Below are 57,671 nucleotides of genomic sequence, written 5' to 3'. Positions count from 1 at the left end.
TTAGTTCTGCAAAGCTGCGATGCGTTCCTTAAGCCTTTTGGATCTTCAGTTCCTTCAGGCGTAGTAATGAATAGAACAGACAGCTGACGTGCAGGCTTTGCAGGATCTGGTTGTCGAGGAGCAGCTTTTCTACGTCTTCGAGATCCATGAGGACAAGTTCGATCTCTTCATTTTCGTCGAGGTCCTGTTCCTGCACTTTTTTGCCGCCGGTGGCCAGGAACATGTGTGTAAGGTTATTGCTGGAGGCGGGATTAGGAGCAACAGCACCGAGATTAATGAGTTTCTCAAATTCGTAACCGGTTTCTTCGAGTAACTCACGGCGCATTGCAAATTCGGGGGATGGATCGGTGTCATCCATGGTGCCACCGGGAATTTCGAGGACGGCTTTACCAATGCCCTGTCTGAACTGGCGGACCATAATAATACGGCCGTCTGCTGTTACGGCGACACAGTTTACCCAGTCATTGTATTCCAGCACGTAGTAAGGTGTTACAATCTTTCCCTGAGGTGTTTCGCATGTATCGCGACGAGCCGTAAGCCAGTTGTCTTTAAAGAGGTATTCTGAACTTAATGTTTTCCAATCTAATGATGCCATGATTCTTCTGTTTATAGTTTAGTGCCAGTTATTGCGTTCTTTCAGTCTTTCGATCTGCGCCATATGGTGCAGGCCATGCCAGGAATAAGTGCCTGCCAGCGTCCTTAAAGCGATGGTTTTACCGCTTTCAGGATGTACAAATGTGCGGGCCCATTGTTCCGGAGTCAGGTTCTCCATGAGGTTTACCCAACGGGTATGCAAGGCATGTAATAAAGTTAGCGAAACATTGATGGGTGTTTTCTTCACATCCGGCAATTCTGCCCAGGCAGTTTCATTATAGGCCTTGATGGTAGGATTATCTTCCGTCAGCGCCCATTTGAAGCGGGTGAGTGCCTGCGTGTGACTGTCCACCAGATGGTGCACAACCTGGTATACCGTCCAGCCTTCGGGTCTGTAGGGAGTGGCTAACTGCGCTTCGTCCAGACTTTGTACTACAATCTCAATCAGGGACGGTAAGTATCTGATGTCGTTAATGTAACCTTTCAAAGCGCGGTCTGAGATCTCAGCAGGCGCTTCGAATTTGCCGATAGGGTATTTGAGTTGCTCCAGGTCGATGTCCATAATCGTGTCAGTATGATTTGGGTATTAGAATAATCGGGAGGATCCCCACACTAATCTTCTCTCAGGCCTTTGCCGGTCATGTGAATGAACACATCTTCCAGGTTGGCTTTCTTCACTTCTTTCTTACGCTCAAATCCGCCTGCCACCAGCTGATCGATCAGGGTGTCAGGAGACTCCAGCGCAATGATACGGCCGCTGTCAACGATCGCACAGCGATCACAGAGGAATTCGGCTTCGTCCATGTAGTGTGTGGTTATAACAACGGTTGTACCCTTGGCGCGTACCTCCTGGATCAGGTCCCAGAGATTACGTCTTGCCTGTGGATCTAAACCGGTTGTGGGTTCGTCGAGAAATATGATCTTAGGCTTGTTGATCAGCGTTGTGGCAATGGAAAAACGCTGTTTCTGTCCGCCGGAGAGCTCTTTATACTTCGCTTTCGCTTTATCTTCCAGGTTAAAAGAGGCCAGCAGTTCTTTGGGATCTACTTCCTGGTTGTACAGTCCGCAGAACAGCTCTATCAGTTCTGTCAGGTTCAGTCCGGGATAATATCCTGAACTCTGTAACTGCACTCCTATCAGTTTTTTAATGGATTCCGGGTCTTTATCCAGGTCATATCCATCAACGATCACTGTTCCGGAGGTTTTATCCCTCAATGTCTCTATGATCTCTAAGGTGGTAGACTTACCTGCGCCGTTAGGGCCTAAGAGGCCGAATATTTCATGTTCGTAAACGTCGAAACTGATGCCTTTAACTGCCGTAAAATCGCCATATTGCTTCACCAGGTCCTTTACTTCGATAATCTTCCTCTTTTCCATGGGACTAAATTACAATTCAATTAAGAATTAATAATTAAGAATTAGGAATTGGGACATAAATGCCCCTAAACTGAGCAACAATTCTCCTGAAAACCTTTAAGACATTATAAAGTGACATAAAAAAACGAGGTGCCTCAGATGATGAGGCACCTCGTATAAAAAGCTATAGATTAATCTCTTAGATCAGTTAACATGCAAGAATGCGGTTTTTCAATTGTTATCTGTCTCCGCAGCATTCAATGCTTCATTCTCAATTGTAATTCCTAAGTGACCTGACTATTTCTTCACGAAAAACTGCGTAAAATAGGTCACCTTTCCTTTCTGTGTAGCACCGATGCCGATCAGGTTAAAGTCACCCAGCATATTACGACGGTGACCAGGACTCTTAATCCAGCCATCTACCACACCTTTCGCATCCAGGTTACCATAAGCTACGTTCTCTCCTACGCCGGATACACCATGAAATTTAAGTGTAACAGCGTCATTACGGATCTCAAACTGATCATGACCGAAGGCTACTTTGCCGGAGGCCATGTTGTCGCTGTGCTTCTGGGCCAGCTGTGAGCAGTAGGATTCCAGTTTAAGGGGAGGCAGACCTTTGGTGGCTCTGAACTCGTTGGTATAATAAAGGATGTCCTTGATCAGTTTTGCGTCGCCGTCGGCGGTCGGTTCCTTACTAACGGGAGCAGGGCCCTCTTTTACAGTGGTGCTGCTCTTAGCAGGTGCTGCCGATCTGGAACAGGAAAAGACGAACAGGTGGAAAGTCAGAAAAAATCCGAATACGGCAAATGTGAGCTTGCGGTTCATAGTGTGTATGGTAATAGATAATAAATAATTGACATTAGACAAAGATAACCAGTGCTGGTTTAGCAATAGTTATACCAAAAGCTCATATTTGCATTTTTTTCTAACTATTTACTATTCGCTGCCATACATCCATCATGTTTCTGGACCCTAAAAATACGGGTACACGCTGGTGTAATTTGGATGGTTTCAGTTCCAGCAGTCTTTGTCTGCCGGTAGCCATTGCCAGTCCGCCTGCCTTTTCCATAATGAATGACATGGGGTTGCACTCATAACATAAACGCAAACGGCCCCCTGCATATTTTCCAAAAGCCGGATACATGAAAATTCCTCCCTGAATAAGCGTACGATGTACTTCTGCCACCATACATCCTACAAAGCGATGGCGGTATATTTTTCCATGTTCATCCTTCGCCAGGAAATAGTCGATCGCGTTACGGACCTTATCTTCATAGAGATGATAGTAACCTATGTTGACGGAAAAGATATCACTCTCTACAGGGCATTTAAGGTTCGGATGGGACAGGCAGAACTCTCCGATAGACGGATCGAGCGTAAAGCCCTGTACACTACGGCGGGTCGCGTATACCAGCATCGTGGAGGAACCATAGATGATGTAACCGGCTGCGATCTGTACATAGCCCGGTTGCAGGAAATCCTCCAGTTCACAGACAGTACCGGTAGGCGTTAACCTGCGATAAACAGAAAAGATGGTACCGATAGAGACATTGACGTCGATGTTACCGGATCCGTCCAGGGGGTCCAGCAGCACCACATACTTGGAGTTTTTGGAGTGCTCGTCGTCAAAGGCGATGAAGTTCTCTTCCTCTTCAGAGGCTACTCCGCAGCAATAAATACTACCTCGCAGAGAACTGATGAACTGATCATTGGCAAATTCATCCAGTTTCTTGACTTTCTCACCCTGTACATTGATTTTGCCTGCCTCTCCAAGAATATCCGCGATACCGGCCTTGTTGACTTCCACGTTGACACGCTTGGCCGCAAGTCCTATATCACGCAATAAACCAGACAGTTGTCCTGTTGCTCCGGGGTAATTCCTTAGCTCCTGGATAGTAAACTCATCCAGGGTCATTACTTTTCTGTTCATATATAATGGATTAGTTTTCTCATAACTGTGAGCTGCCTCTGGCATTCTCGTCTCGTCAGCTAATTTACCGAAAACGCACATTTTAATGAAACTGTCATTTTCCACGAAACAAATTTTAAAACAAATTCAAAGTTGTCTTACTTTGCCCCGTATTTTTTTCACGGAAGATTAAGCATATATGAAGGTTTTCAAATTTGGAGGTGCAAGTTTAGAAAGCGTTGAACGTATTCAACAGGTAGCTACTATCGTACAGTCATTCCCGGATCAGCCAATACTGATCGTGATATCGGCGATGGGTAAAACAACGAATGAACTGGAGAAAGTGGCGCAGAACTTCTATCTGCGTAAGCGTGAAATAGCAGCGCAGCTGCTGCATAACATTGAAGAGCAACACCTTGAAGTAGCTGATAAACTGCTGGGAACCCGGGATAATCCGGTATTTGAGCAGCTCCAGCAGTTCTTTACAGAAGCTGAATGGACGCTGGGCGAAAAACCAGGCCGCGCATTCGATTACTATTATGATCAGCTGGTAAGTCTCGGTGAATTACTGAGTACTGCCATTGTCAGTGCTTATTTTAACCTGGCTGGCGTAAATAACACCTGGCTGGATGTTCGTGATGTATTCCGTACAGACGATACCTTCCGGGACGCAAATATCGACTGGACCGTCACAGGCCAGAATGTGCAGGAGAAAGTACTACCTCTGTTTAAAAAGGCGAATATCATCATTACACAGGGTTTTATCGGTAGTACTGACCAGAATGAAAGCGTGACCCTGGGCCGTGAGGGTAGTGACTACTCAGCTGCCGTATTTGCCAATCTGCTGAATGCAGAAAGCCAGACCATCTGGAAAGATGTGGAAGGCCTGAAAAATGCCGATCCGAAGTTATTCCCTAATACCATCAACATCCCTGAAATCACTTACAGTGAGGTGATCGAAATGGCTTACTATGGCGCGCAGGTGATCCACCCCAAGACCATCAAACCGCTTCAGAACAAGCAGATTCCCCTCTATGTGAAGAGTTTTCTGAATAAAGATCTTCCGGGTACTGTCATCAAGGAAGAAACCGACACAAAGCAGTTACCGCCCATCATAGTACTGAAGAAAAATCAGGTGTTGCTGACCATCACATCCCGCAACTTTGACTTTATTACGGAAGACAGGATCAGCGACGTCTACGAGCGTTTTCACCAGCTGAAAATCAAGATAAATTTGATGCAGAATGCCGCTATCAGTTTCTCCTGCTGTATTGATAATAACCCGGAGAAAATAGATGCTTTGATGAAGGCATTACACGATGACTTTAAAATCTCATATAACGAAGGTTTGGAATTACTGACCGTTCGTTATAACCAGGATGGATTACTGGAAGAACTGAGCAAAGACAGGACTGTCTTGTTGGAACAACGATCACTCATCACAATTCAGCGCGTACTGAAATAAAATTTCCTACCTTTTTGCAACCTTTTCACTGCAGGTTCGTCTTTTAAAAAACAACCTGCATGAAAAAGGTATCCATATTTATTATCATAACCCTGGGTATCCTTGCCATTATTGCACTGGAGGGCAGGGCTTTACATCAACTGCGAACGGAACGAACGGGTGCCAGCCCCGAACTGCTTCCATTTTACCTGCTCTGTGTCGGATCCGAGTGGGTGATACCCGCTGAGAGTAAGCCATCCCACCAACACTCTGAGATTTAACCTTATGAAAAAAATTCTTTTGATTGTCATCCTGGTAATCGCCGGGTCAGGCACTATGTATGCCCAACAGGTTTCAGGAAAGATCACCATTAAAACAACGGAAACCAACGGGCATCCCATTCCTTTCGCCAACGTCCTGTTAAGGAAAGCGAAAGACTCCTCTCTTGTAAAAGGTGAACTAAGCTCCCAGGAAGGAAGCGCCACCTTTGACAAAGTAGAGGCAGGCCGCTATTTTATCCAGGCCAATCTCATGGGATATACCAATGCCAGCACCTCGGTATTCAGTATTGACGCACAGCATAAACTGGTGCAGCTTCCAACGCTGACACTCTCTCCTGCTTCCAAAACACTGGAAGGGGTCACCGTATCTGCACAGAAACCATTCATTGAAAGAAAGAACGGCGCTACCGTATTAAACGTGGAAAGTAGTCTGGCTGCCTCCGGCGGTACTGCCTTAGATGTACTGAAAAGGGCACCGGGCGTACAGATCGACAAAGACGATAATGTGATCCTTCAGGGTAACCAGGGGGCGACCATTATGCTGGATGGTAAACTTACCTATCTGTCCGGCGAACAACTGGCCAACCTCCTGAGAAGCCTGCCGGCAGAAAATATCTCCACCATCGAGATCATCACCAGCCCTTCCGCCAAATATGATGCAGCGGGTAAAAGCGGTATCATCAACATCAAGACTAAAAAGACCATTATCACGGGTATAAATGGTTCTTATAATCTGACGGTTGGTACCGGTAAATACGGGATGTACACGACAGGACTGAATCTGAACTGGCGGACAGAAAAATTCAACCTCTTTGGTAACTATAACAACGGTAATAGAGGCTTCTTCCAGACCCGCTATATCGAGCGGCATATATCCGGTGATCAGCCGATCTTATTTGTATCGGATGTTTATAACAGACGCCGTTTTAAGAACAATAACTATAAGGCGGGATTCGATTATTTCATTAACAGCAAACATACGGTCGGCGCGCTTGTAAGGGGTTACAGCAACTCTTTCTGGCAGGATGGTTTTAATACCAATCCGATCAGCAGTAATGGAAAAATTGATTCAACGCTTTACTCCAATACAACGATCAGGAACAAGTTTTCCAATGTCTCTTTCAACCTGAATTATAAGGGTCAGCTAGATACTTTGGGGACAGAAATATCAGCAGATGCCGACTGGGCAGAATTTAAGGACAATAACAACATGCTGTTGAACGACAGCATGTCCTACCTGGTGGACCCGGTACTGAATTACCACTCCATCCGTAACAGACCGATCAACAATGTGACCATTAAAAGTGTCAAAGCCGACCTGGTATTGCCCTTTAACAAAACCACCAAACTGGAGACCGGTTTTAAACTCAGTTCTGTGAAGACGGACAATGACCTCCGTTATGACTCTCTGCTCAATGGTAAATACGAGCGGGCCATCACACAGAGTAATCAGTTTATTTACACGGAGACGGTGTATGCCGCCTATCTGATCTTTAAAAAGCAGATCAAAAACACCGATATCCAGGCAGGTTTGCGTGCAGAACAGACAAAATCTGACGGGTATTCCGTGACCTTGCAGTCACACGTGAAACGATCTTATCTGGACTTCTTCCCCAGCCTTTCTGTGGACCAGAAGCTCAGCGAAAATCATAAGATCGGAGTGAACTATTCGAAGCGTATTTCCAGGCCGAATTACGGCGATCTCAATCCTTTTGTCTGGTACATAGACAAGTACAACTATTTCAAGGGAAATCCATACCTGTTACCGGAATACACCCATAAGGCGGAGATCAGCTATACCTTCAAACAGAAGTATGTGGCCGCCCTCTCCTACGGACTGACCAAGAACATTGTACTGGAGTACATGATCCAGAACGATACTTCAAAAGTGACAACTTTCTATGACAGGAACTTTGAGCGGAGTTATGTGTATGGTGTTACACTGACCATCCCGATAGATCCTTTCAAATGGTGGAATATCACCAATAACATCAACGCCAACCGTACGGCATATGATGTGAAGGATACGATGGTCAATCTGGCGACCAATACCTGGGGTCTGAACTATCAGACGACCCATACTTTTACCTTACCAAAGGACTGGAAACTGGAGCTCAACGGCTATTATGAAAGTCCGTTCGTGTGGGGTGTATACAAAATAAGGTCTTCCTTCGCGATTGGCGCAGGTGTACAGAAATCCTTCATGAATAAGAAGCTGGTTGCGAAACTGAATGTTTCTGACATTACCAACCGCGAGCAGTTCCGCGGTACTGCCAGGTTCGACAACATCGATATGTACATCAATAACCGCTGGCAGAACAGGCGCGTGAACCTGGCGCTGACCTGGAATTTTGGTAACAGCAACATAAAAGCAGCCCGTGACAGAGAAGCGGGTGCTGAACAACAAAGGGTAGGCGGTTAACGCGTACCCTTTATATAACCCTCGAGGTTGTCGATAATATACCGTTGTTCGTCAATAACATATTTTACGACGTCACCGATGGAAATCATGCCGACCAGTCTTAGCTGGTCATCTGTAACTGGTAAATGGCGGATGTGTTTGTCCGTCATTTTTACCATACAGTCCTGGATACTATCCTCCTCCGTCACTGTAAACGGATTTTCCGTCATAATTTCCCTGATCAATGTCTCTTTGGAAGCCCTGCCTTTCAGAATAACCCTGCGGGCGTAGTCACGTTCGGAAAAGATACCCAACACTTTGTCATTGTCGCCGAGCACTACAAGCGCGCCCACGTTCTTGTCCACTAATACGCTTAATGCGTCAAATACAGTATCATCTGGCTGAACGGAGTAAACAGCATGGCCTTTCACCCGTAGAATGTCACGTACAGTTCCCATAACGAGGTATTTTAGGTGTGATGAATGGAGGAATACAAGCCCTTTCTTTCTAAGTTAACATTTTATGCCCAAATTTCCCCCTTCCCTTATAAATTTTCAGCTGGCATCTTGCATACAGGATTTTTATATATTACTTTACGCAATCGTTCGTTAAAAAACTGTGACTATTTACAACCCTGATAATTAGCATTGTATGCGCAAATTGAGAATACACCTGGCAATCGTCGCTCTAACGGGCCTATTGACCCCGTTCAGTAGTGTATTTGCTCAGAAGATCTTTAAAGACTGGCCGATGGGTACCGAACCGGCCGCTATTGGTCTTTTTGTGGCAAACCACTATGTGAGTGGTCCTTTTTACAATTTTGGCAACCCTGGTCAACCACAATCTATTACCTATCCGGAGGTTTGCACCTGGTATGGCGCCCTCCAGTTTGCGGAAGCAAGCGGGAATAAAGATCTGGCCCAAAAGCTGGCCCTGCGTTATGAGCCTTTACTGGCACAATCCCAGAGTCTTGTTCCCAGAGCTGACCACGTTGATCACAGTGTCTTTGGAGCGGTTCCACTGGAATTGTACCTCCAGACCAATCAATCAAAGTACCTGGAGGCAGGAAAGGCGTTTGCTGACCAGCAATGGCAGCTGCCGGACAATCCACAGGCCAGTCAGCAGGAATACCAGTCCAAGGGACTTTCCTGGCAGACCCGTATGTGGATCGATGACATGTACATGATCACTTTGTTGCAGGTGGAGGCATTCCGCGCTACCGGCAATAAGGAGTACCTGGACCGCGCCGCCCGTGAAATGGTGGTATACCTGGATGCTATGCAACAGCCAGACGGACTCTTTTTCCATGCTCCGGACGCGAAGTTCCTCTGGGGTCGCGGTAATGGTTGGGTAGCTGCCGGTATGACCGAGTTACTGAGCGTACTGCCTTCCGGACACGCAGACCGTACAAAGATCATGGACAGCTATAAAAAGATGATGGCTGGCCTGAAGAAACTGCAGGACAAAAACTACATGTGGCATCAGCTGCTGGACGATCCGACTTCTTTTGCAGAAACATCCTGCACCGGCATGTTCACTTACTCGATCATTGTAGGTGTGAAAAAAGGCTGGCTGGATGAGAAAGAATACGGTCTGGTAGCTAAAAACGCCTGGACGACCCTGGTGAAATACATCAATGAATCCGGCGATGTAAAAGATGTATGTGAGGGTACCAATAAAAAGAACGATCAGCAGTACTACCTGAACCGTAACCGGGTTACCGGCGATCTGCATGGTCAGGCGCCTGTATTATGGGCGGCAGCGGCTTTACTGGCGAACTGATGACGACAAAACAGCACTAAATTTCCACCGATAATGAAGTACAGCGGCCTGTCCATAACAGGAATTTTCCTTTTCTGCCTTTCCGGCATCCACGCACAGCAGCGATACACCGTAGTATCGCCCGATAAAACGGTCACGTTGACCATACAGGTAGGCACAGACATTACCTACAGTCTCTCTCAGGATAACAAGGAACTGATCTCCCCGTCTGTCGTATCGTTTAAAACCGATGCTGACAAAGCAAACGTATGGAAAGTCAGCAAAGCCAGAACGGGGGCTCATGACGGCGTACTGACGCCTGTCATTATGCAGAAAACCAAAACAATCGCTGACAGGTACAATGAGTTGCACCTGGACTTCAGCAACGGACTCGCACTTGAATGGAGAGCGTATGATAATGGTATTGCCTGGCATTGGCTGACGACCAGCAAAAAACCTTACAAGGTGCTGGACGAACAGGCCGGTTTTAGTCTGGATAAGGAGGGCAGGGCCTGGTACCCACAGGAGGACGCTATGTTCTCTCACAACGAACGTAAATACATCCAATATAAACTGGATAGCATAGGCGAACAGCAGCTGGCTAGTCTGCCGGCTTTATTCGAAGTAAAAGGCACCAAACTGCTACTCACCGAATCAGGTCTGTTCAACTATGGCGGTATGTGGCTGCGTGGCCAGGGAGGCGGTAAATTAAAAGCGGTGTTCCCATACTATCCAAAGGAGAAAAAGGTGACCAGCGACCGTGATGAACAGGTCACCGCACGCGAAAACTATATCGCCAATATTCAGGGACCACAATCTTTTCCCTGGAGACTGGTAATGATCGCCCGTCAGGATGGTGAGCTGCTGAGCAATCAGCTGGTCTACCAGTTGGCCCCTCCCGCAACAGGTGATTACAGCTGGGTAAAACCCGGTAAGGTGCAATGGGACTGGTGGCATTACAACAACATTTATGATGTTGATTTCCGTGCCGGCATCAACAATGAGACTTACAAATACTATATCGACTTTGCCGCTAAATACGGCATTGAATACGTACTGCTGGACGAAGGCTGGTGTGATACCCGTGACCTGATGAAACTGACGCCCGGTATTGACGTAAAAGAGCTGGTAGATTATGCCAAAGCTAAGAATGTCAATATCCTGCTCTGGAGCAGCTGGCTGGTGCTGGACAAGCAACTGGACATGGCGCTGGACAAGTTCAGAGAATGGGGCGTTAAAGGCATCAAGGTGGACTTTATGCAGCGCGATGACCAGGATATGGTCAATTACTATGAAAAGGTCTCTAAAGCGGCGGCTGCGCGTCAGCTGATGGTAGATTTCCATGGCGCCTACAAGCCTACCGGCTGGCTCCGCACCTACCCTAACGTGCTGACGTCTGAAGGTGTTTTAGGTAATGAGATCAGTAAGTTTGAAGACTGGATCACGCCTTCTCATACGACAACTATTCCCTTCATTCGTATGGCTGCTGGTCCGATGGACTTCACTCCCGGCGGTATGCAGAACGTACAGCGGGACAGCTGGTCAGCTATTCCCGCAGAACCACTGACATTGGGCACCCGTTGTAATCAGCTGGCGATGTATGTGGTGTATGAAAGTCCGCTACAGATGTTATGCGATCTGCCAACGCACTATTACCATGAACCAGTGGCGATGGATTTCCTGCAGACAGTTCCTACTGTATGGCAGCAGACCATTCCTTTACAGGCGAAAGTGGGCGAATATGTCGCCATTGCCAGACAAGCGCCCAACGGCGACTGGTATATCGGTGCGATGACCAACTGGACGTCCAGGGAACTGACCATTGATCTCTCCTTCCTGGGTGAAGGCAGCTTCAAAATAGACAGCTGGAAAGATGGTATTAATGCCGACAGAAATGCAAAAGATTGTAAAAAGGAATCAGGTACAACGGACAATCACTCGAAACTCACGATCAAAATGACAAAGGGTGGCGGGTATGTAGCCAGGATCCGCAAACAATAATATTCAATAAAAAAGGGCAGTTAAACTGCCCTTTTTTATTTAGTCGAGTTTCTTTTCTCCTCTGATAGTAGCTGCTTCCAGCTGATGCTGATCTAACACCACGATCACATTCTCTCCTTTCTTCAGCCATGGTGCAGGGCAGTATAAACGTTTCTGCGGCCCGATCTCCCAGTAGCGACCCAGGTTATGACCATTTACCCATACCATTCCTTTTTTGAAGTTGGTCATGTCCAGGTAAGTATCACCTGTAGTGGTCAGGGTGAAGGTACCTTTAAAGAATTCGCCTTCTTTCACCTGTCCGGTTTTAGATGCGGGCAGGCTTTCTACGAAATTGCTATTCATTGGCAGCCCATATACATCCCAGTTCATCAGGGTCATGCCATTCAGCGTTACACGATCGGTAATACCCTTACGGTCTATCAGCGCCTGTGCGAAGTTAATACGACCCATGCCTTCCACAAAGATCTCGAGTACCGGATCTTTCACATCTGACTTAGGCAGTTCGATACTATGTTCGTCGAGTCTGCGGTCGATCTTACCAACGTATTTACCATTCAGGAATACGGTGGCATAGTCGTGCAGTTCCACGATATCCAGTTTACCGCTCTTATGTCCTACCAGCACTGTTTTATATACCATGTAACCGTAGTCCTGTCCGTAGGCTTCGAAAGTCTTCGGTTGTACAGACTTCACCGCAGCAGGCAGGTTCTCCCACACGCTGGTGAATGGTTTCAGTTGTATATCAGGGATGGTGATGGTCGGAATTGCTTTAGGGATCGCCGGCAGTTTTTTCTTGCTGTAGGAGCCAATGAGGTCACGCAATGCATTATACTTTGCCGTAGTGTCTCCCTGCTCATTTATAGGCGCGTCATAGTCATAAGACGTCAGATCCGGCTCATACCCCTTACCACCTGAATTGGCGCCAGCAGTGAAGCCGAAATTGGTACCTCCGTGGATCACGTACAGGTTGAAGGAGCGTTTGGTATCCATCAGGAATTTCACTTCTTTCACAATACCCGCTTTATCAGGACGAGCCCATTTCTCACCCCAGTGTGTCAGCCAGCCAGGATAGGACTCGCTGCTGAAGGAAGGTACATCCGGATTTTGCTTTTCTGCCGCTGCGAAATCACCTTCGGAGCTACCGGAGTCCAGTCCGATAGCAGCACCTGGCACTGATCCTGCTTCCAGCAGCGCAGATACTGGTCCGTCAGCTGTATAGAAAGGCACATTGATACCGTTCTGTACCCACATGTCTTTAACCTTGAGCATGTATTCTCTGTCGTTACCGAAGCTACCGTACTCATTCTCTACCTGCACCATCACGATCGGTCCGCCGTTAGTCACCTGTAAAGGTTTCACTTCTTCAGACAAGGCTTTGATATATCTTTCCGTTGCGGCGATATATCTTGGATCCATGCAACGTACTTTGATATCCGGTATTCTCAGCAGATACGGCGGTAATCCACCGAATTCCCACTCCGCACATACATAAGGACCAGGGCGCAGCATTACCCACATCCCTTCCTCCTGTACCATCTTTATAAAAGCAACGATATCCCTGTTTTCAGAAGTGAAGTCGAATTTGCCTTCTTCCTGTTCATGATAGTTCCAGAATACATAAGCGGCGATGGTATTACATCCCATGGCCTTGGCCATCTGGATACGATGACGCCAGTATTCTTTCGGGATACGCGCAGGATGCATTTCACCACTGATGATCTGATAGGGTTTGCCGTCGAGTAAAAAGTCTTTCTTAGAAAGGGCGAAGGTGTGTTTCGACTGCGCGTTCACACTGCCCATACAACTGAGCAAAGCCATTGCGCTGATAAATAGAACCTTTTTCATTGAGCCTGTAAAACTTGAGTGAAAGGGAAAAATAGTCAAAACAGGCGGGAAATGGTAAGGGTTGGGAATATTATGGGGGGATGGGGGAAAATAGTATTATTTATTGTCAGGCTGACGGGATTTCTTCTGGTGAGGCGGATATACAAACCTGATGGGGAGTATCATTATGGTGTATTGTTCAGTCGGTTCGGACAGTTTTTTTATCAGCAACTTCTTCTTCAGGAACTCGCGAACAAAAGGATAGCACCTGCGGGTTTGTTCATCTTCAGGTAGTTTACCCAGATAATCGATCGTTTTTTTTTCCTGCCCGATAAGCACTTTTATGACCGTAAAACTATCGATCTTCGCGGCTTTATTAATAAAGATTTTCACCATCAGCTTGTCTATACTGCCATCGTTAAGACTATCAGGAAACCATATTGCGGCATTGCTGTACTGCACATCGAATCTTATAGGATCAAAATAACAGCCTATTATACTGGTATCACCGGTAGCCGGAATGGTTTGGGCGCAAATGCGCCGCAAAGAAATGAAACAAAATATTGTGAGAAGAATTGCTTTCATATTTTTTATCTCCATTAAAAGATGCACCTGTGGTATTTTTCCATAACACTCCGACGCATACTTTTTATATCAGCTGCACAAAAAATAGCAGACAACCTGTAATACACTGTATTTTTACATACCATTAAGCGTTCCGTTTACTATTTATTCTGAAGGACAATCAGCACTACATTACAGACCTATTTGAAATGAAATTATATTTAACAGATCAGCAAAAAAACTTCCCGCAATACCTTCGCTTTTTAAAAGGGGAAAGGGTAATGCCTTATATCAAAGAACAGCTGACGGAGAAAATAAGTGTTATCGCATTAGATATGCATAAGCACCTTGCAGACGTCAATTTAAACACGCTGTTTGACTACAATATCTTTCCGGATAATATTATGCATCACTACGCGCAATGGAAGGAGGAGAACAGAAGGATGCAGGTGGGTGATACCATTGTTCAACAGGTCTACCTCCCTCCTGTAAAGTCATTTTCTCAGAAAATAATTTTTGGTGTAAGGGTGAATGAAATAATAGATCAACAGGATAAAAAAGGATTTAGTTATGAGACCCTGAATGGCCATGTCGAGAAAGGCATTTCTACATTTACGGTAGAACAGGGGGAGCATCAGCAACTGACCTTCAAAATTCACACCTATTCAGCTCCCGGTAATCTATTAGCCCGTATACTTGGTCCGGTATTCTCTATCCCTTATCAGACGTTTTGTACAAAGAGCGCACTGGCGCATGTAAAGAGACATATTGAAAAGGAAAATGGAAGCAATTAGAGAAACGATATAAGCCCCGCTATGTAAAGAGTATTACTCTCCATATTTACTGACATTTACGCTATCTTCAACGTCACGAGCACTATCAATTTGCTGTTTAGTGCCGATAAAAAAAAGTTCATAGTCAACGGCTTCTTTTGTATCCTTATAACTTGTACCAGCCCGGCTACAACATGCCTGCAATGTATCTTTTTTAATATCCTTGTTTTCTAACTGGTAAAACACAGGTATCCTGTTCGGGCCATCGGCATAAAAATATTGCGGTATACCGATCCACCCTTTATTAAAACCAAATTGAGTTTTCAATATTCCGTTTGATGGAATTTCGTAAACTCTTTTTCCTCTTTCATATCTGGGTGGCGTTCCTGTCTTTTGGTTAAGTATTATATAAACCGCTCCGGTATAATTCTTAGGCAGGATGTATATCTCTTCTTCACCCCTATCACATGCTACAAAAGCAGACAGGCATAAAAACAATACAAACTGTACAATGCCTATTTTTCTTTTCCTCTGTCCCAATTTGTTGTTATCTGTTCGTTTCATTGTTGAATAATATATGTTTCGTCGCCTTGATTTACGCTTGCAAAGGCACTCCTTATCGAATCCTATTACCCAGAGGCGGTCATCGCATCACCTGCAATAATTTTCCGGCTTAATTAGACTGATAGTGTTGATTTAATAGCTCCGCAACCCAGCAGTCATTATTCAATGTCGCAAATGGTATATACCTGGACCAGCATGCTTCGCCATCTCTGAATTCAGTTATGGTAAAAGCTTTTAAATTGACGCCCAGGCTTTCATCAACCCGTATATCAGCAAATGCATTTCCGTATGATAGTCCAGAAATATTCCTAATTACTTTCTGCATTTTCCAGGTATGAAAAAACTTTTCATATACGTACAGGCAAATGTTGCAACTGTCTGTTACATCCAATACCAACGCACGGTCCTTAATGGGATCAGTTGATATTTTCATCTCAATGACAAAGGCTTTCGCAAGCGTTTGAAAATGTGTCATCCGTATTTTATCCAGAAGTGCACACCTTCCCTTTACGACATGTTCCGGAAGCTCATTTATACCATTATTAAACACTAAAAGATCCGAGTATAGAGAGACTACGTTCTTATTATTCTTCTGTTGAAAAATAATATCAAAAACTGTCAACGCATTCCAATGCCGGGAGCATGGTTCATCATTTAATGCAAATAAGCTTTGAAGTAGTAAAATCCATTTAATCATATTGGGCAAAAAGGCGTTTCTGTAAAAAAAATCTGGTAATTAATAGCCTCCTGAAAGACTAATGCTATCATTATTTAAACTGAGCTCACACTTAAGCACCAAATAAACATGCCATCAGATACAAAAAAAATAATAATGTCGGCATAGACATCATCACATTAAAGTCAGTACATATGGCGCCCCATTTCCTTTTTTCCCGGTAAGTATCTACCAATACCCCTGATGAGTAATACAAGCCTGCAAAAAAGAGTGGGAATAGCACAAAGTAAGTAATTACTGCATTTGCATTGTGATATCGGTCAAGTAGTCCGAACCGGTTTATCAATAAATACTTCAAACCTATTACAGGGACGACACACAAAGAAAATATTGCTCCAATTCTAAGCTTCTTCCGTTTTGATTCTTCCATTGTATTTATTATTGATTAAATAGGTCTTATCATGCTATTCCTTACTGAGCAGCTTTTACTTCGCTATATTCTTCTGTGGACAAAGACATCTTCCTCCTAAACCTGATCAGTACAAACGGCCAGCACACACCCAGTATCCAGTAGCAAGACCACGGAATAAGTAAAAAGAGCGGATACTTCAGCCAGTCAGGAGAATACAAAAAGCCGCGCCAGATGCAGGCGTAAAAAGCGAACACCTTGAGTACCGCAAATGCGATCTCTTTAGGGCCTTCGATGTACTGGTAGTTCTTTTTCGTGATCCTTGTCCAGTACTGGTAAAGCAGCACACCTGCGCCTATGGCATATAAAATGGCCTGAAGCGTCTGCAGCTCAGGAAAATATATTTCCAGAAAAACAGGTGCTCCTGAGAGGATAATTAATAATACAGTAAATACTTTCTTCATGTTAAAGGAAATGCTTGTGATATGTTAATCTATTCCCAAGATAGTAATGAGGGAGTCCAGCCGCCGTACCCTGGCTTTTCCGACGAACGCTTTTAATGCCCCAGACGGGGCGGAACAAATTCAGGTCCTGTATCAGGCATATTATTCCCAAAGAATTCCGCATCGTTCATCACTTCAAATTGATCAGGCAGCATGTATGGACTTTACAATTTTTAATATTTGAAAATACCATTCCGACCTCTTGCTGAAACATTTTGACAAAATATGGCTGTCATGGTATTTTCAACTTTTTGTTGCTGATCATCAATCGGCTTGATAAACATATCATACCTGTGATGCCTAATTCTTTGTAATCAATTCAACGAATATCGCCCCTATCCACGAAAGCCCTATCAATATACAAACCCATCCCGCGCGCCTTTGCTGAAGCCTGAAACGCAACACCCCACCTACCCCTATCAAGACAGGTCCGCTTAGAAAGACCTGTATAAATGCATGCTCCGGCAGTAATGGAAAGACATCCTGCATTGTCTCAATGTCCTGTAACATGTATAATAAAATAGGATAGGCCATTATTGCGGCAATAGCATATATGGCAACTAAAACTGGCTTCTGTACAGCAGTTATCATGACGATGAATTAACTATTCAATTGTAAATGGTTTGAAAAACGAATGTTTCTTTCGGGTATAGCGATTACTCGTTGTTACGCTTACGAACAAATGATACGCTAAAAATACATTTATTTTCTATCACCGGAAATGATACCCGAATCGCAATTTCAGCGAACTACCCGATGGCGTATTACGGATTGCCAGCACATCGTACAATAAGGCAATATTTCCTTTTAATTTCGTGTTTACCTTATATTTCATGCTCATTCCCAATAAGGCGCTCTCCTGCCACCCGGACCAATTATTAAACCTGTCCGTATGCCGGGCTACTGATACATGATTCTCTTCAAAACCTCCATTGACAAAAAAAATCCCTTTCAGCTTCCAATCCACATATGCCCTCACCCCGACGCCCTGATGGCTGATCTTAATAGCATTCCATCCCTCCCCCAATCCCAATTTATAAGCAACGCCAATACCTATCGTACCGTTTCTATGAAACCGGTACCCTATCTGTCCCGCAATATCAGACATGGCAGGATAGTAATTACCCGACCGCTGAAACTGTATATTACCTCCTATTTCCAATCGCTGTAACAGGCTTTTCGTCTTCATCGGATCGGGTCTGAAATCAGGCATATCTGCTGTATTATCAAGGTCCGGGATTTTCTCTTTCAGTTCATTCAACTGCCCCCTGGCCTCTTCCAGCTGTTGTGCCACTACCTGTCTGCCGGCAGGATCATTGCCTAGCCTTTGCTGTATGAACTGCGCTACCTGCGAACGGGTTTGTAATCCTTCAAGGTTGGCATTAGCTGCTGTCTGATTAAAAAACGCGGCTATCTCCGTATGCTTCTGCAGAAAATCACTAAACGCAGGTATCGTACGCAGCACCGCCAGGGCCTTTCTTTCGGCCTTCTTTTTGTCTTTTGATAATGTCTTATACTCATTCAGCTGCTGCGTGTAGTAATAAGCGGTTTTACTGATCTGCTGCAGGTCTTTAGAGAAACCGGCATACTTCACCAGCCGTTGTTGCAGCAGCTGCTTATGCATCCGGATATATGCCCTTACCTGGCCGGCGTGTTGCAGCTGCACTTCCAGAGAAGCGACACTGGCGCTTACTGCCGGTAATTGCTTCCTGTCAAATCCTGGTAATGCGGTTTCCTCCCGCAGGAACCGCAGGATACCCTGAAGACTGTCCAGATAAACGTCGATCTCACAGGAAGCATTTGAGGCCTTCCGCATCTCTCCTGTCTTGCGTCTTTCCAGCTCACTCATCGCATCTGTAAAGATGTTATCCGCAGCTACGCTATCCATCCTGTGTAAACGGGCTTTCATTCTCCGCTCCTGTTTTAATAAGCGGTCAAGCACTTTGTTTGTCCGCCTGTTGACCAGCCGGGCCATACGAGCTGTTTTCTTTTTAACAACGGACAGGTATCTACCTGATAATTGCTGCCGCTTTTGTACGCGACTGTCTGCGGATACGTTCATCGTATCCGCATGGTTAACTGGAACAAGGCTATGCAGGCTCACTACAAGCATACCTACAACAAATCCACTAGTCATAAAGTCTAAGCTGATTTTGATAAGTTAACAAACACGATGGGCAAACAAACAGGTATAGTACGGTCAACTTTTACAAAAGCCATGTAGCAGGAGATGCTACATTTGCCGTATCACTTAAAGGTAAGTATGTTTTCAATACAAAAATCAATGCACGCCTTTTTCTTCCGCCTGGTATAACCAGATCTGTGCAAGATCCCAGTCTTTCTCAACCCGTGTTCCATAATAATAGCAACGACCTACTTCATAAATCGCCTGCGCATTGCCTGCTATAGCGGCATGCAGATAACATGCAAATGCCTGTTTCTTTGTCCTTCTCTATGCCGGCGCCTTTCTCATAACAAATAGCCAGATCATACCAGGCGTCTGCATAATTTCTTTCTGTCGCCTGTAATAAAAAGGCAACTGCGCGCTTCCTGTTCTTCTTCACATATCGTCCATGTATAATGAAAAAAAGCCCGCCAGAATACGTCCGGCAGGCTTTATATTTCAATCTCAACAAACTACAAATTTCCTTTCTTCAGTTCCTTCACCGCATAGTCGCAGGCTCTTGCCGTCAGCGCCATGTAGGTAATAGAAGGGTTCTGACAGGCGGAAGAGGTCATACATGCGCCATCCGTAATAAATACGTTCTTAGCGGCATGTACCTGGTTCCATCCGTTCAGTACGGAAGTCTTCGGATCACGTCCCATACGGGCCGTACCCATTTCATGGATACAATGTCCCGGAGGCGGCATGCTGTCATACGTACCGACATTTTTCAGACCGGCCGCTTCCAGCATTTCCTTCGCACTGGCTGCCATATCCTTACGCATCGCCAGCTCGTTCTCTTTGAACTCGCAGTCAATATCCAGTGTCGGCAGACCGTACTTATCTTTCTTATCCTTATTCAGGGTTACTTTATTCTCATAATAAGGTAAATGCTCACCCCATGAACCGATTCCAAAGCTCCAGTTACCTGGTTCTGACAACGATTCTTTCAGGGATGCACCCACTCCGTCAAATGATACACCACGACCGCGTTCTGCGCCGCCCTGGTAACCAAAGCCACGTACATAGTCTTTTTGTGTGGTGGCTGTATTGATGTTACGGAAACGCGGGATATAGATACCGTTAGGTCTGCGTCCGCTACTATAATACTGGTCCTGGAAACCATCAAACTCTCCACCGGCGCCAACGCCATAATGGTGGTCCATCAGGTTATGCCCTACCTGTTCGCTGTCATTACCAAAACCATTGGGGAAACGGCTGGAGACAGAGTTCAGGAGAATAGAAGCAGTACCTAAAGTAGAGGCATTCAGGAAGATAATATCTGCATAGTATTCAACCGTCTGCATGGTGTGCGCATCGAGGATCTTCACACCGGTTGCCTTGCCCTTCTGATCATCATAGATCACTTCCAGTACAATAGAATCAGGACGGAGGGTCATATTGCCAGTCTTTGCAGCTGCCGGCAGGGTAACGCCGTTACTGCTGAAGTAACCTGTAAAAGGACATCCGCGGTGACAAAGATTACGGTACTGACAAGGTCCCCTGTCATGGTGTTTCTCTGTCACGTGTGCCACACGACCGATCGTCATGATACGATCTTCGTAACGTTCCCTGATCCTTGCTGCCACATGTTTTTCCAGGCAGTTCATTTCCATTGCCTTCATGAATTTACCATCCGGCAATTGCGGCAGTCCTTCTGCCTGACCGCTGATACCGATATACGTTTCCACGTAATCATACCAGGACTCAATATCTTTATAGCGGATAGGCCAGTCAACACCGAAACCATCTTTTGCATTGGCTCCGAAGTCAATATCGCTCCAACGGTATACCTGTCGGCCCCACATCAGCGAACGGCCGCCTACATGATATCCGCGCAGCCAGTTGAATGGCTTTACCTGATTGTATGGATTTTCTTTGTCATTGACCCAGTATTGCTGGGAAGATTCATCAAAGGCATAACACTGACTCTGGATCGGATAGTTTTCCTTTTGTTCAAGTGTGCCTGATAAACGGTGCGGGAACTCCCACGGCGCTTTCATAGCCGTCGTATAATCCTTGATATGCTCTACGTTACGACCACGCTCTAATACCAGGGTTTTCAGCCCTTTTTCGCTTAACTCTTTGGCTGCCCAGCCACCACTGATGCCCGAACCAACTACAATGGCATCATAGGTGTTTTCTTTCTCCGCTCTAATGTTGAGATGCATAGTATAAAAATTAAATCAGGGAATGACAGACCGCCAATCTGTTATTAGCGGTCCCTCAATTCCCTGATCTATGTCTGATTAAATATTTCCTTTCTTCATTTCCTTCACAGCATAATCTACCGCTCTTGCCGTCATCGCCATGTAGGTCAGTGACGGGTTTACGCAAGCTGCGGAAGTCATAGACGCACCATCGGTCACGAATACGTTCTTCACAGCATGCATCTGGTTCCAGCTATTGAGGATAGAAGTCTTAGGATCACGTCCCATACGGGCAGTACCCATTTCATGGATCGCCATACCTGGATATGAACCATTGTCGTAAGTTCTGATATCTTTGAATCCGGATGCTTCCAGCATTTCTGCAGCATCGTTCATCATATCCTTACGCATCTTCATTTCGTTCTCTTTGAATTCAGCGTCGAACTTCAGTACTGGTTGTCCCCAGTCATCCTTCACGGAAGTATCCAGTGTCACCTTATTATCTTCATAAGGCAGACATTCACCGAAACCACCCAGTCCCATGCTCCAGCTACCTGGTTCAGACAGCATATCTTTAAAATCTTTACCTACACCCATTTCTGCGATACCACGCGCCCAGCTGCCACGGCTTGCGCCACCCTGGTAACCGAAACCACGGAGATAATCACGTTTGTCGCTACCGATGTTTCTGTAACGCGGGATATAGATACCGTTTGCACGGCGGCCGAAGAAGTATTTATCATCAAAACCTTCTGCACGACCGGAAGCACCTGTACGGAAGTGATGGTCCATCAGGTATTTACCCAGTACGCCACTATCATTACCCAGACCATTCTGGAAACGGTTGGAAATGGAGTTCATCAGTACGAAGGTGGTACCCAGTGTAGAGCCGTTTACGAAGATCACTTTCGCATAGTATTCGGTCATCTGCTTGGTATGCTTGTCAATCACCTTTACACCTGTCGCCTTACCCAGTTTTTCGTCATAGATCACTGAGTTAACGATGCTGTCCGGTCTGAGGGTCAGATTGCCTGTCGCCATTGCAGCCGGCAGTGTGGAAGACTGCGTGCTGAAGTAAGCGCCAAACGGACAACCACGGCTACACAGGTTACGGAACTGACACTGTGTACGGCCAGGTAATGGCTTGGTGATATTGGCTACACGTCCCATGGTGATCCTGCGATCCGGGAATGCTTTTTCAACTTTTGATTTCAGGTCTTTCTCCACACAGTTCATTTCCATAGCGGGCATGAACTGGCCATCCGGCAATTGTGGCAATCCTTCTGCCGCACCACTGATACCTGCAAATTTCTCTACATAGTCATACCAGGGCGCCAGGTCCTTGTAACGGATCGGCCAGTCAACAGCGATACCATCTTTCAGGTTGGCTTCAAAATCAAGGTCACTCCAGCGATAGGACTGACGGCCCCACATAATGGATTTACCACCCACGATATCAGGACGATACCAGTCAAAACGCTTTACTTCATTATATGGACTCTGAGAGTCGTTGATCCAGTATTTTTCGTTGTGTTCACTATATGGATAATCGCGGCTCAGTTTAGGATGCGTTTCACGCTGATCTACTGTTATACGGCCACGATGCTTAAATTCCCAGGGATCTTTTGTTGCAGTTTCGTAATCCTTAACGTGTTCAAGTTTCTTTCCCCTATCCAGCATTAAAACTTTGAGACCTTTTTCGGTGAGTTCTTTTGCAGCCCATCCACCGCTAACACCGGAGCCTACCACAATCGCATCGTAGGTATTCTGCTCCTGAGCTTTCGTATTCAAATTCATGGAATTCTTGTTTTGTTGTTGAGACTATAATTCTTCCTACACGCCGGCGTACTTATACCGCCCATGCTTTCTCCCCTTTGGTATAAGGGATGCAGCCTTCGTATTTACCAGGTACCGGTATGTAACGCAGTGCTTTGGTTGCGCCCGGTTCTGAGGTGAAATAACCGGTCAGGGTCAGTTCTTTCAGGATCTGGAAATAATGGGTAGGATCGCCTTCCTTCTTGTTATCACGTTTATTGTAGTCAACACGCTCCTTATCAATTGCCGTCAGCACAGTCGTTTTCTCTTCCGCAGACAGGTCTACAAACGATTTCTTAAATTGTTTCTGACTAGCATCATCGATCTTCTTCAGCCCTTCCAGGACAACTTTCTGGTCTTCCGGCTTATAGCAATCATTCAGCATCACAACAATAAACTCATCCACCTTAGCGGCTTTAGCCCCTGGCGTACTTGTTTCCGGGATGATCGTCTCTGCTATTTCGGCCAAAAAACTCTTGGTCTCAGGCGCCTGTAGTGCATAATTATCAGGGCCTTTCGGGTTACAGCCCTCAAGGGCTGATAACGTGGACGCGGAAATTGCGCTACCCAGCAAAAGGGCAACGTTCCGGATGGCTTCTCTTCTATTCATAATAGTAAATTGATTTGACCTTTCGCCCTAAGTTTCGAAAAAAAAATGACTTTTCATAAAAAAATAATTAAATGGAAGGTTAAAATCCTAAAATGTAAGAAAACGAAAGGGCGTCCGCCTCTTCGGTGAACGCCCTTTCTATCCATTTTGTTGAGAAAACTACATAATATACTTTCCTTTTTCATCTACCAGTACAACCGGCAGCTTGTGATGGGCCTCGAAATAATCGTAGGCATATTTCAGGTCCACCCAGAATTTTTCGGAAGAATTGTCTTTCAGGGTGAAATTACCCAGGTACTCCATGGAGCGTATATTGCCAAACTTCACCGGGAATACGTGTACAGGAATAAAATCCTGGCCCGAATTCTTTGCGTTCACCGCCATTACATACACTTCCTCGATAATATCGTCTGTCAGCGGTATACAACCGATGGTCAGACAGCTACCGTGGATATAGATCTCGCCACCTGGCTTTTTAGGGTCGCTGAGGATCTTATCCGCAAAGTTTGGGTAGTTGAGACCCAGCGACAGGTGATAGCTGCTATTCGGGTTAAAATCATTGATATAGTAAAACCCTTCCGGTACCTGTCTATCCCCTTCCTTACGTTTTGGCCCCATTTTACCTGACAGGGTACAGACGCGGTAGGATTTAAACAGACGGAAAGTATCGGAAGCCTTATTCTTCACCCAGATCTCCAGTTCACTATCCAGCTTAAAGGAACGTATGAAGATATACTTCGCCGGATAGGTCAGCCCCTTTTTCTGGAACTCCTCTTTAAGTTGCTCTTCCTTATCTCTGTAGGCAGTTCCTACTTTCGGAAACATCTTCTGGTTATCCAGAAATGACTGCTGCATCTGCTGGGCCTGCACTTTTCCCATTCCCAGCAGCATTAAAACTGCTAAAACGACCTGCTTCATAGATATTTTAACACAATTTTACAAGTTCACATTTTCAGAAATCTACCTTCCCGGAGCATTTTGTACCGGTTGCATGTTGAAAGTCCAATATGCAAGAAAGAGCAATAACAGGGAAAAAAGCGCGTAAATGATCATCCCTACCTTCCGGTTGGCGAAGCGCAAAATATAGTGGCGCTGGCCCTGGTAGATCAATACAGCTGTTATCATCTGAAAAATTCCTCCCAGCAAAAATAATACTCCGAACAAAGTTTGTACTCTCATAAGTAAACGATCTCTTATGCAAATTATTTTAAATTCCTGAACATTTCCAATACCATGAAAGGACCAAATAAGGAGAGACGGAAAAGTGTCGCTGACAGGTTCTGCTATTCGGAAGGGTGAAAGTGTATTGTTCCGCAGGCTGGTCAGAAGTTCTGCGCAAGAGCTGATTCGTAGTAAAAAGCAGCTTTTTCTTTGCCGCAGCAACAGGTATAGCAGGGCGAACAGAAGGTTAACATCGTTATAGACGTCCGGTTATTGAAAATAACAATTTCAGCAGGAAACAGGCATAACAAACAATGGCTTCAATTGAAATAACTCATTAACACTAAAATAAAAGGGATACTACATCCGGAATGCGCTCAACAGGCATTCCGGATGTGAGCTGATTTATTTTACAGGTTGCCTCTCAGCGCCTGTTCTCTCTCTATGGATTCAAACAGGGCTTTGAAATTACCTTTACCGAAAGATTTAGCACCCTTACGCTGGATGATCTCAAAGAATACAGTCGGACGGTCCTGTACAGGTTTCGTAAAGATCTGCAACAGATATCCTTCATCATCGCGGTCAACCAGGATACCCAGTTCCTTCAGCGGCAGCAGGTCCTCATCGATCTGTCCTACCCTATCCAGCAATGTGGCATAGTAGGATTCTGGTACTTTCAGGAACTCAACCCCTCTGTTCTGCAGATCGGTCACTGTCTGGATGATATTGTTAGTAGCGATCGCAACGTGTTGTACACCCGCACCACGATAGAAATCCAGGTATTCTTCGATCTGGGATTTCTTTTTACCTTCTGCCGGTTCGTTGATCGGGAATTTCACACGGCCATTGCCATTGCTCATTACCTTACTCATCAGTGCAGAATATTCGGTAGAGATGTCTTTATCGTCAAAGGACAGCAGATTGCGGAAGCCCATCACCTGCTCGTAGAAATCTACCCAGGTATTCATTTCATTCCAACCCACGTTACCCACGCAATGATCTACATATTGCAGACCGGTTTCGGTTGGCTGATAAGCCGGATTCCATGCTTTATAACCTGGCAGGAAGGGGCCGTTATAGTTCTTACGTTCGATGAACAGGTGTACCGTATCGCCATAGATGTGAATACCGCTGCGTACGATGGAACCAAATTCATCTTCTTCCGTAACAGGCTCCAGGTATGGCTTTGCACCTCTTTTAACGGTTTCTTCGAATGCAGCACGTGCATCATCCACCCACAGCGCCAGTACTTTTACACCATCTCCGTGTTCCAGGATATGCTGTGCGATCTCGTTCTCAGGATTCAGTGGTGTGGTCAGTACAAAACGCAGTTTATTCTGTACCAGTACATAGGAAGCACGATCTTTCACACCTGTTTCCGGACCGGCATAAGCCAGTGACTGGAAGCCAAATGCGGTTTTATAATAATGAGCAGCCTGTTTGGCATTACCCACATAAAATTCAACGTAATCTGTACCATTTAATGGTAAAAAGTCCTGCGCATTAGCAGGGATGGCCGAAACGGCAGCATCTGTAGTTGTATGCATGATGGATTGGTTTTAGAAAACAGAAAGTTTTGGTGTATGAGTCGATGGTTTTTGACTATACGTTATAGTATGATAAAACAATGCTTCATCGCATTGCAGAAATGACAGGTAGAACCACTAAAATGGGCGCGGAAAAACGAATAAAGTAAACTGGAAAATAAAAATAGAAACGCCCGTAAAGGCAGTATCATACCTGCGCTCAGGAGCGAGCGGAATCCATTGCCAGCGTAGCCATCAGAAAATAGTACTTTCTGTGACGCTGATCGGAAATCTTATGGTATGTATGCAGGTGAAGCATAAATTAGTTGCTAATGCAATATTAGTATTTCAGAATATGAAATCCAAATAAATATTCAGGGGAAACAAGGACTGATAAATCGTTTTGCTTACTTCCGGATATACTTTCCGAAATAGTCAATAAACCTGTCGTTACCATAATCAGCAGCCCCTTCCTGCCGGTATACGATCTGCCCTTTTTTGTTGATGATAAGGGTAGTGGGAATAGATTTGCCCAATAGTTCTTCAGGTATCCGGCTATCTGCCACATATACGGGCAGTTCATACTGTTGCTTATCGATGAATCGTTTTGCCTTTTTGTAGTTGCCGTCTGTATCTACGGTCAGGAAGACCACATTTTTATCCGCCTTATACTGTTTGTATAATGAATTGATCGATGGCATCTCCGCACGGCACGGCGGGCACCAGGTAGCCCAGAAATTCAGGAACACTACTTTCCCTTTTAGTGATGACAATGTAAACGTCTTCCCCTCTCCATCTGCGAAAGCCATATCCGGCGCCATTTTACTGTCCGGCGCCACTTCTTCGGGTACGCCCGGCTGGAACAGTCCGACCTTCATCAAACCCTGCATAACAGCCGCCTTCACCGATGGATTTACCAGCATCAGCACCAGGAATACGGTCATAGCAGCCGTACTTAAATTTGATAAAGAAAATAAACGTTTCCAGCCCATAGATCAGTCGTGTTTAGACAGTAAAATTACGAATTTTCAGAGGTAACCTGTCCGCAGCTGTTCATTTCTGCGGAAAATACGGTTAACACAGGTAGCATAACATATACAATGAGCACAATATGCTTTCAGATGACAACCAGCTGTATAAGTCTTTGATCATAATTCTGAAACGTTCTATCTATCCTTTCCGACGCAGGACAAAGGGAGGGTAAATATAGTCTGACTAAGAGAAAACTATCGTATCCCAAAAATACTATTTATAGTGACCGTTCTTTTTCTCTCCGATAAAATAAATTAGTAAGTAAACAAACGTTTACTTACTTTTGTACTGTCAGAAGGATAAAAGACATTGTCATGAGACCAAAGAACCTCGAAAAAGAAGAAGCGATCCGCTCTATAGCGTTACAGATCATTGCAGAGGAAGGACTGGAAAATCTGAGTATGCAAAAGCTGGCAAAGGCGGCGAATGTATCTCCTCGTACTATCTACATTAAGTATGAGAATAAAGAAGACTTTCTCATCAAACTGTTTATTGATGAAGTGATCGGGTCCTATGAAAAAGCCGTTCTGGAAAAATTCGATCCGGAAATGCCTTTCGCAGAAGGCGTAAAAAGACTATGGGCCAATGCTTTCCGCTACTTTAAAGAAAATAAACATTACTATGCGCTGATGCAGTATGGTAAATCCTCTCCCCTGCTCAATAAAGCCTACCAGGAAAGAGGCATCAGGCAAGGCGACTTCTTTGCCCCTGTTCACAGCTTCCTCTCGTTTCATGTGAAGGAAGGTACGATCATAAAACTCCCCATGGAGGCACACAGGGCATTATTATTTGCGCCACTCTTCGATCTCATCAATGAATACTTCGAACATACACAGCGGCCTAAACAAGTGATCACTGATAAAGTACTGGCAGATTGCTGCGAAGCAGTGATAAAAGGTTTGCTGAAATAAACAAATAGCATTCAAACCACTTCGTATGAACAACATTAAAAACAAAAAAATTGCTATCGTCGGCGGTGGCCCGGGTGGCCTTACCCTCGCGAGAATCTTACAGATGCGTAACGCAGACGTTACCGTATATGAACGAGACATAAACAAAGACGCCAGAGCACAGGGCGCTACACTCGACCTGCACCATGAATCTGGTCTCAGGGCATTGGAAGAAGCAGGTCTGATGGACGCTTTTAAAGCTAACTTTCGTCCGGGTGCCGACAACATGCGTATCATCGATCAACACGGTACTATTCTACTGGAAGATAATCACAACGAAGAAGGACCTGTAGAAGCCTACCGCCCCGAAATAGACCGTGGACCGTTAAAGAAAATATTGCTGGAATCCCTGCATCCGGATACTGTTGTATGGGATTGTCAGTTCAGTTCCCTTACCCCCTTCAATGAAGGCTGGCAATTGCACTTTAAAGACGGTAAAACCGCTTATGCAGATATCGTTATTGCTGCGGATGGTGCTAACTCAAAAATACGCCCCTATATCACGCCAATACGCCCTTTCTATTCCGGTGTAACCGCCGTTGAAGGTGCTGTATATAATTCCGAAAAGAACAGTCCGCGGATACATGCATTACTGAATGGCGGCAAGATCTTCAGTATGGGTGATGAAAAAACGCTGATCGTAAGCTCTAAAGGAGATGGTAGTCTTGTCTTTTACCCCAGCTGCAAAACAACGGAAAACTGGACACAGGAATCTGGTATCGACTTCGCAGACAAAGCACAGGTACTTTCCTGGTTCAAAGCAAGCTTCACCGGCTGGAGTCCGATATGGGAAGAACTGTTTGAAAATGCAACAGGTCCTTTTATACCAAGACCTTTGTACTGTATGCCTTTTGATCAGACATGGGAAGCATTACCCAACCTGACGATGCTGGGAGACGCGGCACACCTGATGCCACCTTATGCAGGAGAAGGCGTTAACATGGCCATGCTGGATGCATTGGAACTGGGACTTTGTCTGACCAGTGAAAATTATCCTGATACCCACAGCGCGATCGCCGCATATGAACAGGCAATGCGTGAACGAGCATCCGCTACTGCACAGATGACGATGGACTCTACTAACGCTCTTCACTCACCGGAAGCGATTCCATTCCTCATGCAGATCGTCAGCTGATGTTTAAAAAGTATTTTTCTTCTCCAGCTCAGGTAATACCTCGTCAATCCGTTTAGCCAGTTCAGGTAATTTGATAGTCGGTACCGCCGGAAACAGATGATGTTCCAGATGATAGAACATGCTGAACGTGATCTTATTCTTCCAGCCACCACGTTGTGTCCTGGCTAGTTCAGGATGCTCGTCGGTATCATGGTGCACCGTCCATACGGCGAAGAAGGCCATCAGGAATTCTCCGAAGACCATCACGATCACATGATACATCAGGAACGCGATGTTAAAATAAAAAACGAAAAAAGCAAACGCTGCTATTGCGGCTAACTCGGCGATCACATTTCTTACGTATTTTTTGTTGCCAAGCTGTAAGGTTACCTTATGGATGAGAAACATATGCACAGGGCCATACAGGATAGCGCCGTACCAGCTCATACCGGCGGACTTACCTTCGTAATCCTCTTCTGACAAACAATACTTATGATGCCTGATATGATTGAACTTAACCGCATGAATAGAAGCCATCATCAGCACACTATTGGAGAAGAGCGTAAACCAGGTCAGGAACTTATTCGTGCCAAGTGAGTTGTGAAAACCATTATGTACCTGTCGTAATCCCGTCAGAAAGAAGAAAGCTGAACACGGCAACGCCAGTGCGTAATAGCCGAAATAAGCCAGTAACCAGGAAGAAAATAACCAGGGTAAGGTGAGATTATTTTCAATCAGCATTTCTCTTATTGAGAGATCTTTGAGATCTTTCCATGCTACCTGTTTAACGATTTCTGCATGTGTCATGTGGAAGGAGTTTTGTATAGGTAACTCAAAAGTACAGATCATATGAAACAGGCATATGATAAAAGTCAGTTCTGCGAAAAAAGCAACCATTTCATGTGAAGCCAGACCTTCTCATACGAAGAAGGGCCGTCACACCTATCGTGGACGGCCCTCTTTTTCTTCACTGTTCAATTGACCTGTAACAGTTATTTATTTTCTATACCAGTTGGAGCTGGTATAATCTGTCATTGATAAATTTGATCTCTTCAGCACTCAGTTTCACATTGATTGCTCTGGCATTCTGGATGGCCTGTTCTGCGTTACGTGCACCTACCAGTGCAACTGTAATGCCAGGACGTTCAATTGTCCAGCGGATAACCAGCTGCGCCAGTGATACGCTTTTGCTTTCCGCCATGGGTTTGATCTGATCCAGGAAAGCGTTGATACGGTTCAGGTTATCTGTCTGATAAAATTTAGAGCCCGCACGGGTATCACCTTCCCCAAAATGATGCCCCGGTTTTATCTTACCGGAGAGCAGTCCCCGCTGTAACGGACTATACGCCAGGATCGCTTTTTTGTTTTCAATACAATAAGGCACCAGCTCATTCTCTATCGTTCTTTCCACCATGCTGAAAGGCACCTGATTCGAAGCGAGTTTAAGCACCGCATCTGCTTCCTTCATCTGTGCTACATTATAGTTGCACACACCAGCCTCGCGGATCTTTCCCTGCTCCTTTAAACGCAAAACGGCTTCAAATGTTTCATCGATAGGTGTTGTTACATCCGGCCAGTGAATCTGTAAGAGATCAATGTAATCTGTACCCAGTCTCTTCAGACTATTCTCACATTCCTCCATCACACTTTCCTTACCTGCGTATTTGTAAATATCGATCGGATTACCTGCATTATCCTTACTGTTGAAAGCGAGTGAACCCTTCGCCAGATCCCAGCGCATACCGAACTTCGTCAGGATCTGCACCTTCGTTCTGTCCAGTCCTTTCAATGCTTCACCGGTCAGCTCTTCACTCAATCCCTGTCCATAGATCGGAGCCGTATCGATTGATGTCACACCCTCGTCTATAGAGGCGTGGATTGCTCTTACAGCATCATTTGCCTCAGTACCTCCCCACATCCAACCACCAATCGCCCATGCGCCGAATGTAATGGCAGATACCTTCAGATCACTTTCTCCTAATTGCCTGTATTCCATATTTATTCTGATTTTCTGTTTATATTAAAATTACCCTATCCTGCCGAGCCCCCTTTACTACGAATTAAGATAGTAATCGACCCCATGGCACAGATTTAGTGCCACTTTTTAAAAACAAGTATATGACAAATATCAAACAGGGACAAGCATCCAGCGACAAACACAGCGATAAAGACCATCCTCATGGACATATTTCAAAGGATGGCAGGAAAGAAGACGATGACGCCATCTATTTACAGCCGGACGAAAACAATACTTTACAAACGCCGGAAGAGTATGCAAAAGATAAGGGGAAACGACCTGAAGATGGTGGAGATGAGATCAGTGTGAATACGGAAGAATGAGACGCTGTTACGAATTAAGAATCGGTGGCAATAACATTATGCCAGATAACATCCGATATCAATAAAATACGGGGAGCCTCAATAGCTGAAGCGCCCCGTATTTGGTATTTTATCTTAAAAAGATCGTCTGCAACGATCTTCACTGCATTACAATCCTACTCCGCCCAACTCATCGTATAACGCTCATCTTCTATCTCCAGTGCTTCCTGAGTGATCTGCAGCGGATGGAAAGTATCTACCATCACTGCCAGTTCTTTTGTTTCCTTCGCACCTATACTCTTTTCTACAGCACCTGGATGCGGACCATGAGGAATACCTCCGGGATGCAATGTGATCATACCTCTGGTCACATGTTTACGGCTCATAAAATCACCATCCACATAATACAGCACTTCATCACTATCAATGTTGCTATGATTATATGGCGCGGGGATCGCCTGCGGATGGTAATCAAACAAACGCGGACAGAAAGAGCACACCACAAAATTATGTCCTTCGAATGTCTGATGCACCGGAGGTGGCTGGTGTATGCGACCGGTGATAGGTTCAAAGTCATGAATAGAAAACGCGAAAGGATATTCGCAGCCATCCCATCCTACCACATCAAAAGGATGATGTGCATAATGGATCGGATACATGATACCTTTCTTTTTGATGCGGATCAGGAAATCACCTGCTTCATCAATTGTTTCCAGATTTTGTGGCTGGCGAATATCACGCTCACAATAAGGGGCGTGCTCCAGCAATTGTCCATACTGGCTGAGATAACGTTTTGGATAACGAATCGGACTGAAGGATTCTACGATGAACAGCCTGTTATCTGTACTGGTGAATTTTATCTGGTAAATAGTCCCTCTTGGTACCTGCAGATAATCTCCATAACCAAATGGCAGCTGTCCGTATTGCGTATGCAATACACCAGCCCCTTCATGTACGAAGATCAGTTCATCCGCATCTGCATTCTTGTAAAAGTAATCAGTCATGCTTTGTGTGGGCGCAGCCAGGGAAATATGACAGTCACTATTCACCAGCACTGGTTTTCTGCTTTTCAGATAATCGGCTTCCGGCTTGATATTGAATCCCTGAAAACTACGGTGCTTCAGCATCTTCTCTTCCGCTACACGGGGAGCGACACTATAAGGCTCATCCACTTTGATAATTTCGGTGGGCGGATGACAATGATAGAGCAAGGTGGAGTTGGAAGAAAAGCCTTCCGTTGAAAATAACTGTTCAGAATACAATGTGCCGTCTGGCTTACGGAATTGCGTATGACGTTTATGAGGAATGTTCCCTAGTTTATGATAATGCGGCATGATGGATGGTTTTTCAGTCCGTTACCCGGGGTAACAGACCGTGGAATATTGAATGACAATTTTGTGACAATAAGATGTTTTGGCGACTTGTTTTCTGTCAGCTACGGAGATGCAAACTGTAAAATAAGGAGACAGGTACATACCCTGGTGCTGACAGGTATGCAGGACGGTAAAAGTCCGGGAAAGTCCTACCGGCTAACGATTCCCTCCAGCAGGAAGCAGTACTTCCAGCGGCGCTTATCTATATAATATGTGAAATTGCGGAAATAAGGCATGTCCAACGTGGTTAAGACAAATATAGCAATAATAGGGGTTTGACACACGAATGATGGATCAAGTCCACCACTAAGCCGTCGCTTCTTTTGTGCTTGTTCGTCTGAAAGCCCTGCTGGCCCTTATCCATGCACCCGGACAACAGTGCGTGCCTATTGAAAACCAATATTATTGTCCTGTTCCGCCCGTTACCCGAAATTTTTCTCAAATTACCCCGCCTAATTTTAAATAATTTCAAAACTTTGACAATTCATTTGTTAATCCAAAACTAATTCCAGACTTTTGTTAGCGAAAAGTAAATTGTTCCAAATAGTGCTACCAATAGTTACATACTTCACTTCTGCATCTCGCACCATCTCCGGCGCGGGTATCAGCACTATTACAATTACATCTATTACAACCCCAGTGCGGGGTTAAATTTCACATATCATCCAACGACCACTCAGGTGGTACACCCGGTAAAGGGATCTGGCATTTTTACGTATTAACATTCTTCTCACATGCAAGTATTAAAATTCGGCGGAACTTCCATGGGAAGCGCCCAGTCAATAGAACAGGTATGCAATATCATCCGTAACAAGAAACCCAACGGACGCTTTACCATTGTTGCTTCTGCCATGAGCGGCATTACTGATAAACTGATACAATGTGGTCAGCTGGCAGGACAAGGACAGGAACAATATAGAAACGTATTGGAAGAAATCGAATCCAGACACCTGGACACCATTCGTACCCTCTTCCCTATCACTGTACAAAGTGGTATCATCAGCCAGGTAAAAAAACGCCTGAATACCCTGGAAACCCTCTGCGATGGGATCTTCCAGGTGGGTGAACTGAGCGCAAGGTCGCTGGATAAGATCATGAGTTTCGGGGAACTCGTCTCCTCCTATCTGCTGGCGGAAAAGCTGAAGTCTACCGGACTCAATGCCGTTTGGAAAGATAGCCGTGAACTGATCGTTACTGATAATAACTTCGGCAACGCTGCGGTGAATTTCCTTGCGACCAATCACCAGACTGCCCAATACTACCAGCAACAGACTGCTGATTTCTTCGTACTGCCAGGTTTCGTATCTGCGACTTCTGACGGAGAAACCACTACGCTTGGTCGTGGCGGTTCTGACTATACTGCTGCTATTGTCGCTGCCGCACTGCATGCGGAAGTACTCGATATATGGACTGATGTAAGTGGTATGATGACTGCTGATCCACGCATGGTATCACAGGCTATTCCGATCCCGCACATCAGTTATGAAGAAGCGATGGAGCTCTCCCACTTCGGTGCGAAAGTGATCTATCCGCCTACCATACAACCTGTAATGGATAAACGTATCCCTATCTGGATCAAAAATACTTTTGCACCGGATGATTATGGTACACTGATACACTCTCAGGAAGGTGATGGCCGTGTGTACCCCGTAACCGGTATCAGCGGTATCCAGAAAATAGCGCTGCTTACACTGGAAGGTAGCGGCATGGTGGGTATACCGGGTTTCTCCAAACGTCTCTTCGAAGCACTGCTCAGCGAACGTGTGAACGTGATCCTCATCACACAGAGTTCTTCTGAACACTCAATCACCGTTGGTATCCACGAAACAGATATGCTGAAAGCAAAAACTGCGGTGGATAGCGAGTTCTCCCAGGAGATCCTGGAAAAACGCATCGAACCACTGATCGTGGAAAGAGATATGAGCATCGTTGCTGTAGTAGGTGATAACATGAAAAATCATCACGGCACCAGCGGTAAACTCTTTGCTGCACTGGGTCGTAATGGTGTGAATATACGCGCGATCGCACAGGGTTCTACTGAAAAGAACATCTCTGTAGTGATCAATAAGGGAGATGTTAAAAAAGCGCTGAACGTTATACATGAAGCCTTCTTTGAAGAACCACTGAAACAGGTGAACGTATTCATCGCAGGTGTGGGTAATGTAGGCGGCAAACTGCTGGAACAACTGAATCAGCAGCATAAATTCCTGATGAACGAACTGGGTCTGCACGTACGTGTAACCGGTATCGCCAACAGCCGTAAGATGGCCTTTGGTCATGAAGCGATCAACCTGGCTGACTGGAAAAATGTACTGGAAGCAGGTGAAGCATCTGACATGGTCGCTTTTGCCAATAAGATCAAATCACTCAACCTTCGTAACAGTGTATTTGTTGATAATACTGCCAGTAAAGAAGTAGCGGCTACCTACGGTGAGTTCCTGCAACATGGTATCTCTGTAGTGACCTGTAACAAGATCGCCTGCTCTTCTGATTACGCTTATTATAAGAGTCTGAAAGACCTGGCGCGTAAATACAATGCTTCTTTCCTGTTTGAAACCAATGTTGGTGCAGGTCTGCCGGTGATCAACACCCTGAATGACCTGATCCGCAGCGGTGATAAGGTAAACAGCATCGAAGCAGTATTGAGTGGTAGTCTCAACTTCGTCTTTAATAATTTCGTCAACGGTGCTTCGTTCCGTACGGTAGTAAAAGCCGCACAGGATGAAGGTTATACAGAACCGGATCCACGTATAGATCTGAGCGGTGTGGATGTGATGCGTAAGATCCTGATCCTCGCACGTGAGAGCGGTATGAAGATGGAACTGGAAGATATCACCAATCATTCCTTCCTGCCGGAAGAAGCACTGCATGCACCTTCTGTAGATGCTTTCTACGAGCAGCTGGACGTTCATGCCGGTCATTTCCTGGCATTACGCGAAAAGGCCGATGCGGAAGGTAAACGCCTGAAGTTCGTAGCCCGCTATGAAAATGGTAAAGCGTCCGTAGGACTGCAATCTATCGCACCGGATCATCCTTTCTTCAAACTGGAAGGAAAAGACAACATCGTACTTTATACCACCAACCGTTATTCGGAACAACCACTGATCGTGAAAGGCGCCGGTGCGGGAGCAGATGTAACGGCTTCCGGTATATTTGCTGATATCATCAGATCAGCGAGATAAAATCAATTAAGAATTAAAAATTAATAATTAAGAATTGGTGGTTACAAGTATCAATAAGACCCGAATAACTCAATTCTTACGGCTTAATTCTTAATTCTTAACTCTTAATTTTTAATTAAAATTTTGTTCCCTATGGACAATGAAAGCATAAGAGTATTTGCACCTGCCACTGTCGCCAATGTGGCCTGCGGTTTTGACGTAATAGGACTGGCTATGGATGCTCCCGGCGATGAAATGATCATGCGTAAAAGTGACAAACCAGGTGTAACCATTACAGCGGTACACGGCGCATCACTTTCTACTGATCCTGCACAGAACGTATGTGGCGTCGCTATTCAGGCGCTGTTGCAGAAGTATGGTCAGCCGGATGTTGGTATAGAATTAGAACTCTTCAAAAATATTCCTCCGGGTAGTGGCATCGGCTCCAGTGCTGCCAGTTCTGCGGGTGCTGTCGCAGGCGCCAACCATCTGCTGGGTAATCCGTTCACACCTAAACAGCTGGTACGTTTTGCCATGGAAGGTGAAAGACTGGCCAGTGGTGCTGCACATGCGGATAACGTCGCTCCTGCTATCATGGGTGGTTTTACACTGGTAAGAAGTTATAAACCGCTTGATATTACCGGTCTGCACACACCGGCTGATCTGTGGGTAACCGTGATCCATCCGCAGATAGAAGTAAAAACTTCTGATGCCCGTGAGATCCTTAAACAAAAAGTACTGATGACCGATGCCATCCGTCAGTGGGGTAACGTAGGTGCACTCGTTGCGGGTCTTTATCAGGAAAACTATGATCTGATCAGCCGTTCACTGGAAGATGCGATCGTAGAACCTGTACGTGCGATCCTGATACCTGCTTTCTACGAACTGAAAGTAAAATGTAAGGAAGCAGGTGCATTGGGTGGTGGTATCTCTGGTTCCGGTCCTTCTGTATTCATGCTGAGCAGAGGCGAGGAAGCTGCCCGTAAGGTAGCTGCTATGATGGACACGGTATATGCGCCGCTGGGCGTGGATTATAAGATCCATGTATCGCAGATAAACAGGGAAGGTGTGAAAATTACAAAAGCGTAAAGTCTAATGAAATATTTCAGTCTACAGAATAAACAACACGTTGTATCTTTTGAAGAAGCCGTAGTACAGGGTCTCGCACCTGATAAGGGATTATATTTTCCTGAGCGTATTCCGGCTTTTGACAAAACATTCCTCAACGATATCGTTCATAAAAACGACCTCGATATTGCCTACGCAGCGATACAGCCATTTGTAGGAGAAGAAATTCCCGAAGCTACTTTAAGGCAGATCATTGCAGATACGCTTAGTTTTCCTTTTCCGGTGGAGAAAGTAGAAGGCAATGTATATTCCCTGGAACTTTTCCACGGTCCTACCCTGGCATTTAAGGATGTCGGCGCACGTTTTATGGCCGGTTGCCTGGGTTATTTCAGAAGAAATGATAGCCGTCCGGTAACGGTACTCGTAGCCACTTCCGGTGATACCGGCGGCGCTGTTGCCAACGGTTTCTATAATGTTCCCGGTGTACGTGTAGTGATCCTCTACCCTTCCGGTAAAGTGAGCACGCTACAGGAAAAACAGCTGACCACACTCAATGGCAACATCACGGCACTTGAAATAGACGGCACGTTTGATGATTGTCAGCGGATGGTGAAAACGGCATTCCTGGATGAAGCATTGCAATCGCATGTGATGCTGACCAGTGCCAACTCCATCAACGTTGCACGCTGGCTGCCGCAGATGTTCTATTATCTGCTGGCATACAAACAACTCAGCGCTGCGCATCCTGATATCGTATTCTCTGTGCCAAGCGGCAATTTCGGGAATATCTGCGCAGGTATGATGGCAGCGGCGATGGGTCTGCCGGTAAAACATTTTGTGGCCAGTACCAATGTAAATGATACAGTGCCAAGATTCATGCAAACCGGCGCGTATACACCAGGTAAAGCGACTGCTACCCTCTCCAATGCGATGGATGTGGCTGATCCGAGCAACTTTGTCCGTATCCTTGAATTATTTGCAAACAGTTTGCCGGCACTGAAAGAGAAGCTGACGTCTGTTTCCTTCAACGATAAAGATACCGCAGCTACGATGGAACAGGTCTGGAAAGACCACCAGTATATGCTGGATCCACACGGCGCGGTAGGTTACCTCGGCCTGAAACAGTATTTGCAGACGGCAGGTCTGGATACAAATACTGCCGGTGTATTTCTGGAAACAGCGCATCCGGTTAAATTCGCAGATACCGCTCCGGCGTCTCTGCAGGATAAGATCGTGACGCCTGACAGGGTAAAGTCCCTGTATGACCTGGAGAAACAATCCGTACAACTTCCGGCCGAATATGACGCATTAAAACAATGGCTCATGGCCAATTGATCCGGCATGCAACAGACGATCAATCAGGATGGCTGTCCCGCTGTTAGCGGACAGCCATTCTTCATTTTACCCCTTCCTGTACCGCTATAGTTATCATAACAGTGGAATTTCCAGCATTTTTTATATAATTGTCTTATGAAATACCTATTCCTCTTATCCATTCCTTTTTTAATTTGCTGCCATTCCGGTAAACAGGGAGAGTCTGTTCAGAAAAACGGTGCTGACTCCGCCCTATATGCCTCCATGGTATTGCCACTCACCGACTCTATCGCACAATTCCCTGACAACGAAGGCTTGTATTTCCGCAGGGCTTTGCTGCTCTTCAATACAGATCCTGCACTTGCACAGAAAGACTTTGAAAAGGCGGCGCAGCTGAAACCGGCCGTGACCGATTTCTGGGCTGGCGCCGGGGAAGCTGCGCTGGTGCTGGAACACTATCCGCAGGCCATTACACAGTTTGAAAAGGCTTTACAGACAGCGCCCGGTTATCCTTATCTGCAATACAGACTGGCAACGGCTCTGATTGAAAACAAACAATATACATCAGCTGATAGTCTGGCGGGCGTGCTGGCAAAATCTACCGGTACCTACGATAAAGCCTATTACCTGAAAGCGAGGATTGCAGAGGAAAACAAAGATACCACCCTGGCGATCAGTCATCTGACGGCGGCGGTAGATCATGCAGGGCTGCAGAGTGATTATGACGCTGTGATGGAACTGGGAGATCTGTTACTGGCCAGACGATCTGCTAATACACCGAAATACTACAAACTGGCGGCCAGACTGGACTCTGTGAATGCGGAACCGTATATTGCCCTGGGACAGTATTATGAGCAGACCGGCAATACTCCGGAAGCCGTTACTGCTTATATGAGCAGTATCTCTACTGACCCCGATGACGAAAGAGCTTATATGGCCCTGGGAACGATCAATGTGCGTAAAAAGAACTGGAAAGAAGGCCTGCGTTTTTTCGATCTGGCGGCGAAAACATCCCCTAATAATTCTGAGGCGTATTATAACCGTGCACAGTGTCTGGAGCAACTGGGCCGTAAGGAAGACGCGATAGATGACTATATCAAGGCGCTTACATTCAGAAAGGAATATCCGGAAGCGAAAGCTGCATTGGATAAACTAAAAAAATAAACAGTTATATTCGTAACGATGAATAGCAGTACGGGCGACATGATGGCCGTCTGTACATGATTCCTAATCTTTAAACGAGTGGCTTTGGAAAACAGAAACACATTTATCGCACCGTCTCTCCTGGCGTCCAATTTCCTGGAGCTAAGGAAAGAAGTTGAGATGTTGAATCGCAGTGAGGCGGATTGGTTGCACCTGGACGTAATGGATGGCAGATTTGTACCGAATATCAGTTTTGGCTTACCGGTGATCTCACAGATCAGAAAGGCGACTACAAAGGTCTGTGACGTACACCTGATGATCGAAGAGCCGGAGAGATATGCAGAAGATTTCAAAAAAGCGGGGGCTGACCTCCTGACTGTACACTATGAGGCCTGCACACACTTACACAGGAATATACAACAGATCAAAAGTCTGGGAATGAAAGCCGGTGTGGCATTGAATCCGCATACACCTGTGCATCTGCTGGAGAATATTATCAATGATATCGATCTTGTACTGATAATGAGTGTGAATCCCGGTTTCGGCGGCCAACACTTCATTCCGAGAAGTCTGGATAAGATACGCCAGACCCGTGAAATGATCAATCATTATAAAGCGCATGCGTTGATTGAAGTAGATGGCGGCATTACATTGGACAATGCAGCCAGCATACTGGATGCGGGTGCGAATGTACTGGTGGCGGGTAGCTCGGTGTTTGCATCCAAAGACCCGGAAGCAACGATCAGTGCGTTGAAAAAAGCGTAATTGCAATTGCTTATAACAGAAGAGGGTTATGTCGTATGACATAACCCTCTTCCATATATGAACATATCAGTTTCAGCTGGCCTGTAACTTCGTAATGATCTCACTGGACAAAGGTTTGGTGAGATAGCCTTTCACGAATGAATAGTTATCTACCTTTTTACGGTCTTTATCATCAATAGAAGAAGTCAGTACAAAAATGCCGATCTGTTTGGCTAAGTCTTTATAAAAACCGGCGTAGTCATTGAGGAAATCCCATCCGTCCATGACTGGCATATTAAGATCAAGTAAGATCAGATCAGGCAATTGCTCGGCCTGGAAGGAATATTGACGTAGATAATCCAGCACGTCCTGCGCATCGGAAAAGGCCCTCACATTCTCTCCAATACCCTGTCGTTTGATCATTATGTTCGCGATCTGCTGATGAATAGGATCATCATCTACGATAAAAATCATGTTGTGCAATTGCATACAGGGATTTAGTCTGTTTTAAAGGTAATAATAAATTTCGTTCCCCGACCCGGTGTACTTTCCGCACGAATGCTCCCACCCATTGCCTCAACCTGTGTTTTGGTGATAAAAAGGCCGATACCTTTCGCGTCTTTGTTCTTGTGAAACGTCTTTCTGAAACCAAAAAGCTTATGTCCGAAACGTTCCATATCGATACCCAGTCCATTATCTTCTGCAGTCAGCATAGTATGACCGTTTTCACGCCAGCTTCTCAAATGCAGACGGGGCCTATGTTCAAGGGTACGATAACGGATGGCATTGGTGATCAGGTTCTGCAGGATACTGTCCAGATACAGGCGCGGGAACTCCAGCGAAGGCGCATGTTCAAAATTGGTCGTGAGTTGTATCCCGCTCTTTTCAATATCTGCAAATAAAACGTCTTTCACATGTTGAAGACGCTCAGCAAATATAAGCTCTTCCCGTTCCATATCCACATCTTTCCTGATCTGGACAACGTCCACCAGGTCATTGAGCGTTTCATCTATCTTAAATATCACTTCCTGTAGTAAACTCAGGTATTGTTCCTTTTCATGTTGCAACACTGAATCATTGTGCATCTGCATCAGTGCTTTCAGATTAGCGATCGGCGCACGCAGGTTATGTGAGGTGATGTGCGCGAAATCTTCCAGTTGCTGATTCTGGTTGACCAGGCTCCGGTTCAGCTTACTTAATTGCTTATTGGCCCGGAAAAGGTCTTTCTGCATATTCCGGCTATCGCTGATATCCCGGATGAAGACAGAAACGGTCCCATCGCTCATGTGCGTGATCAGGAACTCATACCATTTATAACGGCGGGGGAAATAGCTGCTGAAGGATTGCGAGACGGTACCTGTCAGTGCTGCAGAGAAACGGGTCCGGAACGGACTGAGGTGTCCCAGTTCGGGGAGTACGTTAAACAGGTTTTCTCCGGGGGATACCTGGCGGCCGGCCATCTCTTCTGCCTTGGTATTAACAAAAGACAGGGTACCGTCTCTTTCCATGGTAGCATATCCCATGTCTACTGCGTCGAAGAACAGGTGCAGTTGTTCGGTGTTCCGTTGCAGCAGGTTGCGCATCTGCCGCTCCAGTTTCCTGTCGGTGATATCGTTGACCAATGCTACAACGATCTGTTCCTGGTCTACGGGATCCCGCAGAGGGAAGAGAGTAAGGTCCAGCCAGACTTCTTTATTCTGGGCGGTCCAGCGACTGTCTTTAGAAAAGTCCAGTTGCTTTTCGACACGGAGCATCTTATTATGCACCATGACGTGTATGAACAGTTCGTCCAGTCCGTAGAGCCGGGCAAACGGGTCGTTCATAATATTGAAAGGAGTCTCTCCTTCTTCGTACTCATATTGAAAGAATGCCCGCTGCGTCTGATTGATACGGCGGATAAACCCGAAGTGGTCAAATTGTATATAGCCGATGGGCAGGTGTTCGATGATCAGATCCAGCAGGCGGGCGCTTTTCTGAAGTTGCATCAGGGAGAGCTGCTTTTCGGTGATGTCGCTCATGAGCATCACCAGTTCGATGATATTCCCCTGATGATCGGCTACTGCGAATACGGTTGCTTCGTAGTAGGCAGGCAGGATGCGGATCACGCCGTTGATGGCCTGTTCGCGGTAACCGAGGAGTATTTCTCCGGTAGCGGGTTCGCCATTGCTTTGAACAGCGATGAACAGATCAGCCAGACCTGTTTCCTGGAATACCGGCTCTTCAAAAAGGTTATACCCTGGCATACAGAGTACCGGATCGATGCCTTCCCATATCTGCTGTTGCAGTTCGTTGGCGCCGCGGTGCGTACCATCAGGTGCAAAGTGCTGTAAGCCGAAAGGCATGGCGTGTAATACGGATGCGGGTTCGGCCGGACGACGGCCGGTAATGTCGGTACCGGAGAGGAGGAAATGGTCGCCTGCCGGACTTAACTTCCATTGTATCCACTGGCGGGTATGGCAATACATCTCCACACAGGCTGGCCGGCCCATATTGAGCAGGTGACATAGCATAGGCCAGTACACCCCTGCATTCCTTCCGATGACATCATTAAAATGTACAGTTGTAATATTTCCTGCCGGATGAAATTCCCCCTCCGGTATCTGCAGCCACCCCGACGCCTGCTGATTGGCATACAAGAGGTTACCGTGCAGATCCAGTAACAGCGCCGGTATTACACCTGTCAGCGCGTTACTCATAATGGCATTCATCATAAATCCCGAACGATAATCCCTTTAAAAATACTCAATATATGATTAAAAATAGCTATTCTTAATAACTATCTGGCGGGAGGACAGTCATTTGTATTATTTAAGGCCTTAATTTTGCGTTTTCCACCGATGTGGATTTCCCGTTTTCAGCAAGTGTAAAAGGATAAATATCTTTGGGAACAATAGTAGACAGACAAACATTAAATGCACAGGCAATGAAGTATTCATTCTCATGAGAGCTGAAAGTGACAGACCGGTTATACGGGAATCACTTCATTTTTCTATAGTTCTTTGGTATTGAAGGTGAAATGATCGCAGCATCTGCGGTCCACACAGGAAAAATGCTTTGGCGTGGTTATTGCCGCTGCTGATCAGGCTACTGCTCTTCCTGGTGTGGTATCTGCAAACACCTTCCTGCCAGTTTTAGCGAAGCCTTAAGTAAGGTTAATAAACTCCAGGTTTCTTAATGTAACGCGTTTAAGGTATATTGCTTTAGACACCTTATACGGAGAAACCTCAAACGATTTAAATAAAATATCACTTGACAGAATCAATCATCAGCTTAGATAGTATTAACCCTATCGAGTTCTTCGGAGTAAACAATGGAAAACTTGATCTGCTGAAAAAGAAATTTCCACTGCTAAAGATTCTCTCCCGTGGAACACAACTCAAGCTCTCCGGCGCTCAGGAAGAAGTAGCCACTGCTCAGGAAAAAATCGGACAAATCATTTCTTATCTTGAACGTAACGGTAATCTGAGCGAAAACTATTTTGAACAGATCCTGGGCGATGAAGAAACGGTAGATGCATTCAAGGACCGTAATTCCAATGAGGTCCTGGTATTCGGCCCAAATGGCCGCAATGTAAAAGCAAGAACAGCCAACCAGAAGAAAATGGTATCTCTGGCTGACAAAAATGATATCATTTTTGCCATTGGCCCTGCCGGTACCGGTAAAACTTATACCGCTGTGGCGCTTGCTGTAAGAGCATTAAAAAACAAAGCTGTCAGAAAGATCATCCTGACCCGTCCCGCTGTAGAAGCAGGTGAAAACCTGGGTTTTCTGCCCGGTGACCTGAAGGAGAAGATCGATCCATACCTGCGTCCACTGTATGATGCACTGGATGACATGATCCCTGCTGACAAACTCAGTTATTTCATGACCAACCGTGTGATCGAGATCGCTCCCCTGGCGTATATGCGCGGACGTACACTCGATAACGCTTTTATCATCCTGGATGAGGCCCAGAACGCCACCGAACTGCAGATCAAAATGTTCCTGACACGTATCGGTGCATCAGCCAAAGCTATTATCACGGGCGACCTTACGCAGATCGACCTGCCTAAAAATCAGAAATCCGGACTGGAAAAAGCGACCCGTATCCTTCGTAATATCGATGGTATCGGCTACCTCCAGTTAGACGAAGAAGACGTAGTAAGACACAGACTGGTGAAGGCTATCATACGAGCGTATGATGCGGCTAAGGAAAAGGAGGACCGCTAACAATTAACACTTCCTTAACAGCGTTTTGAGTATGTTCACGCCCTTAAAACGTAAACTGTTAAAGACTTCCTTGCCTATACCGGTTTACAACAAGGAAACCAACAATTTTCAAAAATCAGGTACGGAGCTAAAAAATTACAACCTGCTGCAATAGCTGCTTTTTGTAATTTTCTAACTTTCCTCCTATTTTTGTTAACTGTATTATAATGAACAATTGCATGACCAGTTATCTGCGTATTCTCACCTTGGTATTATTTTTCGGTACTGTACTTAGCAGTTGCAAAAAAAGCGCTACTCCCCAGGAAGTTGCACTTAATTTTATGCACGCTATCCAGGAATCGAACTTTGACCTTGCCAGGGACTACGCAACCAAAGAATCGCAACAGGTAATACAGCTCTACTCCTTTTTTGATGCCCGTCGTAACGACTCAGAAAGGGATAAGATAAAAAAAGCCGGTATAGAGGTGATCGATACAGAAGAAAACGGCGACAAAGCAACCGTGACTGTATTGAACTCATCCTCTCAGCAAAAGGAAAGATTGCAATTGGTAAAGGAAAATGGCCGCTGGAAGATATCGCTCACTTTTGAAAGTATCATTCCGAATTATCTGCCTCCGGCAAGCGCGCCACTGGACTCCGCCATGCTTCCGCAGGATTCTACGGCTCCGCTCCCTACAGATAAATAAGATATTGTAAATCAAGTCTTTTCTGTTTATTTTGCAGCAATTGCGAAATTACAGTTGAGTTCCTTATTTTTGCGCACGCGCCAGCAGACGTTTATTCTAAATTCCACATTAGCTTACGGTAAATCAGTTGCCAGGGTCCCAACGAAAGACTTTGCGACGTTATACCTTTCTGCAATGCTGAATAAACGCAGGCGCTTAAATAGTAAATAATCAAAAAATTAAGTTTGATGATGACGACGAACAATCCATGGCATAGTGTCAGCACAGGATCAGAAGCGCCAAATGTAGTAAATGCTATTATTGAAATTCCGAAAGGATGTCGCGCTAAATACGAGCTGGACAAAGAAAGCGGCCTGCTGAGACTCGACAGGGTGCTTTATTCTTCTGTTTACTATCCAGCTAACTACGGTTTTATCCCTAAAACCTACTGTGATGACCATGATCCGCTGGATATCCTCATCCTCTCCCAGGTAGATGTGGTTCCAATGTGCCTCATGGAAGCTAAAGTGATCGGCGTTATGCAGATGATCGATAACGGTGAAGCAGATGATAAGATCATCGCCGTAGCAGCTAACGATATGAGCGTTGCGCATATCAACGACATCTCCGAACTGCCTCCTCACTTTACAGCTGAGATCCGTCACTTCTTTGAAGAATACAAGAGACTGGAGCACAAAACTGTAAAAGTGGCTGACTTCCAGAACAAAGAAGTTGCTGAGCGTATCGTACTGGAAAGCATTGAGCTTTACAACAAGACCTTCGGCGATAAATAATTACAACGGATAACCGTAAAAGAAAGAGGCTGCCTCAATATTGAGCAGCCTCTTTTTATTTGGATACCTGGTGATCAGGTAATCATTTTCTGTTAGAAATAGCGCCTGATAATACGCAGTTTATGCGTTCTTACACCGGTATCGATATTGGTAATTCCCTGGTTGTCAATCGGGTCTACCCTTACCTTTCCGGAAGCATGAATGATCTCATGGTCATTCAGCAGAATGCCTACATGTGTGATCCGTCCTTCCGCATTGTCAAAGAAAGCCAGATCGCCTGCCTTTGCTTCCTGCACAAAATCCACCGTAGTACCCTGTGTCGCCTGCTGATAGGCATCACGTAAAAGATGGATACCCAGTGTCTTGAATATGGTCTGTGTAAACCCGGAACAATCTGCACCAAACACCGACTTCCCTCCCCAGAGATAAGCCGTATTCAGATAGAGAAAAGCAGCCTTTGTCAGGGCTGTAATATCCACCGCATCGCTATTACCGATCTCCGTGGGCTTTTCCTCAAACTGTACCGTTACCCTTCCCCAGTTTGTAACATCAGTCGTTCCGTGCTTGATAACGCAACCAAACGGCGCCTGTAAAGGCTTTCCATTCAGGAGTACCTGGTTGACCCAGGAAGCCGTATAATGGGTATACGGTGCATTAAAAAGCGCTTCATCGATCGTTTCCAGGTGATTAACAGTTGCCCATCCCTCATATCCATCATACTGACATTTTACCCTTACCCAACCGTCTGATCCGGTGGCAATGATTTCACTGCATTCCCCGAACAAGGCTTGTGAGATAATTTCACTTTTGTGAGACTGTTCCGCCCGTAATGGCATAATTGGAACAACAGTAATCGCGTATGGCATATTAATTGTCTAAAATAATTATATGTCAAAAGACAACAAAATGAACTTTTTTGTCTTTTATATGTAAATATAGGTAACACTATGCTACAGCAGTTAACTAATTTATCAGATAAAGAATTGATTTCCCGGGCAAGAAAGCTTAAGGATCAGGAAGCCGAAGGTGTACTCATGGAAAGATACAGCCACCTCATGGTCGCTGTTTGTTTACCCTACCTCAACAATGGTCCCGCTACCAGTCCGGAGGAGATCTATCCTTCTTTGCTGCAACGTCTCAGTGACAGTCTGAAAACCCAGACCATCCCGAAAGCCAATGAATGGATCCACTATACTATCAGGGTACTACAGACCCATGCAGATAAGAACAGTCCATTTTTTCCCAGTACGGAATCCAGAGATCAGCAACAGATAGAAGCTAAAATAGAAAAGGCGGCGACCAACCAGAAAGAACAGCAACAGCTGATCGCTACGATCGGGCGAACACTCGATAAACTGCCCGCCGACGAAAAATATTTACTGAAAGAATTCTACATGCATAATAAAAGTTTTGCAGAACTGGCGGAAGCTAAGAATATCTCCATCGGGAAAATCAGACAAACACTGCAGCAGGCAAAGCAAAAAATGGCTTCCTTATTGATGAACGAAACCTATGAGTAACTTGGAAAACAATGAAAAAATACTGAAGATCTTCAGTAACATCCGCTGTCTTAACAGAGACCAGCTGCCCCGCTACGTGGACGGCCGACTCACGGATGTCGAGAAACACCTGGTGGAACAACACCTGGTGGACTGCGATCTGTGTTTTGATGCATTGCAGGTACTCCAGCAACAACAATACAGGGAAAAATACCAGCCGCTGTCAGCCAGTATGCTACAGTACATCCGCAGCAGCATCAAACAGGTATCTCATGCACATAAAGCCGAACGTTATCAGCGCCAGGAACAGAAAAAGGAAAGTTTCCTGATCTATTTCTGGGTAGTCGCTGCCATCGCTGCCGGCGCTGGCCTTATTTATCTCATACAGCAACAGGAGAAATTCAAGGCGCCTGTTACCAAAGCCATGGCCAGCAATACGGAAATTCCTGCTCCGGCAATGAATGCTTCAGCTGTACAGGCGGCAGTTGTTACGCCCGTACGTGCGGAAACAGCCGATACGCTCAGACATCACCCGGCGCCACCAGCAGCAGCAACAACAGCGCCCGTCGCTCCTCCTGCTGCCACTCCGGCGCCTGCCGTACCTAAACCGGTCGTGAAAGACTCGGTTAAGGCAAAGGTACCGGCAGCAGCACCCGTGAATAAGGATAGCGCTAAAAAACAGGCGCCTCCTGCCACTAAACCGGCAGAAGTAAAGGAAGCGGTCAAAGCACCTGCTCCGGAGCATAAAGACACCCCTACGATCGCAAAGAAAACAGAAGATAAACCGGAACCTAAACCGGTGCCGAAAGAGAAGAAAGACGACGACGATGATAAGCCCAAACCAAAACCTGCCACAGAATCAGCTCCCAGCGGGACGGATGAATTCCTGTATAAGGCAGCAATGGTCTATCATCAGCAGGGAGACCTCAACGAGGCTATTTCCCGTTATAAACACCTTTCCGGCAGCAGTGGCAAGTACGGCGAATTGTCCCGTTACCAGCTGGCGGTATGCTACCGTAGCAAAGGACAAACAGGTAAGGCCAGACGTATGTTCAAGGAGGTCGTGCGTATGAACGGCAGCATGAAAGACAAAGCCCAGGCGGCCCTGGATAATCTGTAAATCGTTCCGCTGATAGTATCATCCTCACTCCTCATACAGTCCATAGAATTTTCCATAGCGGAGTCTTCTATGGACTTTTTTATTGATTATATTTTATGGAATTGCCTGGGTATTGCATCTTAATATTATAAGTATTTTATCTTTATCCAGTGAATTATAAGAATAGTCAGGAATTAACAGACGAAGAACTGCTGGAGCGGTATAAAGCCGACGAAAACAGCAATTGGGTAGGCATCCTGTTTGACAGGTATGCGATCCTGTTATTGGGTATGTGCATGAAATACCTTAAAAATGAAGAGGATGCGAGAGACAGTGTACAACAGATATTTTTAAAAGTATTGGCAGATATCAATAAGCACAAAGTGCAGTACTTCAGGGCCTGGATCTACCAGGTCAGCAAGAACCACTGTCTGATGCAGTTAAGACATAAGAGTCAGGTGAGACAGGAAGAAGTCAGCGAGAAACATCTCAATGATCCCGGAGAACCGGAAGATGATAAGGCGCGATTCGTAGAAAAGGATAACTTGCTGGAAAATATGCAGCAGGCGCTGGAACAATTAAACCCGGAGCAACGTGTCTGTGTCAAACTTTTTTATCTGCAAAAACGCTCTTACCAGGATATTACAGACGAGACGGGGTATACCCTGTTACAGGTGAAGAGTTATATTCAGAATGGAAAGCGTAACCTGAAGCTCCTGCTGAGCAAACAGGGATAGCGAAGTAAGTATGCGGATTTATAATTATTGAGGAAACATTTTTATGAACGAAGAATATCAGGATATTTTCACCACGACGGCCTGTCCTACGCAACAGCAACTGCTGGACTATGTACAGGGCAGGATGACAGCGGAAGAAAAGCATGAAGTGGAACTTCATCTTGCCGATTGTGAAATGTGCAGTGAGGCAGTGGAGGGATTATCAGCCTTTGAAGAGAAGGAAAAGATCCCCGTATTATTACGGCAGATGAAGTGGCAGATGCTGCGTAAGCTCCGTACCACCAAACGTCGTAAACACCAGATGTCCTACTTTACTGAACTGGCGATCATTGTTATTGTCATCCTGTTCATATTGCTGGCGGCATTCTGGACCTATCATTTTATATCAGGCAAAAGGTAAGTACATATTGACCTATATGCAAAAAGTCCCGGTTCGTAATGAACCGGGACTTTTTTTATGATGTCTGTATCTATACGATTACAGGCTTTCCAGCTTTTTCTTAACTGCTTCTACTTTAGCAGTTTCGTTTTTGATAGCATAGATCTTCTGCAGTGCATACAGGCAGCTTTCGAAAGTTTGCTTGTCGCTTGGTTCCAGAGAACCAGCTGCTGTGAAGTTAGCTTCTGCTTTCTCGAAGAAAGGCAGTGCCTGATCCATCAGACCAGTTACTTTAGTCTGCAGTTCTTTTGCTTTCGGTGTGTTCAGTGATTTGCTGTCCATTGCGTTCAGTTCTTTGTTGAAACCTACTGCACGGTTGAAATACAGCGCACCTAACTGGAAGTTAGCAGTTGCATCATCAGCTTTCAGTTCGATTGCTTTTTTGTAAGCGTTTTCAGCTTTCGTCATCAGCTCATCGTAGTTAGCTGGTTTAGTTGCTTCTTCTTTACCATCAGAACGAGGGTTTGCCAGGTTGTCAACACGGATACCGTAGTCGAGAATGGTCTGGAAGTCATTTGGATTTTCAGACATTTTCTTTTCCAGCATACCCAGTAACTCGGCAGTTTTACCTGTCTTGGAGTAGTAGATCATTTCCATATCGTTGAAGCGCTTGTCTTTAGGGAACATAGCTTTTGCTTCTTCGATAGTTTTGATCCAGTTAGCGTTATCACCTTTCTCTTCGTAAGTCTGTGCGAGGATTACGTACAGTGCAGGCTCAGATTTAAACTGAAGATCAGCTGCTTTTCTCAGGAAAGGCAATGCATCATCTTTTTTACCTGCCTGGTTAGCAGCGTAACCAGCATAGAAGGTCATGGAAGTATCTGTAGGGATGGTACCACCCAGATTTTTACCATTATAGTATTCAGCAATACTGAAAGCGTCTCTGAAGTGGAAGAACGCAGAATCCCATTTCTGGTCATTCAGGTTACCATAACCTGCGTTACCTACGGTAGCATACAGGTTAAACATACGCTGGTTCATTTCCAGTAAAGCTTCAGGCAGTTTAGCGTTGATATCCAAAGCTTTTTTGTAAGCTTCGAATGCTTCCAGCGCCTGCTGAGCATCCTTCTTGTCAGTTGCTACTGCTTCGAAGATTTTACCCTTAACGTACCAGGTTTTAGCTTCACCTTTAGTTTTTTCATTTTCCAGTGCTGCCTGAATATCGGCTTTCGCTTTATCATAGTCTTTCTTGGACAGCGCCTCGTCAGCACTGCTTACCTTGGCACGTTGCGCTACTGCAACCATCGCTGCACCGCAAAAGACAAATGATACCAGTAATTTTTTCATGTTGCTCAATATTTTGTTGTTTTCTATAAGTATGGCGTTAGATTTAATGCCTGTTTCAACCATAATAAATACAATCTACCGCAGGTTAACCATTAGTTCGCTTAAATAAAATGCGGCTTCTTTGTAATTATTCTGCAGGCGTTTCATCTACCGGAGCTTCTCCCTGAGCTGCTGAGCTACCATCCTGGCCTGGCTCATTTCCTTCCATACCTTCCTGAGCTTCTTCATCGAGCCTTTGCTCTTCCTGTTCATCCAGGCGTGCTACAGCTGCGATTTCGTCGCTATCGTCCAGTCTGATCAGGCGCACACCCTGTGTAGCTCTACCCGCCTCACGGATGTCAGCAACCGCCATACGGATGGTGATACCGGATTTACAGGTGATCATCAGGTCATCCTTTTCAGTCACGTCCAGAATAGCGATCAGGCTACCTGTTTTCTCTGTAATATTGATGGTTTTTACACCCTTACCACCGCGGTTGGTAATTCTATATTCCTCAATATCAGTACGTTTACCGAAACCTTTCTCTGAAACCACCAGTACAGTACGGGTTTCATCCTCCTTATTTACACAAATCATACCAACAACCTCGTCCTTGTCATTGTCTACCTCGATACCTCTTACACCGATAGCGCCACGACCTGTGTCGCGTACGGTATTTTCAGGGAAGCGGATGGCACGGCCACTCTTAATAGCCATCATGATCTGACTGTTACCGTTGGTCAGCTTAGCTTCCAGTAACTGGTCGCCTTCGTTGATCGTGATTGCGTTCACACCATTCTGACGCGGGCGGGAGAAATCTTCCAGCAGGGTCTTCTTGATGATACCGTTCGCAGTACACAATACAATATAATGAGAGCTGATGAATTCTTTATCACCCAGGTCTTTGATATCAATGATTGCCCTGATCTTGTCATCAGTTGGCAGGTTGATCAGGTTCTGGATAGCACGGCCTTTACCACTCTTCTCACCTTCAGGGATCTCGTATACTTTCAGCCAGTAACAACGACCTTTCTCAGTGAAGAACAACATGGTATGATGCGTAGACGCCACGAACAGGTGTTCGATATAGTCTTCCTCACGGGTCTTACCACCCAATGCGCCACGGCCCCCACGTTTCTGCTGACGATAATCGTATGCGGAAGTACGTTTGATATAACCCAGGTGAGAGATGGTGATTACCACATCTTCCTCTGCGATGATATCTTCCATACGCATCTCGCTGGCCAGGTACTGAATTTCAGTTTTACGCTCGTCACCGAAACGTTTCTTCACGTCTTCCAGTTCCTCTTTGATGATCTTGAAACGGAGTCCTTCATCAGAAAGTATTTCTTTCAGGTAAGCGATCAGTTTCATGACTTCATCGTATTCTTCTTTGATCTTATCGCGTTCCATACCGGTCAGACGTTGTAAACGTAATTCCAGTATCGCCTTAGACTGAATTTCACTCAGTTCGAAACGGGTCATTAAACCCTCTTTTGCTTCTTCCGGCGTACGGGACGCACGGATCAGCGCAATTACTTCATCCAGGTGATCCAGCGCAATCAGGTAACCCTGTAAGATGTGCGCTTTCTCTTCCGCTTTACGCAGGTCGAAACGCGTTCTGCGTACTACCACTTCGTGACGGAAGTCTACGAATTCAGACAGCATATCTTTCAGGTTCAGTACACGCGGACGGCCTTTTACCAGCGCCACGTTATTGATACCGTAAGAAGTCTGTAATTCGGAATATTTATACAGCTGATTGATCACCACGTTGGCAATCGCCTCACGTTTCAGATCGATCACCAGGCGCATACCATCACGGTCACTTTCGTCACGCGCTTCAGATATACCTTCAATGATCTTATCGTCTGCCAGTTGCGCGATCTTCTGATGCAGCGCAGCCTTATTGATCTGGTAAGGAAGTTCATAGATCACCAGACGCTCGCGACCTGCTTTGGAAGTTTCCACATTCACTTTACCACGCACTACTACCCTTCCGCGGCCTGTCTCAAAGCCCTGTTTCACACCTTCATAACCGTAGATGATACCACCGGTCGGGAAGTCAGGCGCTTTTACGTGCTTGATCAGTTCTTCTATTGTAATGTCACGGTTATCAATGTACGCAATCAGACCATCTACCACCTCTGAAAGGTTGTGCGGCATGATGTTGGTCGCCATACCTACCGCAATACCCGAAGCTCCGTTGATCAGGAGGTTAGGAATACGTGTAGGCAGTACTGTAGGCTCTTCAAGGGTATCATCAAAGTTCAGGGTGAAGTCCACTGTTTCTTTGTCGATATCTTCCAGCATCGCTTCTGCCATACGTTGCAGACGGATCTCCGTATAACGCATAGCTGCCGGCATGTCACCATCCACAGAACCGAAGTTACCCTGACCGTCTACCAGCATGTAACGAAGGCTCCATGGCTGGGCCATACGTACAATGGTATCATAAATGGAGGCGTCACCATGCGGGTGAAACTTACCCATCACCTCCCCTACGATACGGGCTGATTTCTTGTAAGGTTTGTTACTGTTATTCCCTAACTCGTTCATACCAAACAACACGCGGCGGTGTACAGGTTTTAAACCGTCCCGGACATCCGGAAGAGCACGTCCGACGATCACAGACATCGAGTAATCGATGTAGGCGGTTTTCATCTGCTCTTCAATGTTGATCTGGATAATCCTGCCGTCTTGCTGATTTTCCGTATTTTCTGACATTATATTGTTGGTTTACAATTTATTCCGTAAAAAAATAAATAGACGCAAATATAGCCATTTTAAGCCGTATTCCGGCCTTTTTGACATAGAATGTGAATAAAAAAGGAATTGTCATATTGAACAAATAAGATATGCGTTAAGAACAATTTCCACAGATAGACTATTTAATCCTTAATTTGCGTTAACTCCTTCAATTAATATTCTATATAATAGAAAAAAGAAATATTGGGAAAATAAAATATTGGCAAAGATTTTGTTTTTAACCCGGTGAAAATCAGAGGGTCACGGACAGTTTACCAAAATTATCATAGGTTAAAAACGAATTTTCCAGAAAATTCGAACATTAGATAGACGACTGATGTTAAATCCCTGTTCTGTAACCATATTAAAGATGAACAAATTAATATGAAGAATATACTCTTGTTTGGTGCCGGCAAGTCGGCTACGAGCCTGATCGACTACCTGGTATCAAATGCTCCACGGCAAAAATGGCATATTACAGTAGCCGACCACGACCTCGCGCTCATCAAATCCAAAACCGGAAAGTCTTACTATGTTACCCCAGCAGCTATTGACATCAGGGATGAAGCATCCAGACAAAAGCTGATTCAGGAAACGGACCTCGTTATCTCCCTGCTACCCGCACAGTTGCATATCCTCGTCGCAAAAGACTGTCTGCAGTTTGGTAAAAACCTGCTCACCGCCTCTTATATCGACCCGGAAGTTAAAAAACTGGAAAAAGAAATTGAAGACGCAGGCCTGCTCTTTATGTATGAAATGGGCCTCGACCCCGGCATAGACCACATGAGTGCCATGAAGCTCATTCACTCCATCGAAAAGAAAGGTGGACAGATCTCCGCTTTCCGCTCCTATTGCGGCGGACTCGTATCGCCCGAAAGCAACGACAATCCATGGCAGTATAAGATCTCCTGGAATGCCCGCAATATCGTGCTCGCCGGTAACTCAGGTGCTACCTACCGTGAAAAAGGAAAGACTAAGGAAGTCTCCTACCAGCATCTCTTCGATCAGTCAAAAACAATTCATATTCCAAGTCTCGGTAAACTGGCCTATTACCCTAACCGCGACTCACTGAACTATATCAGTGCCTATAAACTGGAAGAAGTACCGACCTTCATGCGCGCTACCCTCCGCTATCCCGATTTCTGCGAAGGTTGGGGTACACTCGTGAAACTCGGTCTGACCGACGATACTAAAAAGATCCAGACAGATAACATGACCTTTTATGAATGGACCAGTCAGCACATCGACCAGGATGCCTCCATCAGTCATGAAGAAAATATCGCCAATTATCTTGGTATCAGCGCCAAGTCAAAAATACTGCGTCAGCTGAAGTTCCTGGGATTACTGAATGGAGAGACCATTCATCTCGGCGAACAAACAAACGCCTCTGTTCTCCAGCATATCGTTGAGTCAAAACTGGGTATGGAAGTCACTGATAAAGATATGATCGTGATGACCCATGAGATCGAGTTTGAAAGAAGAGGCATGAGCACCCGCCTGCATAGTTACATGATCGCACAGGGTGAAGACAGCGTACGCACCGCCATGGCTAAAACCGTAGGCCTTCCCTTAGGTATCATGGCGAAACTCATTCTCCAGGATAAAGTCACCCTCAAAGGCCTGCATATCCCGATCACACCGGATATTTATAACCCGGTGCTGAAAGAACTGGAAGAATTCAACATCCGCTTCGAAGAAAGTTTTGAATAACATAAAAGAGGCAGTCCGGCATACAGCGGACTGCCTCTTTTCTTTATATCAGCTGAAGACCACAGCATCCATTAAGACGCTCTGACTCCATCATTAAACAAGCTATCAGATGAACCCTTCGAGGGTTTTGATCATATCTGCGATCCCCTCCGTTGCAGGCTTCTCTATCTCCATCAGATTACTCATCTTCGGCATCTGTGGCAATTTCCTGTCAATCACAAAGGCCGGTGTTCCCTCCGGCAGATAATCCACCAATCCCGCCGCCGGATACACTACCAGCGAAGTACCGATCACTGCAAATACATCTGCCGTCATCACTACCGCTGCTGCTTCCTGAATCTTTGGCACTGCCTCTCCGAACCATACGATATCCGGACGTAACTGTCCGCCGTCAGCTGCTTTATCTCCTATATTGATATCACTGATAATACGGTACTTCCTGTGTTCATCCAGCACACTACGCATGCTGAAGATCTCTCCATGCAGGTGTAATACCTTCTTTGATCCTGCTCTCTCATGCAGGTCGTCAATATTCTGGGTGATGATCTCTACATCGAATTGCTCCTGTAAAGCAGCCAGCCCTAAATGGGCGGCATTCGGCATTGCCGCTTTTATATCCCGGCGACGCTGGTTATAAAAATCCAGTACCAGTTGCGGGTCTTTCTGCCATCCCTGCGGACTGGCAACTTCATAAACATTATACCCCTCCCACAGGCCATCACTATCACGGAAAGTCCGTAATCCACTCTCTGCACTGATTCCGGCGCCTGTCAAAACTACCAATCTAGGCTTCATTTGTACAAGACATTTTTGATTTTTAAATATACGGGTTTTAACATTTACCGTAACTTTATCGGATAATTAAATAACAGCAATTGAAGATCTTACTGAAGCTTATGCTGTGCGGCATGCTGTTACTACAAATGCAGGCAAACGCACAGACAACAGACACCACCAACCTCCACTATACCGATAGTACCAGATCTACGGAGACGCGTACATTAACGGAAGCCGATACTACTATACGCTATCGTATAAACGGCGCCTATCTGGGTAGCATCTGGAGTGACCTGAAATATACCGTTGCAAGACCTGCGCACTGGCAGGGAAAGGACTTCGTCAGACTGGGTGTTGTACTCGGTACTGCCGGTGGTCTCATGGGTGTAGACTATGAGATCAAACAGTTCTTTGGCCGTAACCACACCAATTTCTGGAATAGTGTAACGGGTCAGGTAGAACCTTTCGGAAACGCCTACTCCCCTTATCTCGTAGGTGGTATGTACCTTGCCGGCGTGATCGCGAAGGACAGGAAACTGGAACATACCTCCCTGATGACCGCCAAGTCCCTCTTACTGTCAACGCTCATTTATACGTTCGCCAAATCGGTGGTAAGACGTGGCCGTCCGACCTATTACGACGATCCGTTTGTATACAATGCGCCGTTCTCCATGGATAAATACCATACCTCCTTCCCTTCCGGTCACATGCTGACGGTGACTTCTGTCGCAACAGCACTTGCCGAAGCATATGGAGACGAACATCCGTGGGTACCCTGGGTTACTTATTCCATCGCCATCATGACCGGCACCACCCGTCTGTATCAGGAAAGACACTGGAGCAGTGATGTATGGTTAGGGGCTTCGCTGGGTTACTTCGTAACAAAAGGAATCTTCAAAAGACAAAGAGACCTGGAAAAGAAGAAGGCGCAAAAGGCACACATGGCACCTTGATACAATGAAGCATTAAGCATAGATAGCAGGACCTTTCTGCGATTCAATATGCTCAAAATAATCAGAG

General features: G+C 45.6%; 51 protein-coding genes. 23 read left to right on the top strand and 28 right to left on the bottom strand.

Going from position 1 to position 57,671, the window contains the following annotated elements; translation table 11 throughout:
- Nucleotides 1–28 precede the first annotated feature (28 nt).
- The 5 genes from BMZ72_RS30035 to fbp form a co-directional block, all read right to left on the bottom strand.
- On the bottom strand, nt 29–595 hold the full coding sequence (locus tag BMZ72_RS30035; protein ID WP_089814128.1) for an NUDIX hydrolase: 567 nt from the start codon (nt 593–595) through the stop codon (nt 29–31).
- A gap of 18 nt (nt 596–613) precedes the next feature.
- Nucleotides 614–1,156 (bottom strand): YfiT family bacillithiol transferase, encoded by a 543-nt coding sequence (locus tag BMZ72_RS30030; protein WP_089814126.1) that lies wholly within the window; start codon nt 1,154–1,156, stop codon nt 614–616.
- A gap of 50 nt (nt 1,157–1,206) precedes the next feature.
- Nucleotides 1,207–1,971 (bottom strand): ABC transporter ATP-binding protein, encoded by a 765-nt coding sequence (locus BMZ72_RS30025; protein WP_089814124.1) that lies wholly within the window; start codon nt 1,969–1,971, stop codon nt 1,207–1,209.
- Between the two features lie 276 nt (nt 1,972–2,247).
- Nucleotides 2,248–2,778, bottom strand: coding sequence for a CAP domain-containing protein (locus BMZ72_RS30020; RefSeq protein WP_089814121.1), 531 nt, complete (start codon nt 2,776–2,778; stop codon nt 2,248–2,250).
- A gap of 100 nt (nt 2,779–2,878) precedes the next feature.
- Entirely contained in the window at nt 2,879–3,883 is a 1,005-nt protein-coding gene (fbp, locus tag BMZ72_RS30015) for a class 1 fructose-bisphosphatase (RefSeq protein ID WP_089814940.1), read from the bottom strand.
- Nucleotides 3,884–4,061: 178 nt separating this feature from the next.
- Here fbp and BMZ72_RS30010 point away from each other — a divergent pair, with 178 nt between their 5' ends.
- Both BMZ72_RS30010 and BMZ72_RS30000 read left to right on the top strand, forming a co-directional pair.
- Nucleotides 4,062–5,327, top strand: coding sequence for an aspartate kinase (locus BMZ72_RS30010; RefSeq protein WP_089814119.1), 1,266 nt, complete (start codon nt 4,062–4,064; stop codon nt 5,325–5,327).
- A gap of 264 nt (nt 5,328–5,591) precedes the next feature.
- Complete coding sequence (locus BMZ72_RS30000) at nt 5,592–8,009, top strand: TonB-dependent receptor (protein WP_089814115.1); 2,418 nt, start codon at nt 5,592–5,594, stop codon at nt 8,007–8,009.
- Here BMZ72_RS30000 and BMZ72_RS29995 read toward each other — a convergent pair.
- Complete coding sequence (locus BMZ72_RS29995; RefSeq protein WP_089814113.1) at nt 8,006–8,446, bottom strand: CBS domain-containing protein; 441 nt, start codon at nt 8,444–8,446, stop codon at nt 8,006–8,008. The two genes, BMZ72_RS30000 and BMZ72_RS29995, sit on opposite strands and share 4 nt — an antisense overlap.
- A 193-nt stretch (nt 8,447–8,639) precedes the next feature.
- Here BMZ72_RS29995 and BMZ72_RS29990 point away from each other — a divergent pair, with 193 nt between their 5' ends.
- Nucleotides 8,640–9,770: a glycoside hydrolase family 88/105 protein gene (locus tag BMZ72_RS29990; RefSeq protein WP_089814111.1), complete on the top strand. Its 1,131-nt coding sequence runs from the start codon at nt 8,640–8,642 to the stop codon at nt 9,768–9,770.
- 33 nt (nt 9,771–9,803) lie between these two features.
- Nucleotides 9,804–11,750, top strand: a complete 1,947-nt coding sequence (locus BMZ72_RS29985; RefSeq protein ID WP_089814109.1) for a glycoside hydrolase family 97 protein — start codon at nt 9,804–9,806, stop codon at nt 11,748–11,750.
- Between the two features lie 39 nt (nt 11,751–11,789).
- Here BMZ72_RS29985 and BMZ72_RS29980 read toward each other — a convergent pair whose 3' ends face one another.
- The gene (locus BMZ72_RS29980; RefSeq protein WP_089814107.1) at nt 11,790–13,595 is read right to left on the bottom strand and encodes a glycoside hydrolase family 35 protein; all 1,806 of its coding nucleotides are present in this window, start codon (nt 13,593–13,595) and stop codon (nt 11,790–11,792) included.
- Between the two features lie 96 nt (nt 13,596–13,691).
- Complete coding sequence (locus tag BMZ72_RS29975) at nt 13,692–14,036, bottom strand: hypothetical protein (protein ID WP_143087819.1); 345 nt, start codon at nt 14,034–14,036, stop codon at nt 13,692–13,694.
- Between the two features lie 311 nt (nt 14,037–14,347).
- Between BMZ72_RS29975 and BMZ72_RS29970 the strand changes: the two genes are divergently transcribed.
- Nucleotides 14,348–14,932, top strand: coding sequence for a DUF1990 family protein (locus tag BMZ72_RS29970; protein WP_089814103.1), 585 nt, complete (start codon nt 14,348–14,350; stop codon nt 14,930–14,932).
- A 33-nt stretch (nt 14,933–14,965) separates the two neighbouring features.
- On the opposite strand, the gene BMZ72_RS29965 is transcribed toward BMZ72_RS29970, so the two are convergent.
- The 11 genes from BMZ72_RS29965 to BMZ72_RS29900 all read right to left on the bottom strand — a co-directional run bounded on the left by BMZ72_RS29965 (nt 14,966) and on the right by BMZ72_RS29900 (nt 27,433).
- Nucleotides 14,966–15,475, bottom strand: a complete 510-nt coding sequence (locus tag BMZ72_RS29965; protein ID WP_089814101.1) for a DUF6843 domain-containing protein — start codon at nt 15,473–15,475, stop codon at nt 14,966–14,968.
- Between the two features lie 109 nt (nt 15,476–15,584).
- Nucleotides 15,585–16,172 (bottom strand): hypothetical protein, encoded by a 588-nt coding sequence (locus BMZ72_RS29960; protein ID WP_089814099.1) that lies wholly within the window; start codon nt 16,170–16,172, stop codon nt 15,585–15,587.
- Nucleotides 16,173–16,622: 450 nt separating this feature from the next.
- Nucleotides 16,623–17,024 carry a hypothetical protein gene (locus BMZ72_RS29950; RefSeq protein WP_089814096.1) on the bottom strand — a complete coding sequence of 134 codons (402 nt, stop codon included), beginning with the start codon at nt 17,022–17,024 and terminating at the stop codon, nt 16,623–16,625.
- 751 nt (nt 17,025–17,775) lie between these two features.
- Nucleotides 17,776–19,200: a hypothetical protein gene (locus tag BMZ72_RS29940; RefSeq protein WP_255373332.1), complete on the bottom strand. Its 1,425-nt coding sequence runs from the start codon at nt 19,198–19,200 to the stop codon at nt 17,776–17,778.
- 241 nt (nt 19,201–19,441) lie between these two features.
- Entirely contained in the window at nt 19,442–19,627 is a 186-nt protein-coding gene (locus tag BMZ72_RS29935; RefSeq protein ID WP_143087818.1) for a hypothetical protein, read from the bottom strand.
- A gap of 73 nt (nt 19,628–19,700) precedes the next feature.
- Nucleotides 19,701–21,398 (bottom strand): GMC oxidoreductase, encoded by a 1,698-nt coding sequence (locus BMZ72_RS29930; protein ID WP_089814089.1) that lies wholly within the window; start codon nt 21,396–21,398, stop codon nt 19,701–19,703.
- 78 nt (nt 21,399–21,476) lie between these two features.
- Nucleotides 21,477–23,174: a GMC oxidoreductase gene (locus tag BMZ72_RS29925; protein WP_089814087.1), complete on the bottom strand. Its 1,698-nt coding sequence runs from the start codon at nt 23,172–23,174 to the stop codon at nt 21,477–21,479.
- Nucleotides 23,175–23,226: 52 nt separating this feature from the next.
- The gene (locus tag BMZ72_RS29920; RefSeq protein WP_089814085.1) at nt 23,227–23,802 is read right to left on the bottom strand and encodes a gluconate 2-dehydrogenase subunit 3 family protein; all 576 of its coding nucleotides are present in this window, start codon (nt 23,800–23,802) and stop codon (nt 23,227–23,229) included.
- 159 nt (nt 23,803–23,961) lie between these two features.
- Nucleotides 23,962–24,720 carry a L,D-transpeptidase family protein gene (locus BMZ72_RS29915; protein ID WP_089814082.1) on the bottom strand — a complete coding sequence of 253 codons (759 nt, stop codon included), beginning with the start codon at nt 24,718–24,720 and terminating at the stop codon, nt 23,962–23,964.
- Between the two features lie 653 nt (nt 24,721–25,373).
- Nucleotides 25,374–26,510, bottom strand: coding sequence for a 4-hydroxyphenylpyruvate dioxygenase (gene hppD, locus BMZ72_RS29905; protein ID WP_089814078.1), 1,137 nt, complete (start codon nt 26,508–26,510; stop codon nt 25,374–25,376).
- A gap of 386 nt (nt 26,511–26,896) precedes the next feature.
- Nucleotides 26,897–27,433 (bottom strand): TlpA family protein disulfide reductase, encoded by a 537-nt coding sequence (locus BMZ72_RS29900; RefSeq protein ID WP_255373331.1) that lies wholly within the window; start codon nt 27,431–27,433, stop codon nt 26,897–26,899.
- 402 nt (nt 27,434–27,835) lie between these two features.
- Here BMZ72_RS29900 and BMZ72_RS29895 point away from each other — a divergent pair, with 402 nt between their 5' ends.
- Nucleotides 27,836–28,432 (top strand): TetR/AcrR family transcriptional regulator, encoded by a 597-nt coding sequence (locus tag BMZ72_RS29895; protein ID WP_089814074.1) that lies wholly within the window; start codon nt 27,836–27,838, stop codon nt 28,430–28,432.
- A gap of 25 nt (nt 28,433–28,457) precedes the next feature.
- Nucleotides 28,458–29,606, top strand: coding sequence for an FAD-dependent oxidoreductase (locus BMZ72_RS29890; RefSeq protein ID WP_089814072.1), 1,149 nt, complete (start codon nt 28,458–28,460; stop codon nt 29,604–29,606).
- Between the two features lie 3 nt (nt 29,607–29,609).
- Here BMZ72_RS29890 and BMZ72_RS29885 read toward each other — a convergent pair whose 3' ends face one another.
- Together BMZ72_RS29885 and BMZ72_RS29880 are read right to left on the bottom strand one after the other, a co-directional pair.
- Nucleotides 29,610–30,392: a fatty acid desaturase family protein gene (locus BMZ72_RS29885; protein WP_089814936.1), complete on the bottom strand. Its 783-nt coding sequence runs from the start codon at nt 30,390–30,392 to the stop codon at nt 29,610–29,612.
- A 196-nt stretch (nt 30,393–30,588) separates the two neighbouring features.
- Nucleotides 30,589–31,581, bottom strand: coding sequence for an aldo/keto reductase (locus BMZ72_RS29880; protein ID WP_089814070.1), 993 nt, complete (start codon nt 31,579–31,581; stop codon nt 30,589–30,591).
- A 122-nt stretch (nt 31,582–31,703) separates the two neighbouring features.
- Between BMZ72_RS29880 and BMZ72_RS29875 the strand changes: the two genes are divergently transcribed.
- Complete coding sequence (locus BMZ72_RS29875) at nt 31,704–31,925, top strand: hypothetical protein (protein ID WP_089814067.1); 222 nt, start codon at nt 31,704–31,706, stop codon at nt 31,923–31,925.
- 155 nt (nt 31,926–32,080) lie between these two features.
- On the opposite strand, the gene BMZ72_RS29870 is transcribed toward BMZ72_RS29875, so the two are convergent.
- On the bottom strand, nt 32,081–33,238 hold the full coding sequence (locus tag BMZ72_RS29870) for a homogentisate 1,2-dioxygenase (protein WP_089814065.1): 1,158 nt from the start codon (nt 33,236–33,238) through the stop codon (nt 32,081–32,083).
- A 773-nt stretch (nt 33,239–34,011) separates the two neighbouring features.
- Here BMZ72_RS29870 and thrA point away from each other — a divergent pair.
- The 5 genes from thrA (at nt 34,012) to rpe (ending at nt 40,728) form a co-directional block, all read left to right on the top strand.
- On the top strand, nt 34,012–36,459 hold the full coding sequence (gene thrA, locus BMZ72_RS29865) for a bifunctional aspartate kinase/homoserine dehydrogenase I (protein WP_089814063.1): 2,448 nt from the start codon (nt 34,012–34,014) through the stop codon (nt 36,457–36,459).
- Nucleotides 36,460–36,591: 132 nt separating this feature from the next.
- A complete protein-coding gene (locus BMZ72_RS29860; RefSeq protein WP_089814061.1) occupies nt 36,592–37,527 on the top strand; it encodes a homoserine kinase in 936 nt (311 codons plus the stop codon).
- A 6-nt stretch (nt 37,528–37,533) separates the two neighbouring features.
- The gene (gene thrC / locus BMZ72_RS29855; protein WP_089814059.1) at nt 37,534–38,841 is read left to right on the top strand and encodes a threonine synthase; all 1,308 of its coding nucleotides are present in this window, start codon (nt 37,534–37,536) and stop codon (nt 38,839–38,841) included.
- A gap of 135 nt (nt 38,842–38,976) precedes the next feature.
- Nucleotides 38,977–39,984 (top strand): tetratricopeptide repeat protein, encoded by a 1,008-nt coding sequence (locus tag BMZ72_RS29850; protein WP_089814057.1) that lies wholly within the window; start codon nt 38,977–38,979, stop codon nt 39,982–39,984.
- Nucleotides 39,985–40,068: 84 nt separating this feature from the next.
- Complete coding sequence (gene rpe, locus BMZ72_RS29845; RefSeq protein WP_089814055.1) at nt 40,069–40,728, top strand: ribulose-phosphate 3-epimerase; 660 nt, start codon at nt 40,069–40,071, stop codon at nt 40,726–40,728.
- A gap of 72 nt (nt 40,729–40,800) precedes the next feature.
- On the opposite strand, the gene BMZ72_RS29840 is transcribed toward rpe, so the two are convergent.
- Nucleotides 40,801–41,181: a response regulator gene (locus BMZ72_RS29840; protein WP_052306884.1), complete on the bottom strand. Its 381-nt coding sequence runs from the start codon at nt 41,179–41,181 to the stop codon at nt 40,801–40,803.
- A 23-nt stretch (nt 41,182–41,204) separates the two neighbouring features.
- Nucleotides 41,205–43,418: a sensor histidine kinase gene (locus BMZ72_RS29835; protein ID WP_089814053.1), complete on the bottom strand. Its 2,214-nt coding sequence runs from the start codon at nt 43,416–43,418 to the stop codon at nt 41,205–41,207.
- 318 nt (nt 43,419–43,736) lie between these two features.
- Here BMZ72_RS29835 and BMZ72_RS37235 point away from each other — a divergent pair, with 318 nt between their 5' ends.
- The 4 genes from BMZ72_RS37235 to BMZ72_RS29820 all read left to right on the top strand — a co-directional run bounded on the left by BMZ72_RS37235 (nt 43,737) and on the right by BMZ72_RS29820 (nt 46,375).
- Nucleotides 43,737–43,853: an AIR carboxylase family protein gene (locus tag BMZ72_RS37235; protein ID WP_410492813.1), complete on the top strand. Its 117-nt coding sequence runs from the start codon at nt 43,737–43,739 to the stop codon at nt 43,851–43,853.
- Nucleotides 43,854–43,956: 103 nt separating this feature from the next.
- Nucleotides 43,957–44,916 carry a PhoH family protein gene (locus BMZ72_RS29830; protein ID WP_089814051.1) on the top strand — a complete coding sequence of 320 codons (960 nt, stop codon included), beginning with the start codon at nt 43,957–43,959 and terminating at the stop codon, nt 44,914–44,916.
- Between the two features lie 206 nt (nt 44,917–45,122).
- Nucleotides 45,123–45,602, top strand: a complete 480-nt coding sequence (locus tag BMZ72_RS29825) for a DUF4878 domain-containing protein (RefSeq protein WP_089814049.1) — start codon at nt 45,123–45,125, stop codon at nt 45,600–45,602.
- 227 nt (nt 45,603–45,829) lie between these two features.
- Nucleotides 45,830–46,375, top strand: coding sequence for an inorganic diphosphatase (locus BMZ72_RS29820; protein WP_089814046.1), 546 nt, complete (start codon nt 45,830–45,832; stop codon nt 46,373–46,375).
- Between the two features lie 92 nt (nt 46,376–46,467).
- Here BMZ72_RS29820 and BMZ72_RS29815 read toward each other — a convergent pair whose 3' ends face one another.
- The gene (locus BMZ72_RS29815) at nt 46,468–47,241 is read right to left on the bottom strand and encodes a C40 family peptidase (protein ID WP_089814044.1); all 774 of its coding nucleotides are present in this window, start codon (nt 47,239–47,241) and stop codon (nt 46,468–46,470) included.
- An 81-nt stretch (nt 47,242–47,322) separates the two neighbouring features.
- On the opposite strand from BMZ72_RS29815, the gene BMZ72_RS29810 reads away from it, so the two are divergent.
- The 4 genes from BMZ72_RS29810 to BMZ72_RS29795 all read left to right on the top strand — a co-directional run bounded on the left by BMZ72_RS29810 (nt 47,323) and on the right by BMZ72_RS29795 (nt 50,110).
- Nucleotides 47,323–47,895, top strand: a complete 573-nt coding sequence (locus tag BMZ72_RS29810; protein ID WP_089814042.1) for an RNA polymerase sigma factor — start codon at nt 47,323–47,325, stop codon at nt 47,893–47,895.
- Complete coding sequence (locus BMZ72_RS29805; RefSeq protein ID WP_089814040.1) at nt 47,888–48,994, top strand: tetratricopeptide repeat protein; 1,107 nt, start codon at nt 47,888–47,890, stop codon at nt 48,992–48,994. Before BMZ72_RS29810 ends, BMZ72_RS29805 begins: the two co-directional genes overlap by 8 nt.
- 149 nt (nt 48,995–49,143) lie before the next feature.
- Nucleotides 49,144–49,710 (top strand): RNA polymerase sigma factor, encoded by a 567-nt coding sequence (locus BMZ72_RS29800; RefSeq protein WP_089814038.1) that lies wholly within the window; start codon nt 49,144–49,146, stop codon nt 49,708–49,710.
- Nucleotides 49,711–49,753: 43 nt separating this feature from the next.
- Nucleotides 49,754–50,110: an anti-sigma factor family protein gene (locus tag BMZ72_RS29795; protein WP_089814035.1), complete on the top strand. Its 357-nt coding sequence runs from the start codon at nt 49,754–49,756 to the stop codon at nt 50,108–50,110.
- 78 nt (nt 50,111–50,188) lie between these two features.
- On the opposite strand, the gene BMZ72_RS29790 is transcribed toward BMZ72_RS29795, so the two are convergent.
- Nucleotides 50,189–51,436 carry a tetratricopeptide repeat protein gene (locus tag BMZ72_RS29790; protein ID WP_177222975.1) on the bottom strand — a complete coding sequence of 416 codons (1,248 nt, stop codon included), beginning with the start codon at nt 51,434–51,436 and terminating at the stop codon, nt 50,189–50,191.
- A 127-nt stretch (nt 51,437–51,563) separates the two neighbouring features.
- Nucleotides 51,564–54,143, bottom strand: coding sequence for a DNA gyrase subunit A (gene gyrA / locus BMZ72_RS29785; protein WP_089814031.1), 2,580 nt, complete (start codon nt 54,141–54,143; stop codon nt 51,564–51,566).
- Nucleotides 54,144–54,548: 405 nt separating this feature from the next.
- Between gyrA and BMZ72_RS29780 the strand changes: the two genes are divergently transcribed.
- On the top strand, nt 54,549–55,874 hold the full coding sequence (locus tag BMZ72_RS29780) for a saccharopine dehydrogenase C-terminal domain-containing protein (RefSeq protein ID WP_089814029.1): 1,326 nt from the start codon (nt 54,549–54,551) through the stop codon (nt 55,872–55,874).
- Between the two features lie 105 nt (nt 55,875–55,979).
- Here BMZ72_RS29780 and BMZ72_RS29775 read toward each other — a convergent pair whose 3' ends face one another.
- Entirely contained in the window at nt 55,980–56,669 is a 690-nt protein-coding gene (locus tag BMZ72_RS29775; protein WP_089814027.1) for an SIR2 family NAD-dependent protein deacylase, read from the bottom strand.
- A gap of 113 nt (nt 56,670–56,782) precedes the next feature.
- On the opposite strand from BMZ72_RS29775, the gene BMZ72_RS29770 reads away from it, so the two are divergent.
- The gene (locus tag BMZ72_RS29770; RefSeq protein ID WP_255373330.1) at nt 56,783–57,604 is read left to right on the top strand and encodes a phosphatase PAP2 family protein; all 822 of its coding nucleotides are present in this window, start codon (nt 56,783–56,785) and stop codon (nt 57,602–57,604) included.
- Nucleotides 57,605–57,671 lie beyond the last annotated feature (67 nt).

Origin of the sequence: Chitinophaga sp. YR627, from assembly GCF_900114995.1 — a bacterium.
GTDB lineage: Bacteria > Bacteroidota > Bacteroidia > Chitinophagales > Chitinophagaceae > Chitinophaga.
The sequence above is the reverse complement of the archived record's forward strand: the minus strand, read 5'-3'. Positions and strand labels throughout refer to the sequence as shown.

Bases quoted from the DNA above. Each gene is read 5' to 3' on its own strand.
- BMZ72_RS30035 (WP_089814128.1), bottom strand. From the start codon at position 595: ATGGCATCATTAGATTGGAAAACATTAAGTTCAGAATACCTCTTTAAA.
- BMZ72_RS30030 (WP_089814126.1), bottom strand. From the start codon at position 1,156: ATGGACATCGACCTGGAGCAACTCAAATACCCTATCGGCAAATTCGAA.
- BMZ72_RS30025 (WP_089814124.1), bottom strand. From the start codon at position 1,971: ATGGAAAAGAGGAAGATTATCGAAGTAAAGGACCTGGTGAAGCAATAT.
- BMZ72_RS30020 (WP_089814121.1), bottom strand. From the start codon at position 2,778: ATGAACCGCAAGCTCACATTTGCCGTATTCGGATTTTTTCTGACTTTC.
- fbp (WP_089814940.1), bottom strand. From the start codon at position 3,883: ATGAACAGAAAAGTAATGACCCTGGATGAGTTTACTATCCAGGAGCTA.
- BMZ72_RS30010 (WP_089814119.1), top strand. From the start codon at position 4,062: ATGAAGGTTTTCAAATTTGGAGGTGCAAGTTTAGAAAGCGTTGAACGT.
- BMZ72_RS30000 (WP_089814115.1), top strand. From the start codon at position 5,592: ATGAAAAAAATTCTTTTGATTGTCATCCTGGTAATCGCCGGGTCAGGC.
- BMZ72_RS29995 (WP_089814113.1), bottom strand. From the start codon at position 8,446: ATGGGAACTGTACGTGACATTCTACGGGTGAAAGGCCATGCTGTTTAC.
- BMZ72_RS29990 (WP_089814111.1), top strand. From the start codon at position 8,640: ATGCGCAAATTGAGAATACACCTGGCAATCGTCGCTCTAACGGGCCTA.
- BMZ72_RS29985 (WP_089814109.1), top strand. From the start codon at position 9,804: ATGAAGTACAGCGGCCTGTCCATAACAGGAATTTTCCTTTTCTGCCTT.
- BMZ72_RS29980 (WP_089814107.1), bottom strand. From the start codon at position 13,595: ATGAAAAAGGTTCTATTTATCAGCGCAATGGCTTTGCTCAGTTGTATG.
- BMZ72_RS29970 (WP_089814103.1), top strand. From the start codon at position 14,348: ATGAAATTATATTTAACAGATCAGCAAAAAAACTTCCCGCAATACCTT.
- BMZ72_RS29965 (WP_089814101.1), bottom strand. From the start codon at position 15,475: ATGAAACGAACAGATAACAACAAATTGGGACAGAGGAAAAGAAAAATA.
- BMZ72_RS29960 (WP_089814099.1), bottom strand. From the start codon at position 16,172: ATGATTAAATGGATTTTACTACTTCAAAGCTTATTTGCATTAAATGAT.
- BMZ72_RS29950 (WP_089814096.1), bottom strand. From the start codon at position 17,024: ATGAAGAAAGTATTTACTGTATTATTAATTATCCTCTCAGGAGCACCT.
- BMZ72_RS29940 (WP_255373332.1), bottom strand. From the start codon at position 19,200: ATGACTAGTGGATTTGTTGTAGGTATGCTTGTAGTGAGCCTGCATAGC.
- BMZ72_RS29930 (WP_089814089.1), bottom strand. From the start codon at position 21,398: ATGCATCTCAACATTAGAGCGGAGAAAGAAAACACCTATGATGCCATT.
- BMZ72_RS29925 (WP_089814087.1), bottom strand. From the start codon at position 23,174: ATGAATTTGAATACGAAAGCTCAGGAGCAGAATACCTACGATGCGATT.
- BMZ72_RS29920 (WP_089814085.1), bottom strand. From the start codon at position 23,802: ATGAATAGAAGAGAAGCCATCCGGAACGTTGCCCTTTTGCTGGGTAGC.
- BMZ72_RS29915 (WP_089814082.1), bottom strand. From the start codon at position 24,720: ATGAAGCAGGTCGTTTTAGCAGTTTTAATGCTGCTGGGAATGGGAAAA.
- hppD (WP_089814078.1), bottom strand. From the start codon at position 26,510: ATGCATACAACTACAGATGCTGCCGTTTCGGCCATCCCTGCTAATGCG.
- BMZ72_RS29900 (WP_255373331.1), bottom strand. From the start codon at position 27,433: ATGACCGTATTCCTGGTGCTGATGCTGGTAAATCCATCGGTGAAGGCG.
- BMZ72_RS29895 (WP_089814074.1), top strand. From the start codon at position 27,836: ATGAGACCAAAGAACCTCGAAAAAGAAGAAGCGATCCGCTCTATAGCG.
- BMZ72_RS29890 (WP_089814072.1), top strand. From the start codon at position 28,458: ATGAACAACATTAAAAACAAAAAAATTGCTATCGTCGGCGGTGGCCCG.
- BMZ72_RS29885 (WP_089814936.1), bottom strand. From the start codon at position 30,392: ATGACACATGCAGAAATCGTTAAACAGGTAGCATGGAAAGATCTCAAA.
- BMZ72_RS29880 (WP_089814070.1), bottom strand. From the start codon at position 31,581: ATGGAATACAGGCAATTAGGAGAAAGTGATCTGAAGGTATCTGCCATT.
- BMZ72_RS29875 (WP_089814067.1), top strand. From the start codon at position 31,704: ATGACAAATATCAAACAGGGACAAGCATCCAGCGACAAACACAGCGAT.
- BMZ72_RS29870 (WP_089814065.1), bottom strand. From the start codon at position 33,238: ATGCCGCATTATCATAAACTAGGGAACATTCCTCATAAACGTCATACG.
- thrA (WP_089814063.1), top strand. From the start codon at position 34,012: ATGCAAGTATTAAAATTCGGCGGAACTTCCATGGGAAGCGCCCAGTCA.
- BMZ72_RS29860 (WP_089814061.1), top strand. From the start codon at position 36,592: ATGGACAATGAAAGCATAAGAGTATTTGCACCTGCCACTGTCGCCAAT.
- thrC (WP_089814059.1), top strand. From the start codon at position 37,534: ATGAAATATTTCAGTCTACAGAATAAACAACACGTTGTATCTTTTGAA.
- BMZ72_RS29850 (WP_089814057.1), top strand. From the start codon at position 38,977: ATGAAATACCTATTCCTCTTATCCATTCCTTTTTTAATTTGCTGCCAT.
- BMZ72_RS29840 (WP_052306884.1), bottom strand. From the start codon at position 41,181: ATGATTTTTATCGTAGATGATGATCCTATTCATCAGCAGATCGCGAAC.
- BMZ72_RS29835 (WP_089814053.1), bottom strand. From the start codon at position 43,418: ATGATGAATGCCATTATGAGTAACGCGCTGACAGGTGTAATACCGGCG.
- BMZ72_RS29825 (WP_089814049.1), top strand. From the start codon at position 45,123: ATGAACAATTGCATGACCAGTTATCTGCGTATTCTCACCTTGGTATTA.
- BMZ72_RS29820 (WP_089814046.1), top strand. From the start codon at position 45,830: ATGATGACGACGAACAATCCATGGCATAGTGTCAGCACAGGATCAGAA.
- BMZ72_RS29815 (WP_089814044.1), bottom strand. From the start codon at position 47,241: ATGCCATACGCGATTACTGTTGTTCCAATTATGCCATTACGGGCGGAA.
- BMZ72_RS29810 (WP_089814042.1), top strand. From the start codon at position 47,323: ATGCTACAGCAGTTAACTAATTTATCAGATAAAGAATTGATTTCCCGG.
- BMZ72_RS29805 (WP_089814040.1), top strand. From the start codon at position 47,888: ATGAGTAACTTGGAAAACAATGAAAAAATACTGAAGATCTTCAGTAAC.
- BMZ72_RS29795 (WP_089814035.1), top strand. From the start codon at position 49,754: ATGAACGAAGAATATCAGGATATTTTCACCACGACGGCCTGTCCTACG.
- BMZ72_RS29790 (WP_177222975.1), bottom strand. From the start codon at position 51,436: ATGAAAAAATTACTGGTATCATTTGTCTTTTGCGGTGCAGCGATGGTT.
- gyrA (WP_089814031.1), bottom strand. From the start codon at position 54,143: ATGTCAGAAAATACGGAAAATCAGCAAGACGGCAGGATTATCCAGATC.
- BMZ72_RS29780 (WP_089814029.1), top strand. From the start codon at position 54,549: ATGAAGAATATACTCTTGTTTGGTGCCGGCAAGTCGGCTACGAGCCTG.
- BMZ72_RS29775 (WP_089814027.1), bottom strand. From the start codon at position 56,669: ATGAAGCCTAGATTGGTAGTTTTGACAGGCGCCGGAATCAGTGCAGAG.
- BMZ72_RS29770 (WP_255373330.1), top strand. From the start codon at position 56,783: ATGCTGTTACTACAAATGCAGGCAAACGCACAGACAACAGACACCACC.